Raw genomic sequence first — 57,671 nt, 5'->3', positions numbered from 1 at the left:
GTCGCTGCCGCAAGTGCCCGTCTCGACGGCCGATCTGTCCACAGTCTATCGCCTGGCGGATGGCACACTCAGCCCACTGACCGGCCCCATGGATTCCAAGACCTACAACCAAGTCTTGGAAGACGCCGTTATCGAAAGCAACGGGGCCAAGTACGCTTGGACGATTCCGTTGGCATTCCCGGTCACGACGGAGTTGGCGGGCACCCTTTCCGCAGGTCAAAAGGTCGCATTGACCAATCCGGAAGGCGAAATCGTTGCTACGCTCGACATCACCGACGTCTACGAGTGGGACAAACCGAAATACATCAAAAGCGTGTATCTGACCGACCGCACCGACCATCCCGGTGCCGACATGGTATTGGTCAACGATGCCGACAAAACTCACCTGATCGGCGGGGAAATCCAAGCTTTGCCCCAACCGAAGAACTCTGCGTTCGGCAAATACGTGCTTTCGCCGAAAGAAGTGCGAGCCGTTATCGCGGAGAAAGGTTGGGACGCGGTCGTTGCTTTCCAGACCCGCAATCCCCTGCACCGCGCTCACGAATACGCCTTGGTTTACGGTTTGGAGTGTTTGCTCCGTGAGGGCAAGAATGCCGGTGCGGTTCTGAACCCGTTAATCGGCGAAACCAAAGGCGATGACGTCTCCGCTGAAATCCGCATGCTCACTTACGAAAAACTGATCGCCGACCGGGCTCTCGGCGAAGGTGACAGCGATTCGGAACTGTGGGGACCGCGGGGCGAAAGTGTTCCCGACCGTGTCGCGTTGCTCGGTTTGGACATCAAAATGTTCTACGGCGGCCCGAAAGAAGCCGTTATGCACGCGATCTATCGGCAGAACATGGGCTACACGCACATCGTCATCGGCCGCAAACATGCCGACGCTCCCTTTAAAGACGGCACTGCCATCTGGGGTGATTTCGACGCTCACGAGATCTTCGACAACTTGGGTGGAGATCTGAAAATTCAACCCGTCAAAGTCGGATTCGCCGCGTACTACGAGTCGTTGGGCCGCGTCGATTTGATGGAAAACCACGCCGACGAAAAGCCGGTCTTCATCTCCGGGAAAGACGTCCGCGCGACACTCCAAAAAGGCGAAATGGTCGACCCGCGAATCATGCGGGAAAGCACTTCGAAAATCCTCGCCGATGCCATGAAGCAATAAGCGATTCCGTCATCGGACGGCATCCAAAAACTTGACAGACCGACAGAGACCGAGTGCAATGAACTGGTCCCTGTCGGTTTTTTGTTGATTGGAATAACAGCATGAGTTCGTTAGTTGAACAACCGGAAGTCCTTGAGCAATACACAGAATTGCGGATTCAGGATCGGTTAGTTCTGACTTCTGTGATTCGAGAACGGCAGAAAAACGGCTCCGACCGTTTCGACGAAGTCTGGAATGGAGTGTACGTCGTGTCGCCATTGGCCAATAACGAACACCAAAGTCTGGTCACTCAATTAGCTGCCGTTCTATCAGCTTCAGTCCAATGGGCTTCGCATGGGACCGTGTTCGCGGGCGTTAATGTTTCAGATCAGGAAGAAGATTGGCGACAAAACTACCGAGTGCCGGACGTGGCGGTTTTTTTAAACGACACTAGGGCAACGAACCAGGGAACACACTGGTTCGGTGGGCCGGATTTTGCGGTGGAGATTGTGAGTCCCAACGACCGCACACGCGAAAAGTTGGACTTCTATGCATCCGTCGGAACTCGCGAACTTCTGATTATTGATCGTGACCCGTGGGTGTTAGAGCTTTACCGGTTACAAAACGATCAATTGGCGCTCGTTGACCGTTCGACGACTGACAATGGCACACCACTCGTCAGTGACACCGTGCCGTTGACGTTTCGACTTATTGCTGGCGAAACTCGACCGAACATTGATGTCGTGCACAAGGATGGGGAACCGCGTTGGCTGATTTGAATTTGGCATTTCATTTCGCGAACGATCGACACGGACGAATAGAAAGCCAACACCAAATCTCATGCATAATCACGCGGGGCATACCCATGATACCAGCCAACTCGGTGACGGTCGTTTGGTTTGGGCAATTGTACTGAACTTATTGCTCAGCGTGGTTGAGGTTGTCGTCGGCGTGATCTCGGGCAGTCTGTCATTGATTGCCGATGCCGCTCATAACTTCAACGATTGTATGTCGCTGGTAGTCACGCTCGTCGCACGCAAGATTTCGCGAAAAGAAGCGGACGAACATCGTACCTTTGGTTATCGACGCGCCGAAGTGATCGGGGCGTTCCTTAATCTCATTCTATTGGCCATCATCGGGTTATACCTGATCTATGAAGCGGTTCACCGATACTTCAATCCGCAGGAAGTTCACGGTTGGCCGATGATCATCGCGGCTTCAGTCGCACTCGCGGTTGATGTCGCGACGGTCCTGTTCTTGTTTGCGATGCGAAAAGGCAACATTAACTTGCGAGCGGGATTTTTGCACAAAGTGGCTGACGCTTTGGCATCGGTTGCTGTGATTGTTGGCGGGATATTCATTCTACTCAAAGGTTGGCAGATCGTTGACTTACTAGTGACTATCGTGCTAGCGATCTACATTCTTTATCACTCACTAGTTCTATTGAAACCAACCGTGGCAATTTTGATGGAAAGTGTGCCCGCCGATGTGAATCTCGAAGAGTTAGCCGCCGAGATTCCCTCGATCGACGGCGTGCAAGAGATTCACCACATTCACATCTGGGAACTAGACGAACATCATCGTGCCTTAGAAGCACACATTGTGATTGATGCGGATGATGTCCAAGAAATGGAAACCATCAAACGCGAAATTAAGAAACGCCTGCAACACCAATACGCCATTCAACATTCAACATTAGAGTTCGAATTCGCCGGCGTTTCGTGTCACATAGCCGATCACATGAATTGTCACGGTGATGACAAACAAGTATAGCGACGGAAGTATCGTCTCAAAGAAACTTGGGACGCGTCCTGAATTTCTTTCGCACCATGAGGAACCAAAAGCTGGGTCACGCGGCTTTAACCCAGACGACCTACTGAAATATTATGCGGGAAGGTTTAGACAAAAACGTGCCCAGACAGGGTTGTTATTCATAGTGGCGAACTTACAGGATACCTACGCTCGGTGCGACAGCGACGGTCGATGGTTTCTCAAAGAACTCGAATAGACAGATTCCCGGAGTGCTGATGTCTTTTAAATCGCAATTCTGGATGTGCACGCTAGCGATCATCGCGGGATGTGTTGGTTTAGCACGGGAATCTATAGCGCAGGGAACTGCTGACGATACACTCACTGAGAAGCCGTCGGCATTAATAGTCCAGCTTGTGGATGAGTCTGGGGAGCCGGTTGCCAATGCTCGTGTTGGATTCACGGCATGTTATGGCGATCAAAGTTTTGAAAATTCCGCATGGCACTATTTGCCTGACCCAGGCACGCTGGACGCGGCACCGGACGAACTTCTTAGCGACAAAGACGGCTATGTTTCTATTGCAACTGGTCTAGAAATCGTTCGGAAATATCGGGTAGCCATTGTTGCTCGGCATGAGAGTCGGGAGCTTGTTCATGTTTCGTGTCCCGATAGCGATTGTCCTGCAAGATTAACTCTCACGTTGCGACCGGAATGTCGGGTTGTCGGGGCATTTACTAGTTCGACTCGTACCCCAAATGGCGAAAAGTACGCATTCAATGTGTACCTCGGTAAAACACTATGTATTGAACACTATTCCCAGTTGCCATCCTTTGATATCGCTTTGCCGCCTGGTCAATATGTCATTCAAAGTGATGGAAATGCCAATGGGACTGTCTCTAGAAAACTTGAATTGACAGTTCCAGAACACACACGTCGGTTAGAGCTTTATCCAATTGAATTGTTTCTGTCGAATCGAGTTCAACTTATAGGGCAGAAGGCGCCTGAGTTAACGGAGGTGATTGCCTGGAGATCAAACGAACCAGATTCGTTGGCCGATCTGAAAGGCAATGTCGTTCTGCTGGATTTTTGGGGTTATTGGTGTGCCGGATGTGTCAAAAAGATTCCGCGACTGGTTGAACTGCATGAACAATATGCAGATCAAGGCTTTACCGTCGTTGGTGTTCATATCGATTCTCAGAGTCAAATCGATTCACTCGAGAAATACATCGCGTACGAAAAGTCGCTCACCGTAGGACTTCTCAAAGGGACGCCAATTCCGTATCCCGTCGTGCTAGTTGGTCACAACCCAAAACGACATCCCAAAACGAACGCAATCGCTCGATGCCAAGTTGTGCTCGACTATGGCATCGAGAGTTATCCAACCATGATTCTCATCGATCGGCTAGGAAACGTTGTCGGTCAGTTCGAAGATAACCAACAAGGACTGAAACTGTTAGAATCGTTGCTTGCTAAACCGAATACGCAGTCAAATGATCTCTAATATGAATACGTACGCGGTTTAGAGCACAGTTCTATTCCAGACGTTCTTAGAACGATTTGTCGTTTACTTGAACCCTTTGGCTAGTTCGACGAGAGTTCGCACCATCACTCCAGTCGCACCGCTGTCGCGGTTGGTTTTGCTACTGGTGGCGAAAGAGGGGCCGGCGATGTCGAGGTGAACCCAGGGTTTTTCGTTGACGAATTTCTCGAGGAACTTGGCAGCGGTGATCGCCCCGCCCCAGCGGCCGCCGATGTTCTTGCAGTCGGCGACATCGCTTTTGAGAAGATCGGCGAAGTCGTCGTCCATCGGCAACTCCCAAACGCGTTCGTTGCATTCTTCGGCCGCACCGATGACGGTGTCACCCCAGGCCCGGTCATTCGTGAAAAGTCCGCTGACCTCTTCACCCAGCGCGACCACACACGCTCCGGTGAGCGTCGCCAAATCGACAATCTTGTCGGCCCCTTGATCGGCCGCGTAGGCGAGCACGTCGGCCAAGACCAGGCGGCCTTCGGCATCGGTGTTGAGGACTTCAATCGTCACGCCGTTACGAGCCGTCAGGACATCGCCGAGTTTGTACGACGAACCGCTGATCATGTTCTCCACAAGACCCAAATAACCGACGACGTTCACCGGAAGTTTGAGCCGGGCGATAGCGGCGAGCGCTCCGAACACGGTGGCGGCACCAGCCATGTCCGCCTTCATCGTGTTCATGCCTTCGCTGGTTTTGATCGATAATCCACCGCTATCGAAACAAACGCCTTTGCCACACAAAGCGAGCGTCGGTGCTTCGCTGTCGCCGCCACGGTGTTCGAGTACCACCACACGTGGCGGTCGACTACTACCCCGTGCGACAGCCAATAACGACCCCATTCGCTCCGCCTCGAGTTGGGTTTGGTCGAGAATGCGACAACGCAGGCCCACTTCGTCAGCCATTTCCTTGGCTTTTGCAGCGACAGTTTCCGGGTAAATCTCGTCGGCACAACGGTTTACCAAGTCGCGAGTTTGATTGATGGCTTCGCCGAGGATGTGTCCGGTTTTGGCCGTTTTGCGGTTTTCGTCGGTCGAGTTGGTGAGCAGCACGAGCGATTTGATGGGATGTCGGCACGGCTCCTTTTGGTACACACCTGGGCCGACACCGGCAATAACGGCCGACATGACAGCCGTTTGAATCGCGGTGTCGGAGACGGCTGCGGAAAGTTCCGGCCAGGCGATTGCGACCGTTTGGTCTTTCTTCTTGGTGGTCTGACCGAAGGCGGTTCGTGCGGCCTGCTCGAACTTTGCTGGCGTCAAACTTTCGACAGCACCCAGCCCCACTAACAGCACGCGATCTGCCGCGATTCCCGAGGCCACGGGAATTTTGCAGGTCTCCGCGACATCGCTGGGGAATTCGTCTCGTTCCCGGAGTCGACTGAGTTGCCCGCCCAGCTGGGAATCCAAATTCGTGAGTGCGGCTGGCCAGTGTTCGGCTTGCGGGACGAATACAAGGAGCCAATCTGCCGTCGCTTCGCCCCAGGGGCGGTCTTCAAGTTGTAATTCCATCGCGAAAGTCGACTCAATCATCCAAAGTTTTTCGGAAACGTAACGCGTGCCAAGCCGACTTGGCTTCAGAAAGAAACCGAGGAAGTGGTAGGCCGTCGAGAAAAAGTGCGTCGAGTGCGGAGGTAATTGAAACGATTTTTCGGCCGTTCGTCAACGTGTTGGTGTGCTACGTAGAGCTGGCTGGGCGTTGAAACTGCGAAAACAGGGAGTTTTTGGAGGGCAAGGCATGATCCCCGGAACGGACGCAGGTTCCGCGGTCGGCATGCCCGTCACTTCGCTTTGGAACGAGCCATTCCCGGCTCAATTGGGCAAGAATGGACCAACTTTGCGGTGTTGTACCAGGGAAAGTTCGCAGCAAATCTTGCCCGAGACGGTTTTCATTTCCTAGTCGAACGGTTTAGCATAGAAGATCGAACGCCTGAAAAGATGACCCACCACTATCGCCCCGGGCGTCCGTCCTGGCGGTCGATTGAGAGTTTTCTTCATTGCTAAACGAGAGAGTCAATATGCTTCGCCACATCACTGGGGTGCTTGCGGTGATGGTTTTCACCACCGCGGGGCCGATTGTTTCCGCCGCCGATTCGACACCGTCGCTAAAGTTGGACGAAGGTGATCGGATAGTCATCATCGGCAACACGCTCGCCGAGCGGATGCAGTATTTCAATCGCTTCGAAACCCGACTTCACGCCCGGTTCCCGGAGAAGAAGTTGGTCGTGCGGAACTTGGGATTCTCTGCTGATACCGTGAACTTGCGATTGCGTTCACAGGATTTCCATGAGCACGGTCATACACTGTACGATCATGAACCCGATGTGATTTTGGCGTTCTTCGGCTTTAACGAGTCGTTCGCGGGGCCGGACGGGGTTGATCAATTCAAGACCGATTTGAAGAACCTGGTCGAGCAGGTTCGGCAGTATCAGTATCCGTACACGAATTTTCGTCGCGGTTCGGATAAGCCTAACGTGATTGATGGTAAGGGTAAAGCGCCTGCCGAGGCACCTCAGATTGTGTTGGTTTCGCCAATTGCCCAGCAGGATCTGCACTCGCGGACTCTATCAGACGGCAAAGCGAACAACGAGAACTTGGCCCTCTACACGGATGCTATGCGGGAAGTTGCTCAGGACTTGCATGTGAAGTTCGTCGATGTGTTCGCCCCGACGAAAACGCTATTCGCGAGCACGAAAGACGCACTGACGATCAACGGCGTGCATCTCAACGATGAAGGGTATGCCGAGTTGGCACCGATTTTGGACAAGGAATTGTTCGGTGATTGGCCGAAAGACGCTCTCGCGAAAGACAAGTGGGATGCGTTGCACGCCGCCGTCGCCGAGAAGAGCTTGCAGTTCTTCTACGACTATCGAGCCATCAACGGATTCTACATCTACGGTGGACGCAAAAAACCGTTTGGCGTGGTGAACTTTCCGGATGAATTCGCCAAGTTGCGGAAGATGATTCGTAATCGTGATGAACGCATCTGGGCGATTGCACAGGGCAAGGACGTTCCTGCGGAAATCGACGACTCCAACACTGGTGATCTGAAAACGATTGCTACGAACTTCCCGAACGAAGTTCGCGTGACTCCACCGGACGAGGCGATCGAAGCTTTCAAGCTTCCGAAAGGCTATGAAATCAATCTGTTCGCCTCCGAGGAGGATTTCCCGGAACTCGAAAACCCTGTGCAGATGGCTTTCGATTCGAAAGGTCGATTGTGGGTCACGACGATGGGGTCTTACCCGATGTATCTCCCCGGAACGCCGGTCGACGACAAAATTCTGATTCTTGAAGATACGGATGGCGACGGACGGGCCGACAAGCAAACGGTGTTCGCTGACGGACTTCACGTGCCCACTGGAATTGAACTTGGACACGGCGGTGCATATGTCGCTCAACAACCGAACATCGTGTTCCTAAAGGACACGGACGGCGATGATCATGCGGATGTCCGCGAATATCGGCTCCATGGCTTCGATTCCGGGGATAGTCACCATGCCATCAGTGCGTTCACTTGGGGACCGGGCGGTGCTTTGTATTTCCAAGAAGGCACATTTCATCACAGTCAAGTTGAAACGCCATATGGTCCCGTGCGTCTCGCGAACGCGGGGGTGTTCCGATACGAACCGTTGACCGAAAAACTCGATGCGTTCATCGCGTATAACTTTGCCAATCCTTGGGGACACACATTCGATCGTTGGGGCCAAAACTTTGTGGCCGACGCCTCCGGTGGTGCGAATTACTTCGGCACCGCGTTTTCCGGGCAAGTGGATTTTCCGCGTCAACATCGCGGGATGAATCAGTTCCTCGTGAAGCAATGGCGGCCCACGTCCGGTTGCGAGTTGGTTTCGAGCAGCAATTTCCCGAAGGAAGCCCAAGGGAATTATTTACTCAACAACGTCATCGGTTTTCATGGCGTGCTGCAGTACAAAATGTTCGAGGATGAATCTGGTTTCAAAGCCGAACCGGTCGAGCCGTTGTTGCGGTCGGCTGATCCCAATTTCCGGCCGGTCGATTTGGAGTTCGGACCCGATGGTGCGTTGTATTTGATCGACTGGTTCAATCCGTTGATCGGTCACATGCAGCACTCGTTGCGTGACCCCAAACGTGACAAGAATCACGGCCGCGTTTGGCGAATTCGTTACACCGAGAATCCGCTTGTTAAAACGCCGAACCTGGCGGACGCTTCGATTCCTGAACTCTTCGAATTACTGGCCTCATATGAAGACCGCACACGCTATCGAGTACGACGTGAGTTGTGGTCGCGTGATGTCGAACAAGTCATGGAAGCCGGTCGGAAGTGGTTCGCAGGTTTGGACCAATCGGCTGATAACTACGAGCATTTGCGACTGGAATGGTTGTGGCTGCATCAAGCGGTCGACATGGTCAATGTGGACTTGCTGAACTCCGTCCTGACTGCCGAAGAACCGAAAGCTCGGGCCGCCGCCACGCGGGTGCTGGGTTACTGGCGGGATCGTGTACCGGAACCACTGGAGTTGCTGCGAGCGCAGATCAACGACGAACACCCCCGCGTGCGATTGGAAGCGGTTCGTGCACTGAGTTTCTTCACCGGCGAGCAGGCAGAAACGGCCCTGGAAGTGGCCGTCGAATCGTTGATTTACCCGCAAGACTATTACTTGGAGTACACCCTCAAAGAGACGATGGACACTCTCGAAGCCCGCACCGAGTAAGACCGGAATGCGATTATTCATGTCCGCGGTGGGCGGGAAAACGTCTTCGTTGACTGTTCCACCGCCGGGCAGAATGCGATTCGATTGTTCCTGGCCCGTGTGTTTCTTGTTGTACGACTCAATTGTTTTCTCGCCACCCCGGTTCCCTGCTGGGGTCTTTGTTCTCACGTAGGTAAAGGACTTTTCTCATGTCCCTAACGCGACAATCAGACGGTCAATTTCGCCAACTGTTTCTGTTAGTGATGGTTCTCCTAACATCGCTCAATCTCGCTTCGGCCGAGGAACCGCCGAGCGCGGTGGCACCTTTGATGAAGCTGCTCAAGAGCGGTCGGTTACCGGACTCACGGGTTGGCAGCGTCGTGGAACTTGTCGGCCGTCGTGGCAACGAGTACGACTTGAAATATCTTTTCGATCAATCGGTTCAGGCGGACGGATACACCGGTGAAACTCGCGTTGCGGCGTTAAAGACACTGCTGGACGCGGCTCAAACTCGCAAAGTGAAACCTGCGGGGGACTTGTCGGCTCTCAAGACGTTGCTGACGGGCGATCAAGACGATACAACTCGCGGACTTGCGGTGCAGTTGGCCGGGCAATGGAAAGTCGTAGCAGTCGCACCGATATTGAAAACCTTGGCTCTGAATGCCAAGGGGAACGCGGGACTGCAATCGGCTGCGATCAATGGCCTAACGCAACTCGGCGATGAGACCGCCCAAGCAGCGATCATGGAATTGACGAGCAAGGAGTATCCGCTAAGCCTGCGATATCAAGGTGTGGCTGCGTTGACGAAGATCGACGCCAAAACCGCCGCGACTCGGGCCGCCGAGGTTCTTGCGGATGCAGATACCAAGACCGATCCGGCACCACTCGTCGATGCGTTTCTCGTGCGACAAGACGGTACCGATTTGCTGGCGGCCGCACTGGAACAGAAAACACCGCCCGCCGATGTTGCCAAGATGGCATTGCGACACTTGTTCGGTTCAGGACGCAACGACAAAGCTCTATCCGACGTGCTGAGCACCGCGGCGGGGATCAGTCAGGAGACACCGCAACTTTCGAAAGCCGAGATTGCCCAACTTGCTGCCGATGTGGTCGCAAAAGGTGATCCCGCACGCGGCGAAGCGATCTTTCGCAGTGCCGATCTGAGTTGCATGAAGTGTCACGCGGTCAGCAAAGCCGGTGGAGATGTCGGTCCCGATCTCAGTGCTGTCGGTCAAAGTTCGCCCGTGGATTATCTCATCAATTCAATTTTGTATCCCAGCCAAGCGATCAAAGAAGCGTATTTGACACGCGTTGTGCTCACGGCGTCGGGCGAAGTTCATCAGGGAGTTGTTGTCGATCAGGCGGCCGATCGATTGGTGCTCAAAGATGCCAATGGGAAAGAAATCACGATTCCAACGGCAGACATCGACTTCGAAAAAGAAGGCAAGTCGTTGATGCCGCAAGGATTGACCAAGTTTCTCACGCAGGATGAACTGATCGACCTCGTGCGGTTTCTTTCCGAACTTGGCAAACCGGGACGGTACGCAGTGCGGTCGACTCCACGGATGCAACGGTGGCGGGTGTTGGCGGAAGTTCCTGCCCTGCTCGCTCAGAAAGTACCAGACGAAGAAGCCTTCGAAGATGCCCTGGTGCATGCAGAGAATGTCCCCTGGCAACCGGTGTATGCCCGCGTCGATGGCACCTTGCCGTTGGATCAAATTGCCGAAGACATGGAGCAAACCGTGTTGTATCTCAAAGGAGACGTCGATGTCACCGCAAGTGGTCGCATCGGGTTTCAGTTGGATTCGGCCGAAGGCGTGAATGCTTGGGTGGACGGACAGGCGATGGGGACGGAACCGGAGTTCGTCACCGAACTGGATCGCGGCACACACGCGGTGGTCTTCCGAGTCGATACCGCAATTCGTTCGAGTAACGACTTGAAACTGGAACTATTCCAACCGAAGGGATCGTCAGCACAGTTCGCGGTCGTCGACGGCAAGTGATTTCAGTGATCAAGTTGAGCTAGTGACCAAGCAGAGCTGAGATACTCCTTCGTTTTGTCTACAACAAAAAGCAGTATGGAATGAAGCGTCAGACGGAAACTTTGGGTGGCCTGCAGTGCATTGTCATCGACGAATTACCGGACGGAGTGCCACCGAAGCATGTCGTTGTGATGTGTCACGGTTTTGGCGCCCCGGGTAGCGACTTGGTGCCGATCGGTGCGGAAAGTCTGCGAGCGTTTCCGGCACTTGCGGAAGGCGTGCAGTTTGTGTTTCCGGCGGCGCTTTTGTCTCTGGCTGACCAAGGAATGCCGGGTGGTCGGGCGTGGTGGCCATTGAATTTGGAAGAGCGTCTGCAGGCCATCGCATCCGGTGATTTACGAATCTTGCGTAAAGAATACCCGCCGGGACTCGATGAGGCCGCCCAAGCGCTGTCGGCGTGTATTCGTGAGATACAATCCACTCGGGATGTGTCGAGTGAGGCCATCACGCTTTCGGGTTTCTCGCAAGGTGGAATGCTTGTGACGCATGTGGCTCTTGAGAGTGCGGAACCGTTTGCAGGGCTAGCGGTGTTCTCGGGCACATTGATCTGTGAGGACCGTTGGAAGGAGCGACTTGCCGACCACACGCCGCTGCCCGTCTTGCTCAGCCACGGAACGCAAGACCCGATTCTGCCGTTTGCGGCAGCCGAATGGTTGCGGGATTTGTTGCAATCGGCTGGTTGGCCGGTGGAGTTCATCGAATTCAACGGCCCCCATACGATTTCACAGTCGGCACTCATCGCTTTTGCGAAACGGCTGGAAGACGCTTTGACTCGGGGGTAGGATTGAGAAATTCCGGGTCAGTCAGGGGGCTTCGGAGCTGTAGAGTTTCTTGTCCCTAACTTGAAATCCTGAACCCAAATTCCTCTCCCTTCGGAGTCACCTATGTCGGACGACGCGGAACAGCCTCAGTTTTCCTGGAAAGGCTTGTTTGCCTTTCTAGCGGGTGGCATTTCGCTGTTTTATTACTTTGAGTTTCTGCGTCCGTTGCCTTGGGTTAGTCCGTTTGGACGAGTGTTGTATGTGGTGACGTCGTGTCTGGCGATTGGTTGGGGAGCGACGATCCAAACACGGGCATTATTCGGGAAAACCGATGATTCCCCCCGGCCAACCGATACGACGAAAATGCGGATCTCTTGGACCGGAGTGATTCTGCTCCTGTTCGGCATCGAGTTCCTACTGATGGCCCGAAAGGTGCCGATCACATTGGCTCGCGGATGTTTAGCCGTGATGGCGGTGTCGTCGTTGTTCTTTGGCGTTCGGGAACTCAGCAAACATTTGCTGGCGGGTACGGAACTGACATCCATTCGACATCGCTTCGCCCTGCCCCGACAAGGCGCGGTGTACGTGGTGATTATGATCGTGCTGTTCGTGGGTTCTCTGCAAACGCGATCGAACATGCTGCTGCTCGTCTTCGCAATGATGGCGGCCCCGTTTGTTCTCAACGGTGGCATCATTGTTTCGATGCTGAAGAATCTTTCTGTGACACGCTCGATTCCTGAATCGGTCGTGGCCGGGGAGCGGTTCACGGTTGAGTTGCATTTGTCGAACCGGAAGTCGATCCTGTCATCACAACTGCTGACGGTAACGGATCGCGTGGCGAACGAGCGGGAAGTTCTGGAACCGTCGTCGCTAGTGGCACGGATTCCTGCAAATGAATCTCGTGTGGCTCGGTATCAACTCGAACTGCGTGACCGGGGGCGGTATCAGTTGGGGCCAGTCTCGATTGAAACACGTTACCCGCTGGGCATCGTGGAACGTGGCATCACGCTCGAGTTGCCCGGCGAAGTCATCGTGTTCCCGCGGATCGGTCGGTTGACGCCTGCTTGGTTTCGTCAGCACGGTCATGCGGACGAAATCGTGCAACGCTCCGACACACGACGTGGCGTGTACGATGACGAGTTCCACCGTATCCGCGAGTACCGCTCGGGTGATAATCCGCGGGCGATTCACTGGCGTTCGTCAGCCCGTCAAGGGGAACTGATGATTCGCGAGTTCCATCAGAGTCGCAATCAAGACCTGGTGATTTTGCTCGATCTTTGGCGACCGAGTTCGAAAGACGTTGTGGCGACTGACCGAGTGGAGTTAGCCATTTCGTTCGCAGCGACGATTTCGCGAACGCAGATGCTTCGATCACGCGATTCCCGTGTGGCATTGGGGGCCGTCGGCGCGAAATTCGAAGCGTGGTCGGGAGCGACCGGGCCAGCGGGTTTAGAATCGCTCATGAAATTATTGGCCAACGTGGAAGCAGGACCGCAACCCGACTTAACCGAACTGCTGACTTGGGGACGAACCCAACGAGGGCCGACAACTCGTACGCTACTTCTCACGTCACGTCCCCGAAAAAACGGGACGATCCCAGCGTTGGAAGATGCTCAGGTCAATCGCGATGGGGGATCGGAACTTCGGATCATTTCCTCCGAACCAGAAGAACTCTTACGCTGGTTCTGGCTGGAATCGCGTTGAGCACCGGCGATTGTTCAATCGACCACGAGGTAACTTCGGATGGCTCGCAACGCCCGCTGGGCACGAGTTTGGAAGACCTCTGACGACCTCACTCGTCCGATCGGGCGAATCGCGATTTGAACCTGAATTCGTTTACGAATTTCCCGAGTGCGTTCGTCCGGTTTGATCAGTCTTACAACGATTCGCACCGGTTGTTTTTCCGGCGTTTTGCCCCAACCGCCGAAAAAGGATTTCGTACCCATGCGGAAGATCGCTTCGTCGTGACTCGTTTTGAGCACAACCGCATGATCATCGTTGACGAGTCCACCCAACTTGCACACGATCAGATCCGCCGAACCCGCCACTGTGAATGCCGATTCCAGCAAGAACGGGTCTGTGCCGGGTTCTTCCGTTTTGGGAATGTGATCGGCACCAATGAATTGTTCGTTCGTGAGTGTCGTTGTCCGGTTTCGTCCACCCTCTTTGGAGAGGTACAGTGCTTTGTCTGCCCGACGAAGCAAACTGTCTACGGAATCGCCCCGTTCGATTTCGGCGGCACCGAAAGACGAGGTGACTTTCAGTTTGTTGTGTCCTTTGAACTTCAAACGACTAATTGCCAATCGCAACCGTTCGGCACGTTGCCGGGCTTGTTCAAGGTTCGTGTCTGGGCAGATGACGACAAACTCTTCACCGCCATACCGACCGACCAATTCACCCGAATACGTTTCGTTCTGCAGCATTTTCGCGGTTTGGATCAGCACTGCATCGCCGGCCGCGTGACCGTAGTTATCATTGACCGACTTGAAGTGATCGATATCTAAAAACAGCACGCTGAATGGTGCGACATTCTCGTCCGCAACGCGAGCTTGAGCCCATTGATTGACCAAGAGCGTGAGTTGCGTTTCCAGTTCCCCGCGATTGGCAACAGACGTCAGCGCGTCGCGTGTCGCTGCCATCTTGAGTTCGTGGAATTCCTGGGGTCGTCGCGAGGTTCGCCCGACATCACGATAAATCTGGGCGACTCCCTGGAAACTTCCGCTTTCATCGATCAGCGGCACGGTTTGAATCTCTGTATCGACCCATTCGCCGTGCTTATGCCGAATCTTGTAGAGGTCCGTCTGCGGAATCCCAGATTCCATCACCTGCGATACGGGACAATCTTTTTCCGGGATGACTCGGCCTTCACGATCGGCATACTCGACCAACCGTCCCGACCAGGTTCTTCCCAAAAACGACTGTGCAGAATGACCGCTCAGCCGTTCGATTCCACGATTCCAAATCGCATAGCGGAGATTCGCATCGATCAACGCGAAACCGTCGTACAGGCTCTCCATCACGTAGAGGTACGAAAAAATCTTGAAGAGTGAATTCGTCTGAAACACCTTCATCGAGTCGCTGAGCGAACTTGTGCCGGTGTCACCGGTTGACGGAATGCAATCGAACGGCAGACCCTCCTCTTTCAACCACCGAGAGAGTGCACAGACGACATTGCCGTCGAATTGCGTACCGGCGGAATCCATCAGGTGCTGCATGATTTCGTCATGCGTTTTCGCGGGACGGTATGCCTGTGGAGTTTGCAGCGAGTCGTACGCATCGGCAACAGCGAGGATGCGAGCACCCTGGCTCACTTCTCCATCGACGACATCCGATCCGTTATTGTTGCTTTTGAAGTACAAGTGAGACTGGACAACGATGTCGAGGACTTTTTGATCGACTCGGCAGGCCTGCAGGACATCGACGCCGACATCGTAGTGCAACGCCATCAATTCCGTTTCGTCGGGGCTCAGACGACTGGGTTTGAACAAGATGTGATCGGGCACACCGATCTTGCCGACGTCGTGCAAAAGGGCGGCCACTTCGAGCCGTTTGAGCTGTGTGCCGTCCCAACCCAACCGCTCTGCCAAACCCACTGCTAGCAAGGCGACTCGACGACTGTGATTGACAGTCCCCTCATCTCGTGCATGCAGGGCCGCCAACAAGGAACGTAATGCTCCCCGCTGAATGACGTCGTGAAGCGTGTCGGACTCGTCGGGGTTTTCGAAGTTTTCTGTGGCTTCGGACAGTGCCAAAAGGGACAGCAGCGTACGCGACGATTCCGCCACATTGCGGCCGGAAAACTTGCGTTCGGCGATTGTCGCGACGAGTTCGGCAGCATGAGTCGAATGAGGACGGGGCTCCGGTTTTGTCGACACAACATTCTGGGACAAAAGATCGTTCGGCATCGCTGAAGTTCGCTTTCCTAATCGCCTGTCGTCAAGGAGATTCCTGAACCTTTGTGGAGAGGCAACAGAGGGGCCAGCCGGATAATTCTTTCAAGCCGGCAGTTGAAAACGTGTCTCGTTCGTTGCATCCTGCGGGTACGGAATCTCACTTTCTGAATCGACACTACCGCAAACGTAGTTCACCGTACGCCGAAGTCAAATACTTCATCAATTCGCCTTTTCCGTATTCCGAACGGGTATTCGAAGCTATGCCTTCCGATCTTGCTGACAGTTGGCTGGTCGCGCAAATTCCAGCCAACTGGCGTGACGAACTTTCAGGACATCTCCAGACGGATTCGTTCCGCGATTTGATAGAGTTCGTCGAACAGGAGTACGAACAGGAAACGATTTACCCGCCTCGGGACAATGTCCTCTCTGCACTCGCGTTGACGCCGCTCGAAAACACACAGGTGGTGATTGTTGGACAGGACCCCTACCACGGCCCCGATCAAGCGCATGGATTGGCATTTTCGGTCCAACCGGAAGTACCGTTGCCGCCGTCGCTGAAAAACATCGTCAAGGAAATGCACAGTGACATTGGCTGTGCCCCGCCGCCGCATGGCTGTCTGACATATTGGGCCATGCAGGGGGTGTTGTTGCTGAACACTGTGTTGACTGTTCGTGCGGGGCATGCGAATTCGCATCGTCGGAAAGGTTGGGAAGAACTGACCGACGCCATGTTGGCCGCCGTCAGTCGTTCTCGGAGTCATGTGGTGTTTGTGTTATGGGGAAATGCAGCGAAGAAAAAATCGGCGTTGATCGACTCCCGTCATACCATCATTTCTTCCGCACATCCGTCTCCGTTGTCCGCTCGCAATGGATTTTTTGGTAGTCGCCCGTTCTCACAGATCAACGCCGCCTTGGAAGACCACGGTCAAAAGCCAATCGACTGGGACTGGTCGAAATCGCATTGATGGTCGTCCTTGCCTCAGCTTGGTGGAACACGTTATCCTCTGCATCTGCTGAGATTTCGTAGAGATTCGAGGAACGTTTTATGTCGTCCGCTGCATCCATGACTACCACCAATTGGGAAGCCCTTGCCGACCGTGTTCTTGACGGTGGTCGCTTGACACGTGCTGAAGCCTTGGAAATCGTGCGAGCGGATGACACCCAATTGCTCCCGTTGCTTGCCGCCGCGTTTCGGGTTCGCGAGCAGTATTTCGGTAAACAAGTCCAACTGTACTACCTGAAAAACGCACAAAGTGGCCTATGCCCTGAGGATTGCGGCTACTGTTCGCAGGCCAAGGGATCCAAAGCGCCGATCGAGAAGTACCGCTGGCTCAGTCACGAAAAACTGCTCGATGGGGCCCGTCAAGCGGCAGAGTCGCAGGCGAAGACATACTGTATCGTCTCCAGTGGACGTGGCCCGAGCGATCGCGAAGTCGCTCATGTGGTCGAAGCCGTGAAGCAAATCAAAGACGAAACCGGATTGCATATTTGCTGCTGTCTCGGTTTGCTCACACCTGATCAGGCTCGCGAACTCAAAGACGCCGGTGTCGACCGGATTAATCACAACCTTAATACCAGCGAACGGTTCTACCCGGAAATTTGCAGCACACACACCTACGCAGACCGTACCGAAACCCTCCGAGCGGCACGCGAAGCCGGGCTGGAACTGTGCAGCGGCTTGATTGTTGGTATGGGGGAAACCGACGAAGACGTGGTCGATGTGGCGTTGCAACTCAGTGAAATGCAGGTCGAGTCGATTCCGGTCAACTTTCTGAACGCGATCGATGGCACACCACTGGAAGCAACGGCGGAACTTGATCCTCGATACTGTTTGAAGACGTTGTGTCTCGTGCGGTTGACGAATCCGCGGACCGAGATCCGGGTGGCCGGCGGTCGGGAAGTCAACTTGCGATCGATGCAAGCGATGGCTTTGTACCCTGCGAACTCGATGTTCGTTAGCGATTACCTGACCACGCCAGGACAACCGGCGAACGAAGATTTCCAGATGATCGAAGACCTCGGGTTCGAGATCGTCATCCGCGGGGCGGAGTCGAAGTTCGAAGTGTAACTTGCGAGTTGGTGTCGTCTTGAGACCACGCTTCGAGCTTTTCGTGAATCCGTCGCGTGTTGATCTCATCGGGAGCCGTTTCGACTAACGCTCCCCGCAGCACCTCGCACGCTTGTTCGGTCTCGCCGACCGCTTGCAGGGTGTTCGCCCATTGAATCCGTACAACCGTCAAAGACGGTGTCTTGGCGATCGCATCCGACCACAACGCATATCCATTCCGCCAAACGGGAAGCCGCTGTTGCGTGGCGAGCATGCAGGCTGCAATAACACAACCCACCGCGACCGCACCGGTAACACGTGTAGCAACTCGCATCGAGTCTTCCGAACTGATCTTGGAAATTAGTTTCCCCCACCCGACCCGCACACCGGCGAAAGCCACCGTTAACATTGGAATACACGGCAGATACAAATACCGATCGTTCATCAGCGTCGTCAGTGGAAATAAATTCATCACCGGAACGAGCAGCAAAATCCAGCTGAGAAATGCGAACAATATTGACGGATGTCGCTCGCGATTTCGCCAGGTCCACGTCGCTACGACGATCCAACCAGCGGTCGCCAGAATGGCGGGAACGAAAATGTTCTGCGTGGACGGGGCATAGAGCACACACAAATCAGTTGGCCATGCCAACATGCCGACGTATTTCCAAAGAATCGTGGTGTCGACAGCCAATAGCTCAAAACGACTCAATGAAAAGTGGGCTCGCGTGCCGCCGACGATCGTCGTTTGTGCCCCCATCGTGACGCCCAAAAGCCACAGCGACAGACACCCGGGAATGATTTGCCGTGGAAACGCGTCTGCGAATTTTTGTCGGCGGACGAATAGGTCGTAACTCAATACAATCGCCGGTACGACCACTGCTAATGCTTTTGCAAACAACGCCAACGCGAGGAAGACGATGCCCCAGGCTTCGTGCTTGCCCGTTCGGTCCGGTCGCAGCCAACAAAGCAGCGAAGCCAATATGAACGCCCCGCTGAGCAAACCTTTTCGCGACGATATCCACGCGACGGTTTCGATCTGTAACGGATGCACCGCGAATACCGCCGCTACCGCCCAAGCTAAACGCCACCGCCCTGTCAGTTGTCGCACTAAATAAAAAACCAGCACCGCATTGATCGTGTGCAGTAAGACATTCGTCAGATGAAAACCGGTCGGGTTGAGTCCCCAGAAACTGCGATCGATCAAAAACGAGAAAATCGTCAGCGGGGCATAATTTCGTGCGACTGATTCGGTCGCGATTCCATGCAGATTCTGCAAACTCCAGCCGTCGATCAATTCGTTGTTGATGACGTACCACGGGTCATCCCAGTTGACGAAGTCGTACCGCACGGTCGGTAGAAACACGACGAGCGCCAACAAGCCAACACTCATCGCGACCCACCGCACAGAGTACGTCTCAGAAGATTTTGGGTTTGGAACTGGCTCGGTCATGGGGAACTCGTGGGAGCAATTGAGATGGGAATCCCATCAAAAATGTGGCATCGGGGGAACTGTGGCAAAGATAGCACGTGTTTGGCTTTGATCTGGCGGAATCCGTAGGCGACCGAGATTTTGCCCGCCAACGCACGATTCGTAAGCTAAGTTTGAAAGCACCATGAACACGACCTCCGGGAATGCTCAAGGATCGTTCGCTTTGAAAATCTTTCCTTCACCCACCGACTTGCTCGAACCGGATGATCTCGCGGCAACCGAACAGCACGCACAAGACGTCAACGCATTGCTCGATGAGTTGGCCGAGCGTTATGCCCCGATCTCGCGGACCGTCATTGTGATGCCGGCATACAATGCCGCTGAGACGTTGGAACGCACTGTTCGAGATATCCCGTCGCACATCGCCGATGAATTGATTTTGGTCGACGACTGTAGTCAAGACGCGACCGTGGAAATCGCCCATGAAATGGGTTTGACGGTCGTTTCCCACGCCCAGAATCGTGGGTATGGTGGCAACCAAAAGACCTGCTACAAACTCGCTTTGGAACGTGGTGCGGACTATGTCGTGATGCTCCACCCCGACTTCCAGTATGATCCGCGTGTGATTGGTGCCGCCGTCGAATTCTTGAAACTCGACATATGCGATGTCATCTTCGGTTCGCGAATCCGTTCGCCGCGTGAAGTACTTAACGGCGGTATGCCGTTCTATAAGTACGTTGCCAATCGTGCCCTCACAACGTTCGAGAACTGGGCACTTGGGATGAATCTTGGCGATTGTCACAGTGGGTTTCGAGCCTATAGCCGGCGTGTGCTAGAGACTGTGCCATTCGAACGAAATTCGGACGACTTTGTTTTCGACAGCCAATTTCTCGTGCAATCTGCCGCTTTTGGTTTTCGTTTGGGTGACATCCCCGTACCGGTGCGGTATTTCGATGAAGCATCGAGTATCAACTTTCGACGCAGCATGCGTTACGGACTTTCGACAGTCGGTGTTGTGATGCAACGCTGGATGCATCGGCTAGGAATTTCAAAATCGGAATTATTCGTACCCAAAGAGATTGCCTCGGAAACTAGCGATTCTGCGGACTGAACTCATCTTTCAAAAATGTTCAGTTCTAGGTGAACTACGCCCGCCCTGCTTGTGTCCATACCGGACAGACACCGATTTGGCCAAATCGTCGTCCCGTTGGCTCGCGTCAAGCAATGGAAAAGGCGAGCCGTTCTCCTAGTTTTCTCAAAGACTGTCATGCGTTCTGTCGTGTTACGACATGGGATCGAAAATGTTCTCCTGTCGGCTGTAAGTACAGAACCGAACCGACAGTCCACAAGGATTCCCGATGGCATTCCTGTATGGTCTGCTGCGGGCACTGGCGACGACGCTCCGGAAGGTGGCAGCGTTGCGGCACACCCGCGCCAAAGATCGTTATGAAGATGCAGAACAAACCTTCCGTAACATTGAAGCCGACTGCAAAGCCTACGAAGTACAAGTGGGGCGAACCAACGCATTCGGTTCGCAATTGAAACTCCTCAAGGCCTATGAGACCAAGGAGTCCTTGCGAGCCCGTTGGATTCGCACCGCTCAAAAACTTGAAGCTCGCAATCGTCAAGCAGACTGGCTAAAAAGCCTTTCTGGTCGGAAGTTGCCATACACCTTCGGTCTGGTCGACATGGCGACCGTGCTATACATTCTCGACCGCTTTGGCGGACTTGAATTTCAACCCACCGAACTTTGGCAACAGTTGACAACTCTGTTCTAACAATCACGGCCCGGATAACAGGTTCGCTCGTTATCCGGGCCTCATTTTGCCTGTCCTTAAGACAGATCAGAATACGTGTTGTGTTATTCCGCCTGGATAAGATCAATGTCACTAATCACGGTTGTGACTCGTTTCTTTGGGTATCGTCTATGTGATTCAAGCCTACAAAATGCCGTCTTGAGCCATCTTCCGGTAGGTGGGCAAGGTGAAGTGAAATCTGGCACCAACCTGTTCTCCATGATCAACCCAGATGCGTCCTCCTAATGAGTTGATGATCGATCGGCATATCGACAGCCCTACCCCTAGCCCTCCCTCTTTTGTTGTGACGAAAGGTTTGAATAGATTCTCCCGTAGACTCATCTCAATACCAAGACCAGAGTCTTGGATAATAACTTCAACAAAATCGTCTTCCGAGAGCTGTGTTGCTATAGAGATCGCCCTTCGCTCGGCATCTAACACGCTGAGGGCATCAAACCCATTTGCAACGAGATTGATAACAACCTGCTCGACCTGAACCGGATCTGCGTAGACCGTCGGTAAGTCCCAGTTCAGGTTGTTCACGAGTCTGACAGATTTGTCTCGTGCAACTGGCATCATTAATTCGATGGCTCGCTCAAGAAGTTCATTGATGTCGACCTCGATTTGTTTCGGCTCGCGTCCACGAACCAAATCGCGAAGGTGAGTCACAATAGCACGCGCTCGTTTAACCTCGGTGAGACTCCGTGACATGCTATCAATCAACAAATCGACATCCGCGGTGGTCGCCATCTGCTCGAGATAATACTGTACGGTCCCCGTGTAGTTGGCAATTGCAGAGAGTGGTTGACTCAATTCGTGAGCAAGTATTCCTGCCATCTCACCTAATGTATTGACTCGATTGATATGAGCAAGTGTCGCTTCCCTCGCACGAAGTTCTCGTTCTGCGGCCTTCTGTTCAGTGACGTCCCGTGCATTGCCGACTATTCGAATGATATTGCCGCCAGGATCAAGTACGAGATAAGCACTCGCTTCCACCCACCGGATTTCACCATCGGGTCTTCGAATTCGGTAATTCGGGAAGGCTAGTCCATCCCACCCAGATTGCATGAGTTGCTCGATAGCTTCGTGCACAGACGGTAGGTCCTCGGCGAGGATTGCATCCTGCCAAGAATCAGGCGAATCATACAAACTCTGTAGTGAACGGCCCCATATTCGTTCGTATGCCGGGCTAGCATAGAGAATCGTCTGCCAATCTGGTGAGATGATACAAAAGAGATCATGAACATTTTCGGCAATTTCTTGCAGTCGTCGTTTAGCGTCTCTTAGGGACTCTTCTGTTCGTTTGCGTTCAGTGATGTCATGCGCCTGCATAACAATATAATGCAGGTCACTCTCATCGTTTTTTACAGATGTATAGACGGCAGATACCGTACGGATTGCTCCATCCGCGGTTTGATAGTCATCTTCAACTTCAATATGTCCTCCTTGCTTCTCGATACGTTCGATTCGCTCTCGAATTAGCGTGTGTGTTTCGGGGAGCTGTTTGAAGGCTGGGATGTTCCAGAAGTGCTCATTGACGTAGTCGTGCTTTTGAAATCCGCAGATTTCCAGCATGTAGTCATTAACCTCGATGACGCGCCCTTCCGGAGAGAGTATCGCCATGAACAGAAAGTGTTGTTCAAAGAACAGTCGAAACATTCGTTCGCTGCGACGAAGATTCTTAGTCGCTTCCACTTGTTCTGTGATATCGACAATCTGAACCAGATAACCGGTGATCGTTGTTGCGACGCGGAGTGGCGTCACATACATATCCAAATCGATCTGCCCAAATCGATTCTTAGGAAACGGAAGCGTCTCCTTTGACAGAAACACACTCGTTGAGATGTGAATGGGCTGCCCACTTTTGAGGATTTTAGCTTTCTCGGGAGTGAGATTAGGGTCATTCCATAAGTTGAAGTGTTGTATCTCTGCAAGGTCATCTAAACCGAACAATTTCAGAGTCTCGGAATTCACACTTACGAGGTTTCCGTCGAGATCGTATTCTTGAATCGCGATCGGAGACTGCTCGTAAATGCTGCGGAATTTCTCTTCGCTCGCACATAGCCGGTGTTCCGCTTGCTCTTGGACTGCTCTGCTATGAAAACAAACGAGGATGTGCTGAGGCTTACCGTGACTGTCGGAAAGTTTAGAGATTGTCACCGTTTCGCTGAGGTTCGTTCCGTCTTTTCGGCGAAATTGCTGCTCTCGTGTTTGGGCCTCGGAAGTGCCATCTAAAAGTTCTTGAAACGGGCAATGCGAGGTGCTCCGATTCGGAGAGACAGTAATGTCGGTGTAACATTTCGAAAGCAACTCATTGCGTTCGAATCCGAGTAAATTGCAGGCTGCATCATTGACGTGCGTGAATTCTCCGTTGAGATTCAAAACGACCTTGCCGAACCGTGAATGATGAAAGATGCTGCAGTATAGCTCGGCGGTCTCCCGTGATGGGGCTTCGGATTCGTCCGTTCGATCGCAGTCAGTAATCACACATACGACGATATTCTGGTTGCCTTCAGCAAAAGACCGACCGCTCGAGCGAATCCATCGGTACTTGCCGGATTTCGTTCGCATTCGAAATTCGGCTTCGATCGGCACATCGGCAACCGCGATATCCTCCAGATACGCCTTCATTGGCTGATGATCAGCCGGGTGCAGCAATTCCTCAAGACGTTTCGAATTTGGTGTGAATTCTGCGTCCTGGTAGCCGAGTAGCTCGTAACAGTAAGGGGACCAATAGTGCTCGTCGTGGGAGCCAATCTGCCATTCCCAGAATCCGCTAGCGGTGCATTGGAGTAGACGGGACAGTCTTGCTTGACTGACTACCGTTGCATGATTATGTGATTCGAAATCGGAATCGCGCACCGAGACCTCCTAAACAAGGCCCGCTCACTATATGACGATTGCATTGGATGATTCTGTCAATTCTAGCCGTTAGATCAGTAGACGTCGATGGGTAAAATGCCACTTATAATGCATTGCTAAAGATCGGGAACAATACTAAGGAAAGTCATGGAACTTACCCTCCCGGTGTCACTAGCGATCCTGAGGAGTGTCACGTCTTTAACAAGCGGCAAGCTCGACGTTCGCCCTGTGTATTGAGCGTTTCTGAATGATCGCTTCACACGCAACCTGGTGGCACAATCGGCAGACTTAGAGGTTCCAATTGGGAAGCTGATTTTCACCCTCTTGAACTGTCACGGTGATTTGACTGAGTTCGGGTTTCGCGTAACGACCTTTCAGTCGGTCTTGGCTTGGTCCGCGGGGATTCTCTGGCCAGATGAAAGTGACAATGTATTCGCCAATAGGAGCACCATCGCCCGTTGTGTAAGTGGTGACTTCAAAAGTTCCATCTTCCCCAGATGTGGTGAAAGGTTTGTTCCCTTTGGTCATGCCGGTGTCGGTCTGGGGATGGAAAACAATCACGACGCCAGCGGCTGGCTTTCCATCCACACTTACTGAACCGGAAACTGGGAAGACGTCGGCTTCTTGATACGATGGTCTTGAGTTGCAACCGGAAAACATAAACCCGATGGCAATGAGGATCGTGTATGTCCTAGATGCAGGCATGGCAGGTGTTCTCGGAGCTTTGAAAATAGAAGTACGCGACGCGCAGAGATGGCACCGATGTCAGTCGCGGCGTGGGAATCCCGTGTCGCCACGAGTCGGTTCTTATTGAGAACAGGTCGGCTTCTGTCGGCGATGGTCTAATTGGGTAGGACGGTTCCGTCGGCAGGGTCGATCATTCGATAGACGACAGTCACCGCCATCGTCTCGGAAAGAAACTGCATTGAACCGTCGCCCAGGAGCACGTTGGCACCGCCCGGATGGAAGGAGTAAATACCTTCGATGTTCGAACAATTCATTGCGCAAGGCCCGCGATTTGTGTGACCATCGTGAGACCACCCGACGTAGAACACACGCTGCGGCGAGGCCCATGAACCCCATTCCGCGGCCCAAGTGTATCCGCTAGGCCAAGCTCCAACGCGTTTGCCGGAGGCATAGAAATCCGGGCGTCCGCTGAGTTCTGATACACAGATCGTATTGGTCAAGCCATCGGTCACATCGCGGGGCCGTCCGTTCGCATCATGCAACATGCCATTTGCTGTCGTCGGCGTCATTTGGACGGGATCATGGTAGCCGGCAATTGCCATGTAGTCACTAGCACGACTCTTCGTATTGCCACTAATGTTATCGAGCAAGCTGCCACCATTTGGGCTCGATGGGCATACTAGAGTCGATACAGAGGTTTGGGCAATCGATTCGTTGAGCGGGTCATACCAATTCACATTGAAATTGTAATTGTCATGAATAGCTGACTGTTCGATGAACGGCATCAACAGAATGTTCCATCCGTGTGTCACACGGCTCGATCCACTCCCCCAACGCACGCGGCTTGGCGGAAAGCGTTTGTGGACTTCGAGATAGTTATGGAGTGCGATTCCGATTTGCTTCAGATTGTTGCCGCAGGACATTCGCCTGGCCGATTCCCTGGCGGCTTGAACGGCTGGTAGAAGCAATGCAATCAGGATGGCGATGATTGCAATGACAACAAGTAGCTCAATGAGTGTAAAACCCCGGCGACTGCGATCTCTAGTCATGATTACTGCTTGGCTCGTGTCAGGAGGACTGGCACTATGCAGTAGATGCGTCGATTAACACATGAGACGCGTCAAGGTAGGTGCCAGCGTGATTTGGTAGGAAGCACAAAAACAACCCCAAATGACTTTGGCTTGCATGAGCTGGCTAGAAGCTGTGGGGATCGGAGCAACAATGTTGCGGTAGGTTTGTCAAACTTTTCGACTTCCTTACGATATCAGGAAGCGGATGATTTGCAAGTGTGAAACGTAGACTCATTCTCAATTCCGAAGAAACGGACGAGAAGTTGTGAGTTCGCGAAAAAGGCCTGCAACCAACCTTCGAAGACGACTATTGGTCAGTGTAACGACTAAGAAGTTTCTCCGGTTGTAAGTACCGACACATCTTTGAGTTGGTCAACGTGGCCAACATTCGAATTGGTTTCGATCGTCTTCTCTATTACCGCCTTGAAATTTAATCCGACGAACCTAGTCCACGACAAACAGCCCGGATTTAGAATCACTGTGCGGGCGACGATCCCCTAGTCATTCGGGTTTCTATTCGCCAAGTCTTGTCTCACGGAGTTAGCGGTTACCCACGTTTCGTCTATAAGTGTCGCCGTTCGGCTGTAATTCTGAGACATTTTGTTGACACGTTTTGCGGACTTGCGTACGTTGTCTGTCGATTGGGGTGAACATTTTTGCTTTTGCTTCGGCCTCACAAATGACTGACGACGAAATTAATCAGATCGAACAGGCATTCAACGTTCAACTGCCACTGGTTATCGGCAACTTTTGAAGTCGCCGCCCAGCCTTCTTGTTGCGCTGATGGAAGCCTATGCGAAAGAGCAAAGTGATTTTGAAGTTCCGATTTATCTAAACGCAGACGTGATTATCGATCAAAATGAGGAAGTTCATGATCCGGAATCAGGTTTCGTGGCCGGCCGAAACGATGAGACTTGGGATGATGCACTACTAATTGTTGGCGGTGACTGTGGTGGGAACTTCTACTGCATCAAACCCGAATCAGGGGCATCGGTCGTCTACGAATGGGACCATTCCGGAGTATGTGATCTTGAAGTTTATAGTGAGTCGATTCCCCAGTACGTTGAACGCTGGTTCAAAGAACTCGGAGAACTAGCTGCAATGGATTGTATTGGAGACGATGCAGACTAGGGCAAGTGTTTGGAGTAGCCTAACCTACGGTTTGTCGAGCATGACTGATATGACTTAGCGGTGGCTGATTCTGCCAGTGTTAGTTAGATCCGAAAAGCGTTTTGGCACGTACTCGGCGCAAGCGAGATTGACCAGTCTTTTCTATTCGTCTGATCCGTTTCTTGGTAGAATTCTTGTGTCAGTTCATTCTCGGAGAGTAGCCGCATTATGCCACCAATCTTGGAAAGCCTCGGCATCGACCGAATGAGCGTTCACGATCGAATTGCCTTGGCGAACGCGACATGGGAGAGCGTCGCGAGTGAATTCCATCCGCCTCTATCGGCAGAGACTCGGAAGCAAGTAGTCGATCGGCAAGTGGCTCACCCTACTGGTCCTGGTCCGTGGGAATAAATTTTGAAAGAATTGCTACATCAGTTTGAACAATGAGTCTTGCAAAATGCCAGTTGGCCGACGCATCAAAATATTGGGGGAAACGCTAATTTTGGAATTACATATCGTTTTTTGATTTGGGCAGCGAAGGCTGACTAGAGCCCATGCTTGCACGACTTACACCGCATAGAAAGGCGTATTATGTCGAACGGATACCCGTTTTACATGGTTTGGTCTGGCGCATTGAATTTCGGTGACACACCGGGCGTGTTTACAAACGCACAATTCGTAGGACTTCTCGTTCAAATACCGGTAACACTTACATTCATCCCAGATGATGACTCGCCAATACGATTTTTGCTACGAACAACTGATGTAGAAATATTCAATGATAAGAAGCATCCCGTGTATTGGGATTGGACGCCCGGAAATCCGCTACCAACTGCTGTTGGTATTATCGATGACACCGATTTGATTCCCGGTCATCCGGAGTATCATCAATTGTCGGTGCCTCATGCAGATGCACCATTAGGACCGCACTCAATCACGATTCTTGTTAACCCCGAGGTTTCGGCTGGTCTTAAGGATGATTTTGTTCTCGAAAGGATTGAAGCACATAACACAATTGGTGCAAAAATCGGGTGGTAATGACCATTCCAAATAAACGCGTAAAGTTGACTGCTTTGTCCGCGTCAATGATGCCAACATATGCGATTACAACTGTGCCTCTGCGACTTCGATGGCTTTGAGTAGGCCGCGGGCTTTGTTGCAGATTTCCTGGTATTCCGCTTCGGGGTCGCTGTCGGCGACGATGCCGCCGCCGGCTTGGAGGTAGACGGTCTGGCCTTGCATGACCATGGTGCGTAACGCGATGCAAGTATCCATGTCGCCCGTGAAGTCGAGATAGCCCACGGCTCCGCCATAGGGGCCGCGACGGGTGGTTTCGAACTCGTCGATGATCTCCATCGCTCGCACCTTCGGGGCTCCCGACACTGTCCCCGCCGGCAAACCTGCGCGGAGTGCGTCGAGGGCCGTCAAACCGGGTTTGAGTTGGCCGGTGACGTTGGAAGTGATGTGCATCACGTGGCTGTAACGTTCGACGACCATCACGTCGGAAAGTTTGACCGAACCGTATTCCGCAATTCGGCCGACATCGTTGCGAGCCAAGTCGATCAGCATCACATGCTCGGCGCGTTCTTTCGGGTCGGCGAGGAGTTCCTCCGCGAGGGCACGGTCCTCAGCTTCGGTCGCGCCGCGACGGCGAGTTCCAGCCAGCGGGCGGATTGTGGTTTCGCCGTCTTCCACACGCACCATGATTTCCGGTGACGAACCGATCAGCGTACACGCCGGCGTTCGCAGCAGAAACATAAATGGGCTGGGGTTCACGACTCGTAGCGAGCGATAAATATCAATTGGCCGGGCTTGGGTCTGCAACTCCCAACGCTCGCTAGGCACAACCTGGAACACATCCCCTGCCCGAATGTATTCTTTGATTCCTTCGACCGTTTCCTGGTAACCGTTCGGCGGTCGATTCGATTTGAGTTCTTTCGAGGGCGTTTCAGCTTTCGGATCGATATCGGTGAGTTGCAGGTCCGTTACGCCTCGTTGGAGTTGCCGACAGATCTCGTCGACGCGATCACAGGCGGAATCGTACGTGTCCTGCAAATTGTCCTTATCCTCTGTGTTGGCGGTAACGATCACCAACACAGTTTTGCGGACGTGGTCGAACACGACCATCCGATCGTAAAATGCGAACGAGAGATCCGGTAGATGACGGTCATCTTCGGGAGCGTTCGGCAAATGCTCGGTGTAGCGGACGGAATCGTAGCCAGCGTATCCGACTGCTCCACCCGTAAAGCGTGGCAAACCCGGCACGTGTACGCCTGGATATTTTTGGAGAAGTTTTTCGAGTTCGTCGAGGGGATCGTCGCTGTCGAACGTTTCCGAGGTGTCATTCTGCGTGATAGTGACACGTTTGCCGAAGGCTTCGATTTGCAAAAACGGATCCGCTCCGAGAAAACTGTATCTCCCGATTTTCTCGCCGCCGACCACGCTTTCGAACAAAAACGATCCTGCCCCCCACTGCAATTTGCAGTAAGCCAGCACCGGTGTCAGGGTATCCGAAACCAATTGCCGATAGACCGGCACCATTCGGGCGTCTTGGGCAAGTTGCTGAAATTCGGTAAAATTCGGAGTGTGGGGGATCATGAGGTCTCGGAAAACTAGCTAGAAAAACGAGTGTCAACGCTCGAAAATGATCGGAAAAAGGGATCGAGTTCGAAGAAACTTCCTATGGAGTACAAATTCCATCTCAAAGCAGCGTTTATGGTTACGTCATTAATGTCTGTAACGGCGGTGCTTGACAGTCGGGTGGCGAGGGTTAGAATGGTGCAGCCCATCGCCCAGAAAGCCAATTATGAAAAAATGCAGCCGTTGTTCCAAGCCGTCGACGCTACATATTACAGAGATTCAACAGGGAGTCGCCCAGGAACTCCATCTCTGTGAGAATTGTGCGAAACAATACTTGGCCGCACCGGAACCGATGACTTCCGAGTCGGACGAGTTCGCGGAGAAATTGTCGGAATCGGTCTCGGAGGAAGAATCCGAGTCCTACGGTCAGCTGGTTTGCCCGAACTGCGAAATCACTTTCAAAGAGTTTCGCAGCCAAGGCCGGTTGGGTTGCCCGCACGATTATAATGCATTCGCCAAGGAGTTGACTCCGTTGTTGGAGAATATCCACGGTGAAACGCAACACGTCGGTAAATGCCCGAAACGTGCTCCGGAGGCGAGTCAAAAACAGTATGAGTTGATTAAACTTCGCGGTCGATTGCGGGCAGCGATCGACGCCGAAGACTACGAAACCGCCGCTCAAATTCGAGACGAAATCCGAGAATTGGAGAGCGACGGCGAACATCGTGATAGCGATGATTGATCGGCATTAAACCAGAGATGTTGGCAGAAGCGTTTCTGTCCGTCACAATATAAACTGAGTTGATCGAGCCGAGGATTGGCCGATCCGATTTGCAAACTTTTTGGAGAAGACCCCGTGGACCTTGATTCCCTCACAACGACCAGTGGCGAATGGTTGCGGGGGAACGGACCCGAATCGGATATTGTGATATCCAGTCGGATCCGGTTGGCGCGGAATTTGGCTCAGTTTCCGTTTCCGAACCGAGCGGACGATGCGGCTCGGACCGAAATCGAGTCACTCTTCAAGGACGAACTTCTCGATCTCAACGTCGGGACCCGTTTGAGCTACGTCGATGTGCGAACGTTGAACGATTTGGATCGCCAATTCCTGGTCGAGCGTCAGCTGATTAGTCGTGAACATGCGGAAAGCCATGGCTCACGGGGAGTGGGGATTAGCAGTGAAGAGAACCTGAGTTTGATGATCAACGAGGAAGATCATCTGCGGATTCAGGTGCTTCACAGTGGTTTCGCGCTCGATGACTGCTGGCAACAGATCGATCAAGTCGACGACGCTATTGAGGAACGCGTTACCTATGCGTTCAACGATGAATTGGGGTACCTTACCGCTTGTCCAACGAATGTCGGCACGGGAATCCGTGTGAGCGTGATGCTGCACCTCCCTGCGCTGGTGTTGACCAAGGAGATCCAAAAGGTCTTCCAGGCGCTCCACAAGATTAGTCTTGCCGTCCGAGGTTTGTACGGCGAAGGCAGTCAGGCGATGGGCGATTTCTACCAGATTTCGAACCAAGTCACGCTGGGGAAAAGCGAAGCGCAGATTATCGCGGAATTGAAAGATGTCGTGCCGAACATCATCAATTACGAACGTCGCGTGCGGGACGCCCTGATCCAAGAGAACCGCCAGGGACTGCATGACCAAGTCTCCCGCGCTTATGGCATCCTTAAGAATGCCCAAACGATTACCTCCGAAGAGACGATGCACTTGCTATCGAGCTTGCGGATGGGGATCAATTTGGGGCTGATCGACGACTTGGAAATCCCGACGGTCAACGAGTTGTTCATTCACACCCAACCGGCACACCTGCAGAAGATTCGGCAAGAATCTCTGGAGAGTTCCGAACGCAACATCGCCCGAGCTGGTTACTTACGGCTGCGACTCGCTGACGATGAGACCGAACGGGAATGATTAGGCCGGGAGAAGTCCCAGCCTAATCAGGTTTGCCAATGTTAGGGTGCGACCCAGCCTGCACCGTTATCTCTGCCAGCTTACTCCGCTGGTTGGCCAGTGAAGTAGTTCGGGGCGGCGCCGCTTTTCCATTTGATGTTGCAGCCGATGCTCGGTTTCTGATTCTCCGAGGGTAATTTGCCGGCGAGCACTTCGTCACAGGCGGTCCGTAAGTCGGAACCTGTGATTTCCACGCTGTTTCCCGGTCGGCTGTCGTCGAATTGTCCACGATAAGCCAGCTTGTGGTCGGCGTCGAACAGGAAGAAGTCCGGCGTGCATGCGGCGGTGTAGGCTTTGGCGACTTTTTGCGACTCGTCGTAGAGATACGGGAAATTGAGTCCGTTCGCAGCGGCGAATTCTTTCATTTTCTCGGGGCTATCGTCGGGGTAGTTCTCGACATCGTTGGCGCTAATCCCGACGACGGCCAAGCCTTTCCCCTGATATTCGTCGGCAAACGGTCCGAGTGCGTCTTTTAGATGGACGACGAACGGACAGTGGTTGCAAATGAACATGACGAGCAACGGTTTGCCGGCGAAGTCTGCTTTGGAAACCGTGCCGCCGGTGATCGGGTTCGGCAGCGAGAAGTCCGGGGCTGCAGTTCCCAGGGGCAACATTGTCGAGGCTGTTTTCACCATTGTTAACGTTTCCGTGTTTCAATTGATTCAAGAAAAATCCGTTCCTTCAGTTAAACCAATCCGGCCAGTGGATGCAACCGGTCCGCCGCGGAGAATCAGGGACTTCAAGGTGTTCTCAAGAACCTCGAATGTTTTTGCCGATTCAACGAAGGATTCTGACGGTCATACGGCTGGTCGATTCACAGGTGGATGTGGGCGGTTTGTTCGCCGATATCCACCACATGCTAGATTTTGAACGGCAGGAACTCATGGAAAATACTGACTGGCGCACGGTCCTGACAGCCTATCGGGAACGCCGCGATACCGCCAAGGCCGACGATCCGGAATTCGAAGGCTGGCTGGATCGCATTATGGCGATCGATGGCATTGACGAGGACGACTTGCCCCGACTGCACGGCAAGCTGCTCGCGCTGGGCTTTCTGAAATTCCAACTCGCGGGACGCTCCGAAGGCGTGCGATATCAAATCACGGGCGAGGGAATCAGATCGCTCGAGAATTTGATCGGTCCGGTCGATGACGAAGAACTCAACGACGAGGAATCGGAAGTCAGCGAGTTGGATGACGAAGAATCGGAATCCGCCCCGGCGCCGGAAGTCTCCGCGACGATTCTGAAGTTCGCCGGCTAATATTCACGAAGAAACCCCAGCAAGTGGTTCACTCACTGGGGTTTCCGAGTTGGATATTCGTTGCAAGCAGTTGTGCGGGGTTAATTCCGCAGTGGTGCGTCGAGCGGGTCCCAGCCAGCGACGACGGCATCGGGAGCGAGCACGAAGATTTCCACACGCCGATTGACTTGGCGGTTGTCTTCGTCGAGGTTCGCGACGACCGGTTGATGTTGCCCGTAACCGGCGACACCCATTCGCTGATCTTGCAAACCGGCCTGGTTTAGCGCCAGTCGGACAGAGTGTCCGCGGTTGGTCGAGAGGTGCCCGTTCGTGGGGTGTTCTTGGCGAGTCCCCGGTTTCGCGATTGGTTTGTCGTCGGTGTGGCCCACAATCAGAATATGCAGACGCTGCGCGGACGGCTCGTTCATGATCTCTGCAAATTCCGCGAGCAGCGGAGCCGCAGAGCGTTTGATCTGAGCGCTACCGGATGAGAACAGAATATCCGAATGGAATTTGCTCACGCCGGTAAGTGGGTCGAATTCGAAGTTCGGGTACTTTTTCGCCAATTCTTCGAATCGCCGCGACGCTTCTTCAGACAAGGGGCTCGGCAAGCGTTTGCTCTCGCTGATGAGCTGTACCATTCGTCGTTCCAGCTCTTCTTGAGCGGACCGGAAGTTCGCCACCCGTTGCTCGGCGGTTTGCAGTTGGCCTTGTACATTTTGCAATTGAGCCAGCGAATCCGCGAGTTCTTGGTCCTTCTGACTAACTTGCGTTTGCAGACTAGCCATGTTGTTTTGCAGGCTAGCCGCATGCGCTTGCAACCCGGCGTTTTGCTGAGCGAGTTGCTGGTTCTTCGCGGACTCCGCAGCGGCCAGAGATGTGGCCTGCTGGTACTGCGCGGTGACGGTTTGGTTTTGCTCGTGGAGTTCCAAGGCTCGTAATTGAGCCTGTCGCAACTGCGATTGCGGCACCATATTGCAGCCGGCAATCATCGCGAACATCGGCAAAACCAGGCTGAACGTCACGCCAATCCCTAAGGGATATGTCTTGGACGGACAACGAAACAGAGACATGCGTAGGCTCCTTCTCAGAGTTCGATCCGCTGACGTTGTGTCGGAAGTCGTGCAAACGCACGTCGACAAACCGCAGGGATTGGCGAATCCGTGAAGTGGATGAGATCAACAGATTGGAGAGTGAGAGATGTTGAACGCGGCCTTGATGACGGTTGCTTGTTCCCGCAAGACAACTCGTCCGTCCGGTTCGCGGGGGGTTATATCCAGAACCGAGCAACGTGCCTAGCCGAACTTGAAGAAAAAAATTCAATCCAAGAATTTCTTGCAATTCGGGCCGACCCAATCAATGATTTTTTCCGTTCGACCACAAGTTTTCCTCATGGGACGGGAATTCGTCCGTCGGAATTTTCCGGCCTGGAAACGACTGACATCTTTCGCCCCCGGTGATAAACTGACTCTGTACGCAATACGACCATGTTGGCTTGATCAAAATGGCGAAGCCGCGGCAAAAGAAATCGACGACCCCCAGCACCCCCGAACGATACGGTCGATATGTCATCGAACGGAAACTCGGCGAAGGTGGCATGGGAACGGTCTATCTAGCACGCGATGAATCCCTGGACCGCCCGGTTGCGCTCAAGGTGCCAAAAATTGCCGAAGGGAAAACGGCCGTCCTGGAACGGTTCTACCGGGAAGCGCGAGCAGCCGCGACGTTAAACCATCCAAACCTGTGTGGCATCTACGACATCGGCGAACAAGATGGCCAACCCTACATTGCATTGGCATACATCGACGGGCAGTCGCTGCAGGACCTTATGCAGTCCGGGAAATCGTTGACAGAGCGGCAAATCGCGAGTTTGCTGCGGAAGTTGGCTGTGGTGTTAGAGTATGCCCATGGGATGGGCGTGGTCCATCGAGATTTGAAACCTGCCAACATTCTTATCAATCGCAACAAGCAGCCTGTGGTGATGGACTTCGGGTTGGCCCTTCTTGAAACCAATGATGCTCGATTGACACAGACCGGTGCGGTGATCGGCACGCCCGCGTATATGTCGCCCGAACAAGTTCGTGGTGAAACGGAAGAAGTCGGCCCCGCGAGCGATATTTACAGTCTGGGGGTGATCTTCTTCGAGTTGCTCACCGGCGAAATTCCATTTCAAGGTTCGATTGCTGCGATCCTGGGACAAGTACTTTCGGTGGCACCACCCGACTTACGCGAACTGCGAACCGATACTGATCCGCAGTTGGCTGCGTTGTGTCGTGCAATGCTGGCGAAAGACCCGAAAGACCGCCCTGCTTCGATGCAGGAAGTGGCCAATCAGCTCACCAGTTGGTTGCAGTCGAACAAGTCGGACTCTGGGCAGCAATCCGTTGTGACGTTTGCTGCCGTCGAGACTGCGAAAACGTCGGCCACGCAAGTGTCATCCGTCAAGCATCCGACAATCTCTGACAACCCTTCGGTCTACCCCATACCAGACCGAAAAAAGCCAGCGTCGGCAAAATCTCCAGGGGCGTCGCTGTTCGATCACCAGGTCGAATCGGTCCCGACGAAACCGACCAATTCCCAAAAGCCCAAACCGCCGAAGAACCGGGGCAGACGTCCGCCGAGATCTCGGCGGTCTCTTGAGATCAATTGGCTATTCATCGGTGGCCCCATTGTATTGACCATGTTCGGCCTGTTGCTCGGATGGATCATCTTTGGACGCAAGCCTTTGCCCAGCCCCGAACTCGCTGAGGTTTCGCCCACGGCTCCGGCGAATATACTGACGGTGACCAAACCATCGACAAATACACCGGACGCGAGCACGAAACAACCGACGCAGGAAGTCGCAGCCGATACCGATCCTTCGTCTGAGGGACCTCAACAACCGTTTGTGTACTTAGACGCCGATGGGTTTCGGCCGCTTTCCGGCAACAGCGATATGTCGCATTGGTCGGTATTTGGTGGCAATCGCAACGCGTGGATAGCGGTGGGCGACGAAATTCGGCTAAGTGATACCGGTGACGATAGCTGGTTGGTCTCTGCCCGGCCCTACGAGAATTTCGAATTTCAATTCGAATACAATCTTGTCTCGCGTGGAAACAGTGGTGTGTACATTCGGACCGGCACGTACTTCTCCGAAAGCGAACGGTTGGAAGTGCAACTGCTTGACGACGATCATCCATCCTATCAGGGCGTCCCGGCGGTAATGAAGACCGGCGCGGTTTACTCAATTATCCCCCGCGAACGCCCAGTTAGCGCTCCCGCCGGGGAATGGAATCACGTTTCGATTCGCGTTGAGGACACCCGAATTTGGGTGAAAATCAACGGGACGGAAGTGCTGTCGAACGATTGGCGCTACTACCAAGATCGGCTCGATCGCGAAGGGATTGTCACGAAGAGTCCGGGATACATCGGCTTTCAGAATCATCGGTACGGAATTCGCTTGCGAAACCTCCGTATTCGGGAAATTCCCTGATGGTTTTGGTGACTGCATCCCTGTCGAAAGACCTGATTGTCTGCTGCGGTTGATCGGAGAGTATTGACGGACAGTTATGGGAGAGCTGCGGGCGAATTTATGAAGTTACTTGTATTGGCGGATATCCACGCCAATTGGCCGGCGCTTTCCGCGTTGGAAGAATCATTCGACGCCTGCTTCGTTGTAGGAGATATCGTCGACTACGGAGCCGATCCGGTGGAATGCATCGATTGGGTTCGTGCGAACGCAACGGCATGGGTTCGGGGCAATCACGATCATGCGGTGGCTCAACGTGTTGCGCCGTTGGGCGGTTCCGGGCTTCGTGGTTTGGCGGCCGCCACCCGTCCGCAGCATTGGGACGTGCTCGATGCCAAACGCCTGTCTTTCTTGGCGAAAATGCCGGTTCAGCAGCATATTCAGTTCGACGGGCACACCCACTTCCTTGTGCATGCCACTCCCCGGGATCCCCTCGACGAATACCTGGGAGCGGACGAACGTCAATGGCGAAAGCGCTTAGCTGACATCGAAGCCGACTTCGTTTTCGTGGGCCACACGCATTTGCCGTTTCATCTCGATCTCGGCGATAAACAGTTGATCAACCCGGGTAGCATCGGGCAACCACGCGATGGTGATCCGCGAGCGTCCTACGTGGTCATTGAAGATGGTCGAGTTGAATTCAAGCGATACGAGTATGACATCGAAGCCGCGATCGCTCGGCTCCGGGAAATCGGCGTCGAAGGCCCGCCGTTTGAGTTAGCCGAGCAGATTCTCCGCACCGGTGGCCAAACCCCGTCAACACCCAGCAACGAACCTGGGTAGTGTATTGATCGTGGTGCCACTGGCTTGGCCAGTGCGAACTCAAGTTGACACCGAAGCTGCAAAGCACTCGCGAAGCCAGTGCAAGAAATTGCATGTATTAAAGACGATATTACATAACATACAATGCAGTTTATACTTGGGTGGCATGCCCACCGTTTGGGGTGGGCATGGGCCAGCGATGTTGAAATGTCCAATCATGCCCACGCAAAGCCATGGGCATGCCACCCACGACGCTATGTCGATGCAATTTATTGCAGTGGCACCCGAAGTCAGCAATCAATCCACACGCTCTGCGATCAGAACGGCACGCCGAGTTCACGAGTGAGTAGCGTCGCCGAAAGTTCGCCGATGAAGGTGAGAATTACGCCGACGAACAGCACGCCGGTCGCGGACTGTGTGTTGCGGTATTTCAGAATCCGCCAAACCATAACCGCGAGCAATGCCGGTCCCAGGATTCCCGCGATCCAGCGAAGTGCCAACCAAGTCAACGTCGTGCCAGAGCCGACCAACTGCCAGTTCATCGCCAGTGCGATTGCCGACATCACAAATCGCATCAACACGGCGACTGCGAACAATTGATTCGCCCGTCGCAACGGGTCGTGGGACATCGTCGGAGCTGTCAAATACCAGTGACCGAGCAACATCGCTACCATTGTCACGCCCAGGATCGCAGATGTGGCGACTTCGGAATCGACCCGGAGGGCATTCTCTAGAAGCGGTGTCGACGGACGGGTGACAAATACAACGATAATCGCCAGCGAGCTCAACGCGATTGTATTGCCGAACCATCGACCGGCGACTCGGCGTTCTAGTGTCCAAAAGACGGAACCCAAGAAGGCCAGGACCGCAATTCCGATAAACAGCGGTAAAAACGGCGATGGTGAGACCAGGATCGGTGTCGCGTTCGGGGCGTTGCCGGTCAAGCAGCCTAAGACTGCCAGTCCGAGCACAACGAGCATTTGGATGCGGAAGAACCCTGATGAGATTTTTGGCTGTGGCAGAAATGCCCAGGTGAGGGACATCCCGAAGATCAATCGAGCGGCGAATTGGGCAATCATCTCGTCGCAACCATTTCCGTTATGAACGGCGGGAGTGTTCGGTGATCAACGCCATCGCTTCGGCTCGGCTCGACTGATTCGACCTAAACAGCCCTCGCACCGCACTCGTCACGGTCAAGCTGCCGGGCTTGCGGATGCCTCGGATCGTCATGCAGGTGTGTTCGGCTTCCAAAACGACGATCACGCCTTTTGGGTCAAGTTCATCGTTCATCAGGTCGGCGATCTGGTGCGTCATGCGTTCTTGCACCTGCGGTCGCTTCGAGATTTCCTCGACCACGCGGGCCAGTTTACTCAAGCCAGCGATCTTCCCCTTCGGGATATACCCCACATGAGCGGTGCCCATGAATGGCAACAAATGGTGCTCGCAGGTGCTGTTGAAGGAGATGTCCCGTACGAGCACTAGTTCGTCGTACTCTTCCTGAAACACCTTCTGGAAATGCCGAGACGGGTCGCTGTGTAGTCCGGAAAACAACTCGGCATACATTCGTGCGACGCGTGCGGGGGTGTCGAGCAAGCCCTCGCGGTCCGGATCTTCCCCAACCGCTGCGAGAATCTCCCGCACCGCACGTTGAATTCGTGCGTGATCGACCCTGCTCTCGGAAGATGCAATACTGAGATCCTCTGTCGCCTCCGGCGGTTGCCGGTCGAGATCGGAATCTTGGACGTTTTCGTTCACAAAACGCTCTGGAAGTAGGTGAAAAACTTGGGCAGGAGGTTAGACGATTTTGCCCGCATCGGGGCTGCTGGCAGTGGCGTAAAGCTTTTTGGGGATCCGTCCCGCTTTGTAGGCAAGATGACCGGCTTCGCACGCTAGTTTCATGGCAACAGCCATTGTCGCAGCGTCTTTCGCACCCGCGATACCGGTATTGAGCAAAACGCCGTCGCAACCGAGTTCCATCGCGATGGCGACATCGCTCGCCGTTCCTACGCCGGCGTCGACGATAACCGGGTAATCCGGGTCGTCACCTTTGAGGTATTCCAGGCAGATGCGAATGTTGTTCGGATTGAGAATCCCCTGCCCGCTGCCGATGGGACTGCCCGCTGGCATCACGCAAGTGGCGCCGGCTTTTTTCAAGCGGTCGGCGGTGACCGGGTCGTCGCTGGTGTAGCACAGCACTTGAAAACCGTCAGCGACCAGTTTTTCGGTCGCTTCGAGCGTTGCCACCGGGTCCGGCAGCAGGGTTTTCGTGTCGCCGAGCACTTCGAGTTTGACCCAATCTGCTCCGGGGTTTTCCAAGCCTTCGAGAATTTCGCGTCCCAACCGAGCCACACGAACGGCGTCATCGGCATTGAAGCAACCGGCGGTGTTCGGGAGGATGGTGTACCGATCGAGATCGATATACTCGAGAATGTTCCGCCCTTCCGCATCAATCAGACGCTCACGACGAACCGCCACGGTAATCACTTCCGCACCGCTGGCTTCCAGGCATTCTTGCATTAATTCAAACGTCTGGTATTTCCCTGTTCCCACGATCAAACGTGACGAGAACTCATGAGAACCGAGACGGAATTGATCCGAATTCGACGCGGTCGCAGTCGTCATAATCTAGGCCAGTCAATTCAGGATGGTCTGCGAAATCGAAAACCGTGATGGGCGTTGGTCGAAGTCATTCACCCGCCGCCGACGAGCGTCACAATCTCCACGCGATCGCCGGGTTTGAGGACATGCTCGGCGTGATTCCGTCGCGGGACGAGTTCCGTGTTGCACTCGATGGCCACGAACCGAGGCTGCATCTTCAATTCCCGAACGAGATCGGCCAACGTGAGCCCCTCAGACACTGTACGAGTTTCCCCGTTGAGAACAATTTCCACGACGTAATCCCGACCCGTGTGTGAACAGTGACTCCCAGCGGTCGAGTGTAGACCTGCCGAGAAAGAGCGTCAAGAAACTCACGAAACTTACAACAAGGCCAAGCGTGTCGAAATCATTCAGCCAGTTCTTCTCGTTCCTGAACTGTCAGAGATCGAAGCACCAAACCGATCGGTAATTCATCATCTTGATGTTCGGCAGCGAGGCATAACCAGCCGCTGTCGAGTTCCCAAGCAGCAGCGACATACGCTTCGGGATACCAGTTCTTGAACCACTCCTGGTCTCGTGGAGTTGAAAAATTGGGGTCGCCTAACTCGTTGGTCACCGGTTGTAGTAATCGCGCAAACTTCTCAGAGAATCGTGCGTAATGTTCTTCTAGTACCTCAGGAGAACATCCGTTGAGCCAATCGGACTGTTCGAGAAATTCTGTTGCTGACCCTGCCCGCATCAGCCGATCGATAACGGCCTTCATTCGACTAGCTTCAACCATTCAAACATGGTGACTTCGATCAAGCGGTTAACCCAAGTTGCCTCGCATGCGTTCGCGAGCGCGGGTGAGGATCGGCCCGAGGGAGTTGTACGGCACGCCAAGCGTTTGACTGATTTCCTGGTAGGTTTTGCCTTCCAGGTAGTGCAATTGCACGATACGGGCTTCTTCCGGTGAAAGTTCCGAGAGCAGTCGTTGGACTTCCTCTTGGTTTTCGAGTCGGCTGCCAGGGGCGGAGTTCGAACCTGTCGAACCCACGGAATGATTGCCATTCTGGCTGGCGTTTGGGGACTCGGAACGGTGTCGACGATTGACTTCGTGCACCACAATTCGTCGAACTATCACGGTCAGATAAGTTTGAAGCGAACTTCGTCCTCGGAACTGCTGAAGCACGGCGGCATTGTTGGCGACGATCTGGAGAAAAACCTCAGAGCACAGATCGTCGATCTCCTCAGGCCCCATTCGCACACTATGGGAGTGGGCGACGTGTTGAATGACATGAACGAACAATCCGTAGTGCTGGTCGATAAACTCCTTCCACGCCTCTGGATCGTTAGCCAGACAACGCTGCAGCAGCTTGCGGTCGTTTTCGGACAGAGCCACAGGTCAACCCTTTGGAACGCCTCAGTCGCGAGGTGTAAGTCATAAGGTGCAGATCAATTCATCCCTCCATTGGAACTACTGTACTTGCGCCCGAAAGCGGCGACAAGTTGTGTTTAGGGCCATCCGGAAAATGGTGCAGTTTCGGCTGACCTAAGTCCTCAATATACCATCATATTACCAAACCGGACCTAAGTCGCCGACAGGTTGCGGGCCAATCCCGTCTTGGAGGAGTGATCATTCGGTAAAGTGGTGCTTGACAAGTGCTTCCATCGGGTCTAAGATTTGCGAAAATTCCTGCGGGCAGGTCCGAAATTGATTCGACACTTCGTCGAATGAGGTCGATCACTATTGCAGGAGCCCCGTTTCACCTCCGGGGCTGTTCGTCATTTCGAAGTCATCTCGAGATCAGCGTTCTCACCAACTTTCTGAAGGAACTAACATGACTCACGTTGTTGCCGAACCCTGCTTCAATTGTAAGTACACCGACTGCGTCGTCGTGTGCCCCGTGGAGTGCTTCTACGAAGGCGAATCGATGCTCTACATCCATCCGGATGAATGCATCGACTGCGAAGCCTGCGTGCCAGAATGCCCAGTCGAAGCGATTTTCCACGAAGACAACCTTCCGGAAGAGTGGACCGACTACACCGCTTTGAACGCGGAACTCGCCCCACAAACGCCGGTCATCACCGAAAAGAAAACCTCGCTCGCCGAAACCGGCGGCGAATGTGCATCGGCTTAAGCAAAACGGCTCGATAACACCAATCAAACTTAAAACGCCGACTGGGCAGTGATCCAGTTCGGCGTTTTTGCGTTGGTGCATTCATGCGATACATTGCAGCAGGACATCTCTCTATTTATGGGATTGTCCATGCTCTCCTATTCATTTTTGCACCGACATTGGAACCGACAACGTTTCCTTTGATCGGGTTCTTTGCCTTCCTTGCGTTTAGCCTTGAGAATCTTTTCTCCGATCTATAACGAAGCAAGACGATTGATACCGCGCTGCGTGAGAGCGTTGTCCAATGGACTCTCCCATTCTTCGCCGGCATCGTCGGCGGGTGCTTCTGGGGGACGTTCTCCGCTCTTTGTGGGATTGTCGTTGAATGCGTCGCAATCGGTTCCCCGACCGCGATCACCGCTGCGATTGTATTCGTACCAACAATGGTGTCTGTCTCGCTGAGTGTCGAAACCAGCGTAGCGTTTGTGGACAAGTTTTGCCGCAGAATGCTTGACCTTCAGTCAATTGAGCGGGCCGATCAATAACGTGGCAACGCCGGATCGATGACTTCCGCCCAACGGTCAATGCCGCCCGCCATGCTTTTGACGCTCGGGAACCCCTGCTGCGTGAGCCACGCGGTGACTTGCATGCTTCTTCCGCCGTGGTGACAGTGGATCACAATGTCCTTGTCCTTTTGTGATTCCAACTCACCCAGACGTTGTTGGATCTCGCTCATTGGCAGTAGCACAGCCGGTTCGATGTGTACCGTGTCATATTCAGCTTGTTCTCGACAATCGACCAGCAGGAAATCGTCGCCGTTGGTGAGCTTCTCCTGCACGGCTTCGCAGCTGATTTCGAGCGGGTGAAGTGACGAATCTTGTGACATAAGGTTGGTTTCTCTGTTCGGAATTTTGGGCACAAAAGCCCTATTCTGTCGCGAACGTCAACAGTTCGCAACACGGTGGTCGCATCGGTTAAAAGGATTACCCTTCCTTGTGCAGCATGCTTAACTTTCCGCAATTGATTCGTTATAAGTCGAAGGCGCCATCTGTGATCGACGGTTTCAATCGGGAAGGACGCTATGAAGGTCAAGGAGTTACTCGAACATCATGGAATCGCCGAGAATCCCTTCGGTCAGGAAGATGCCCAGTCCGACCATGTGTTCCGCGAACATTGTTTAAACGGCACTCACCACCCTGCCTGGGACAAGATTCTCGGCACACCGGGACAACCAGCGACGTCCGTCGTCTTTGGCGAAAAAGGCAGCGGCAAAACGGCGTTGCGGTTGCAAATTGTCGATCAGATCCGTCAATTCAACGAGAAGTCGCCGAAGTCGAAAGTCTTCGTGATTCAGTACGACGACTTCAACCCATTTCTGGATAACTTCCGCGAAAGACTACGTGGTCGGCGGCGGAAACCCGAGCGAGCACTCACCTATTGGCGACTTTACGATCATATGGATGCCATTTTGTCGCTTGGCGTGAAGCGGCTTGTGCGTACGGTCTTGGAAGCCGAGAAAAAAGGCGTGCACCCTGACGCCGAACTGACGGTGGAAGACGTCGAGCAACTTTCGCCCAGCCAACGGCGTGATTTGCTGTTGCTCGCGGCGTTCTATAACAACACGTACGACCAAGCCCCCGATCGTCGCTGGAATGAGCTGCGACACAAGCTCGATTATCAATCTTGGTTGAGCACCCACACGTGGACCTCGAAGTGGGATCTCTGGTTGGGCTGGTTTGTTACCCTGCTAACCATGATCATTGTGACTGTGAATTGGGACTTTCTTTCCATTTTCAGCATCTGGTCGTTGCTTGTCATCTTTCTGGGGTGGTTGCCGTTTTTGCGACGGCAATTCTTCATGATGAAAGCGGCTTGGCAGGCGAGTCGTCAAATTCGCGTGTTCGATCACCAACCGAACACCTTGCGACGCATCCTCAGCAAGTTCGACTTCCGCGACATCGAAGGCCAACGAATGCCAACGAAGGATCGGAGCGACGATCGCTACGAACTGCTTTCGAAGTTCCGTTCGATTCTCGACACGCTGGGTTACGGCGGAGTGATGGTGTTGGTGGACCGCGTGGATGAACCGCACCTCATCAATGGTGCTCCCGAACGTATGCGGGATCTTATCTGGCCAATGTTCGATAACAAATTCCTCCGCCATGCGAACATTGGATTCAAACTATTGTTGCCCGCGGAAGTTGTGCATTACTTGGGACGGGAAGAAGCCGGCTTCTACGAAAAATCGCGGTTGGACAAATTGAATCTGATTCAATCGCTCGAATGGACCGGGGAATCGTTGTACGATGTAGCGACCGACCGTATTCGAGCCTGTGCAGCTCCGAATGCCACGAAGCAACCGACCGTGGGGGACTTCTTCGATGACACGATTACCCGCGAAGAGCTAATCGGCATTTTTGCACGTTTCCGTGTGCCTCGGCATTTGTTCAAATTTCTGTATCGGTTAATGGTTGATCATTGCAACCGTTATACTAGTGAAAACCCTGTGTGGACGATCGATCGCGACACGCTGCATTCCAGTCTGTCGATCTTCATGCGTGACTTGAACACGTTTGATAAAGGACTCGGAGTGGGCTAATCAAAGTCTCTGTTCTTGATGACACTCCCCGTACTCTTCGGCCGCCAATCGTGTGGTTTGCCGAGACGGGGAGTGAGAAAGTGCATGAGGAAAACTCCTGGAACCGACATTAACACCACTGAAAATTGGCCAGCAAACCATCCCTGCCGGTACGCGGATGCGGTTCGATATCCCGGTTTCGCGGCTGGTAACTGAAGCGTGGTTGGAGTTACCCGTCGAAGTGCTGCACGGCACACAAAATGGCCCGCGAGTGTGGTTGAGTGCGGCTGTTCACGGCGATGAACTCAACGGCGTCGAAATTATTCGCCAGGTTCTACAAAAACTTGATCCCAAAAAACTGACGGGAAGCGTGATTGCCACGCCGATTGTCAACGTGTTTGGTTTCATTAGCCAGTCGCGATATCTACCGGATCGTCGTGATTTGAATCGCTCGTTTCCGGGTACATCGAAAGGTTCGATGGCCGGTCGCTTGGCGAATTTGTTCATGACGGAGATCGTGCAGCATTGCACCCACGGCATCGACTTGCATACCGGTTCCAATCATCGTACGAACTTGCCGCAATTGCGGGCGGACTTACAGCAGGAGGCCACTCAGGAGTTCGCCGAATCGTTCGGTGCCCCCGTGATTTTGGACACCAACACTCGCGACGGTTCCCTGCGTGAAGCTGCCAATAGCTTGGGGATTCCGGTCTTGGTTTACGAAGCCGGCGAGCCGTTGCGGTTCGATGCCGAAGCAATTTCAGTCGGCATCAAGGGGGTGCTTCGGGCATTGGGGTCGTTGGGTATGATTGTTCCGCCTCGTAAGAAGCCACCCGCCGTTCGGATCTTTTCTCGGAGTAAATGGACGCGAGCCAAGCGTAGCGGGATTTTGCGACTCGAAGTGAAACTCGGCGATGAAGTTGTCAAGAAACAACGACTCGGCTCGATCGGCGACGCCTTCGGCGCTGGCGAGTCGGTTGTGACAGCCAATGAATCTGGTTTGATCATCGGGCACGTCAACAACCCGCTTGTGCACCAAGGCGACGCCGTCGTGCATATTGCATATTGAACGGTTTAGTCTTCGGACGCTTTGAATCGCCAGTTTTCGTCGAAGAAACCGGCTTGCAAGATTTGTCCCGGCCACCGCGAGGTCGGCCATTCTTCCGGCTGTGAACCGGTGACATCGACGATAGCCCAGTCCGGCAACATGGGAACTTGGCGGGCATTGTTGAGGTAGGCGTACTCACGATACGTCGGTCCGCTGTTGAGCACCACGTATCGCGCGGGGTTGAACGGGTTCGGGTAAATCATCACCGGCAATTGCTTGTCCGGTGCGAACGCCATGCTTGGGGTGGCGAGTGTGTTGTGATCCCATTCGATGGGCAACTCCCCAATAAGTTCCGCAATCACTTTGTTCGATGACGGGTCTCCCCAAAGTACCAAGTGATGCGACTTCAAATGTTCTTGTGTGAGATCCGTGTCGTTGACAATTCGCACGTCGCCGCGGAATTGTCGTCGCCATTCCTGGACGGCTCGGGTCATCTCGCGATCCACCCACGTGCCAACGGCTGCGTGTGCGGCTTTGCCGGTCGGTTTGACGAAGATGAAGGAATCCATAAACGCATCGTCGATCGGGCCCTGTAACCCGTGACGTTTCCGCAACGCTGGTGGCTCGTCTGAGGCGAGTTTCCAGGTTCCGCCTGTTTGACTCAGCGAGAACTTCCACGAGCGGTCTGATTTTGCATGTTGCATCATCACCCATCGGCCAACTTTGACCTGCACCGGTTTGTCGATCGCAAATGGTGCGTGACCGGCGGGGAAGTCGATTGTAAATGCAGCGACGTTTTTCAAATTCACGTTGACGGTTTGCCCGACAATTTCGGCGGTGACGTGAGCTGGTCGCCAATGTTCTTCGAGCGCGTCAACCGTGAACCAATGCATGCGGTTATAGCGGAGTGTCGGTGTGGTGAATCGGATGCGATTCGGAAAACGGTTGCGTCCGGCGTCTGCCAAACTCGCCCATTTTTCGGAGATGATTGCCTTCGCTTCAGGATGAATTTGATGGCCGGCTTTCGGACCGATGACGTGCACGAGATCAATGCCAACCTGCTCAAGTGCCACTTCCATCACATCGGCCGCTTGCTTTTGGATGTCGTTCTCACCGCTGTAAGCTATCGTCGGGCACTGAAGAAGATTGTCGGCGTAAACAGGGCAATCGTACCATTGCCAGAGTGTTTGTTCCCATGGCTTCGGTCGGAGCGTTTCCTGCTGAAAGGACTTCAAGAACAACGGCGTTTCGCTGAATCCTGCTCCGGGATTGGCGGCGAACCAGAGGTCGGCGTAATGCACCGCGAGTTGCCAACACCCTGCTCCGCCCATCGAAAACCCACGCATCCCGACACGGTCGGCATCGATCGGGTAGTTGGCTTGAACATGCGCAAGCGCTTCGAGCACATCGATTTCACCCGCAAACTTGAACGCATTTGAGTAACGTCCGTAAGGATGCAACACAAAGGTTTTTTCCGGTGTGTATTGCCCAGCATTGTGGAGACGCTGCCAAAGAAATTGATTTTCCAGAGACCGTTCTCCGCGTCCGTGCAACCAAATATCACACCGATGCGGCGTCTGCGGTTGGGCGGCGAACGACTCGGGCACAACGAGTCCGTAAGGTTGTACGGTGTCGTCGAGTTTCGAACGAAACCCACGCACAACCAGACCTGTTTCCTGGGTCCATGGGGCGGTTCCGGCGGCAAGTTTCTCCAGTCGGTCCGCCGCGATTGCGAGCAACTCTTCGGCGTGTTTGACGTCGTTCTTCGAGTAGAATTCTTGATGCTCGATCGCTCCACGAACGGCCCGAGTGAAGATCTCGACATCCGGCAACAACTCGATCGTTGTCGGCTGTTTGTGGGCTTTTTGCAGCCTCACAATCCCGTCTTCGATGGGTTTCAACAGGCCAAGAAGTTTTTGCTTGTCGGCATCATCCAGCTCAATCCCGACTGGTGGGACGGCTCGCACATTGTCGGGGTGATTGTCCTTCGGTCCGTCACCATGCACGGTATTGGACACAATCAACCCGAGGCAGAACGCCATCAACATCAAACCCAACCGCATCGCCGTTCTCCTCGACGTGTGAATGTTCTTCGCAAATTCGGAGCCTCAGCATGACGCGGTTCCCATCACACCGCAACCGAATGAAACTCGACGTGTTGTCGGAAAACATTCGACGAGAAAACTTTGAATTGATATGCTGTTCCTACACATCTAGACAGGTCTCGTCTGCGGGACAATTGAGTTGAGTTTATCATATCCAGCACATAAGTTCCGAATCTTCATTCTGTTCCTCTCCCTTCTGGCAGGACGATCGCTCTACGCCGCTGACCCACCTAAGCAGGAAGCAGCGAAACAACTCGACCACTTGCCCCGTGACCTGAAGCAGTACGACATTCAAGACTTCGTCATCGCCTACGGTTATGTGCAAGGAACAGACGGGCTGGCCAAGTTGGGAGAACTTGAAACTGTTAAGGAAGCCGTGATTTGGAGACTGATCGAATTCTTCGATGAGAAACACGGCTATGACGAACGTTTTCTTGTGGAGTGTGCATTGGCACTCGAAAAGATGGCCGAGAAGGAAATTGAGTGGCTAGGCAATCGAGAGGGATCTAAACGGAAACGGATCGCCTTCCGTTTAAGGCAGGTGAGATTTGACTGGCGGCGAATTTCCCTGCTATCAGCCCCCAAGACATACGTACTTGAATCGTCTCGTGGCTCTGGGCAACGAACAGTCAAGATTACCGACTCAGTTTTTAAGGCACTCGAGCGAGCCGTTAAGGCTTGGGATCGTGATATCTTTCTTGAGAAACACCGCATCGCTCAGCTCCGAGCGATACGTGAGTTAGCGGATCAGAAATCCATCAATGAATTTGATCTCCATCGACTGGCGGACTCGCGATTATCAGGTCAGCTGTTGATAACTTGGATCGATCCCGTGATCGAGGTGCGATTTGCCTTAACACTTGAAGCTCTGGCGAGTGCCAAGCTCTCTGATCCATTTGGCCGGAATGCCCAAGAACCGAATGCTGCACAGCGGCGGCGGATCGCGAAGAAGTTGTGGGAGCGTGCGCGAAAACAACGGAGCCCGATTGGGAAACGGGCGTTTCACCGTGCGGTGGCCGCCTGGGACATGAATGTGCTGATTGGAGAGGACGCGCCACCCGTCATTTCGATGAATGAGTTGCTGCACAAGCTGGCCGAAGAAACCGATTCCCAAACTCTGCTTGCCGGTTTCGATGATGTCCTGCGACATGCGCCCGAGGTCCATCGAATGTTGGTGGACAAGACCGAACGCTATCCCCCGGAACCGCCACTTGCCGAGATGATTCCGAATCGTAGTATGATCGCAACCGGTGCCGATCGGCGGAGGTTCGAAGTCGCGACTACGTCGGAGAAACTCGAAATGCTCCGGCGGATGCGTCCGGATGCGAGTACCAATTGTGCCGAAATTCTTGCTAATGCATTGCTCGATGACGATTGGCGAGTTCGCAAGCGGGCTTCTGCAATTTTATGGGAATTGGGAGACGACGCGGAACTCGCCAATGCGCTTGGCTATGCACTTCGACATGATCTCGCGGGCGCGCACATCGCAGAACTGGTCGATCGAATTCCCGAGTTTCCAGTTTACACGTTACCGCTGCTGCGCAGATGTTACACCAGGGACGACTCGAAAGTCTTGGCGGCATGTTTGCGTGCGATTCAGCGTATCCGGTCGTTCGGCGATTCGGAATCGGTGGTGATGACACACGCACGGATGGACGGCGTTCGCAAGGTTTCTGTTAAACAGTTACTCGATGAGCAAAGCGATCAAGAGGAAGCACGCACATTGGTGCTGTTGGCACGAACCGCGAAGTCGGCGGACGTGCGGGCCAAGGCATTTGAGATCATTGGAATGCGTCCGCGTACTAAGCATGTGCTGCGAGAAGTGCTCCACCATTTAGTGATGGGGGATGAACCGCGGGTGGAAGTGGAAGCCGCCTTTGCGTTTCTCAACAACGCTCCCCAAGACGATCCGAATCGCCCGCAAGTCGCAAAAATTTTGAAACGCAGCACGTTTGCGTGGATCAACCAAGAAGTTTCCGACATGCTCGCCACGCAAGCCGAGGCCAAACGTCACGCTGAAATGAAACAGGTCAGCGACCTCGAAGACTTGTTTGGTCTGCAGGATTAACTCGCACCACAGTACAGATTTCCCCTCCCACTGCCTTCACTCGTCACTCTTCACACTTCCGACACCCTTGCTGTTCGCGTGATGCGATCCTAGGATGGCCGTTTCGCGCGACTCGGTTGGGCTTCGTTGACGACCGTCGATCAAGTTCCACCGACCTACTTTAAGAGCCACTCGAACCCTACGTGGTTGAGCCACCAAAGCGATTTGCCGATGTCACGTCAATTTCTGAACGAACTCAAAGATGGTGATTCCGTCGACGAAGTGTACTTCCTCGCGGACAAGCAACTCCGAGCGAACCGGAACGCCAATCTATATTTGCTTGCTACGCTCCGCGATAAGACCGGCACCCTGAGCGGGTTGATGTGGAACGTCACTGAAGAGTCCACCGCGAACTTCCAAACCGGGGATTTCGTGCGGGTCAAAGGGAAGGTGCAATCGTACCAGGGATCGCTACAGATGATCGTCACCGACGTACGTTCGGTTTCGACAGACGGCCTGGACCCGGACGACTTCCATCCCGGTGCTTCGGTCGCGGTGGATGCCCTACTCGGGCGACTCAAAGAGATTCTACTCGGTTTGGAAGATCCGTCGCTGCGAACGCTGATGGAATGTTTTCTGATCGACGATGCATTCTTGCAGGGCTTCACTCGGGCACCGGCGGGAATTCGTGCGCATCATGCATATCACGGCGGGTTGCTGGAACATGTCGTCAATATGCTCGAAGTCGCCACGCGAATTGGGGATTTATACCCGAGCATCAATCTCGAACTGCTGTTGTGCGGAATCTTCCTCCACGATGTCGGCAAAGTTCGTGAGTTGGGCTACGATGCGTCTTTGACATATACCGACGAGGGCCAACTTTTGGGCCACTTGATGATCGGTGTCGAGATGTTGAACGCAAAAATTGCCGAGGCCGAGCGGTTGACCGGCGACGAGTTCCCGACCGAAACTGCGATGCGGCTGAAACACATGATTCTCAGCCATCACGGTCGACCTGAGTTCGGCAGCGCGAAATTGCCGATGACGCCCGAGGCCATCGCCCTGCACTATCTCGACAATCTCGACGCGAAAGTTCACGAGTTCTCGCGGTCGATCGAAGACGACCCGAACGCCGGTTCCAACTGGACCCCGTATGTGAATCGTCTCGAACGCAAACTCTACAAAGGCGTAATCGCCAGTGAGGACGACGCGACATAGATCGGTTACAGAGACGAAAAGCTTCGGCTAGTTCGACGGTAACACGAACGTGTCGCGTGCCAAACCCTCCACATTGCTGGCGGGTCGATAGAACCTTGTCATCCACTGGCAAGGATAGATCCGCACGATCCATGGATTGTCGGGACGCGAAGGAACCTCGATGTATTGAGTTTTCGAGAGTGCGAAGTAGCTTCCCAGATAAATCGCAACCAACGCAGCCACATAGGTAACGAGATTTAATTCACTTTTCATCGTGGGTTCTCCTTTACCAAGTGGTCGGGAAACGTCGGCTAGCCACGCAGAATTTCTGGTTCATTTCGAATTTCTGCCAAAAACTTGTACGAACTCCCCCGCGGATCTCCACTTATAGAAATAGAGAGTGGTATTTCCTTGGGGAGTGAATTTCGATGTTACGTTTGACGCTGCGAACGCTGTTGGCTTACCTCGACGACGTTTTGCAACCCGCCGAAGCGAAAGCGCTAGGGGCAAAAATTGCGGAATTGAAAGTTGCTTCTGATTTGATGAACCGCATCAAGAACGTGATGCGTCGACGTCGGTTGATGGCACCGCCTCTCGGCCCGGACGCCAACATGGTGTCTGATTACCTCGACAATTCGCTGTCGCCCCAGGCGGTCAACGAAGTCGAGGCGAAGTGTTTGGAATCTGATGTGCACTTGGCGGAAGTGGCTGCATGTCATCAAATCATGACGCAGGTCCTCGCTGACCCCAAGCACGCCACCGAGGGGAATAAAGAGCGTCTATACGCATTGATTTCCGGAATGACACCGCCGGCGGAAGCGACGAATGCAAGGGCAGGAGGCAACCAATCGGTGGCCGGTCATCCGGCGTCAGCATCGAGCGACGGAACGCCGAAAAGTGGCCAATCGATTCTGCGAACAGAACCAGGAGCCGCGAATACGGCTCAAGCGACAGCCGCATCACATTTGCCGACGCAACTGCAACCCACTCCGGGTTGGAAGCGGGCGTTGGTTCCTGCGGGAGTTGTCGCGGTGATTTTGGCGTGGTTGCTGCTGATCGTTTACGATCCCACTTTCAACAGCACGCAGACCACGTCGCCGGAAGTCGCCCAAAATGAGACGCCAACAGAACTCCCAAAAGACACGACGAAGAATTCCGCATCGCAAACTGTGAAGCCCTCGAACGCGGAACAGGGAACGGGTACGACTCAAACGAACGAGTCAACGACGACCACCACGGAGACCGCTGACAGTATTCCATTGAATCCGGAGCCGCCGGCCGATACCGAAGTCGCAGTGACGGTGAATGTGCCGAATCCTAATGCAACCGAGTCGACGGCTATGGAATCGACCCAGCCACCCGGTGACGAAGTTGCCGTGAACACCACCCCACCCGCCACCGCAGCCGAACCACCGCCAAAAGCCGATACGCCGGTCTTGAAGTTGCCAGAGATGGTCTACGATTCCGCGAAGGGCATTTTGCTAGCGTTCAATCCCCAGGAGAACGACTGGTCCCCGGTTGCTCGGGATAACCAAGTGAAAGTCGATCAGCAGTTGATCACACCAGTACCATTCACTTCTTCGATTCGTGTGGCTAGCGGACGGTATCGCGTCGAGTTTGAAGGTGGCACACTAGCTCGAATGTTAGCACCGACAGACAACACACCGATGGGCGTCGAAGTCCGCCGGGGTGTCGTCAGTTTGGAGCGACCCGACGAATCCGCCGATCCCCAAACAATTGCCATTCACGTTCGTGATTCGGTGTTGGTTGTGAAATTGCTCGATCCCGGCAGCCGTTGCTTGTTGCACTTGGTTCCGAGAGAACCGTCCGCGCCAAATCAAATCTTAGATAGTGACGACTGGGAAGGTTTGTTCCGCGTGCAAACTGGTCGTGTGGCGGTCAATTCTCTGGGGATGGTGGCGTTGGAAGTCGAAGCCGGTCAAGATTTGCGAGTCGATCCCCTGTTGGTTCCGATGGCCACCGACGAATCCGCCGGCGAGTCGAAACCGGTCGCTGTCACGTTCCGCCCGTTGGACCGCATTCCCGAACGTCTTAGCATCAATCGTCCCCGTCAAACCACCACCCTGGAACGGTTGGCAAATACGTTCGAGCAGGAATTCGTCGCCGGACAGCCGATGAAGTTGAAGCTCAGTCAACTCGTCCAGCAGGCCCCGGAGCAAACTCCGTTTCAGGTCGCAGAGTGGGGAGTGCGATGTCTAGACTCGATGGAGGCCATGCCGGAAATGGTCGCCATTCTGGCGAAGACCAATCTTCCCGAGGAAGCACGTCAAGCCACAGAGAACGGCTTGCGAAATTGGTTGGCTCTCAATTCCACGCAAGGGGAATTGATGCTAGCCGAGATGAAAAACTACTTCTTCGGCGAAACGCCCGCTACGATCTATCGCTTGCTATGGGGGTACCGACCAGCCGAAGCAACCGACCCGGCTGTCGCCAAGCAATTGGTGGAGTGGCTTGATCATGACAATCTCGTCGTCAGAGAACTCGCATTCTACTGGGCAAAGACGCTCTCCGGGGGCCGCGATTATGGTTACCGTCCGCTCGTCAATTCCAAGCAAGAACGGAGCTCTGCCATCGACCGTTGGCAAAACCATATCAACAACACCGGAGCACTCGCGAAGTAGGTTGAATCTTGACTTTTGAGGGCATGATGCGAGAGTGAGTTGATGTGTCGTGGATCACACTGCGATTTACCGACCAGTACAAATCGTGAGCCGCGACGCTCTTACTAGGGCAGTTTACTTTTGACCGTAGCGGTTTCCGTCTCGTGGAGACCGAAATACAAAGGGTTTTTAGCGTCTTTCACGGACACAGAAGACCGTAATATGGTCTAGGAGTTGGCTCGTCTAACGTTCCGCTTTTGCGTACTGGATCTGTCAATGGACGAAAACAGCTTTTGGGACATCATAGAGAGTTTTGATTGGGATCAAACCGGTGACGATGACGCCGTCTTGGAACCGGCTTATGCGGCCCTGGCCCGACTCGATGAAGAGTCGATTTTCCAGTTCGACGACATCCTTTCGGAGAAACTACACGCACTCGATACTCGGGAACATTGTCGTGCCTGTTATGAAGGAGAACTCGACCCGGATGACGGTGACGACTACATCTCAGCAGACGGTTTCCTGTACTCACGGTGTGTCGTTGTTGCGAACGGTCGGGAGTTCTATCATCTGGTGTTAAACGAGCCGAGGGAATTTCCTCAGGAGATGGAGTTCGAGGCATTGCTCTCTCTGCCTGATGTCGCATATGAACGCAAGACTGGCAAGTCATACGATCATGTTGCACCAGTCAGCTACGAGAGCTTCGCAAATACCGCCGGCTGGGTACCAACGTCGCAAACACGCACCGGAAAGTTTACCGGGGACAACGTTCCACCAGGAAATCGCAGACCGACCTAGACAGTAAACCGCTCTAGCGGTTCTGCCAAAAATTGAAACCGATAAAAACCGCTGCCGCCAGACCGACAAACCATTTCGCGTAGCTGGTCCAAGGGCGACCGGGTTCTGTCGCAGCGTTGATCTGTGTGATCGCCTCGGCGGCATGTATCCGCACCGGTTCTTCCGGGTCTGCTTTTTGCAGTTTCCGTAGACTTCCAGTCTCGCCGCGAGCTGCGTAGCCGACTTTGCCGATTGCATCGACGATGGCAACACGAACCGCTGTCGGTTCGGATTCAACTCCTTCGAGCGCCGTGATCAACACATCAGTCGCCTTGTCGGATGTTGCCGAGAGTACCCCAAGTGCGGCAGCCGCCTCCACTCGGACTTCCTCCGTGCGTCCGGATTGAAACGCGTTAATCCAAAGTTCTTCCGCCGCTTCGGAAGGCGGTAATGGCTCGAAGAGAGAGAGGAGCCAAATGACGACAACAGCGACAATCCCGACAGCCACCGGAGCCGACCAATTCGATGTGTGCGAGGGAATATCCGCTTCAGTTTCTGGAGTTGCAACGGTCTTGGTGTCGTCGAGCTCCCGATTACGCAACGACTCCATCGGGCCGCCAACCGGCTGATTTCCGACGCGGATATCGCTGACTCGTCGTTTGGTGTCGACAATCACAATTGACGAGATCTCTTCCAATCGCCGATGGACCGCAGCGGCACTTGAAGGGCGATCGCCAGGCTGCTTCTGCAACATTTCGTGGACGAGTTTCGCAAGCGCTTCCGGGCAGTCGGGATTGAGAACGCGTACGGGCTGGGGTTCGTCCTGAATGTGTTTGTGGAGAATCGCGGCGGGAGTGTCAGCCTCGAACGGCGGACGCCCGGTCAGCAATTCGTAAAAGACACAACCCAGGGCGTAAATATCGACCTGCCCTGTCATGGTCTGCCCACGAATTTGCTCGGGAGCCATGTAATGAAACGTGCCCATCGTCTTTCCGGCAGAGGTGATTTTCCGCGCTGCCGCGACAGTTGCCAGACCGAAGTCGCTGAGTTTGAGTCGTCCGTTCTTGGTGATCAAAAAGTTGCCAGGTTTGACATCGCGATGCACGACTTGGTGTTCATGGGCGTAAGCCAACGCAGAGGCCATTTGTTGGCCGAATTCGACGACCTGATTCCAGGGCAAACGTCGCTCCTGACGGAGCAGGTCATCCAGTGCCCCCCCTTCGACAAGTTCCATTGCGTAAAACCGGCGTTTGTTCTCGCAGGCTCCGCCGAAGCAACGCACGATATGTTTGTGCTTCAAATTCTTGAGGATTTCGAGTTCTCGTTCGAACCGAGCGAGAGCTTGCTCGTCTTGGACGTCTTTGGGCAGCAGTTTGACGGCCAGGATGCGATCATTGACCACGTATCGCGCGCGGTAGACCACTCCCATACCGCCTTCGCCGATCTGTTCGAGAAGTTCGAATGGCCAAATCCACCGGTCTTTGGAATCCATATTGAACCCAGTTATTCGTCGAGCGGATGTCGTTCGAGACTGTCTTACGGTCTACAGTGTTCACTGTGAACATGATGATACTTTTGTTCTCCGACTTCCGCGAGAGAGAAGTCACGATGATCAAAAGCAAACTGCTCTAGCACTAACAGCTTACGACGCGTCCAGAATCTCCGTCAATGCGGAGATGGCAGCTTCGATTTGCTCGGAATTTGTCAATGCTCCCACGCTAAACCGCACGGTTCCGCCATTTTCCATGGTTCCGAGATGACGGTGTACACCGGGGGCACAGTGCAAACCGGCTCGCGTTTGAATTTGGAAACTTTCATCCAGAATGCCGGAAAAAATCTGGGGCTCGAAGCCGTCCACCGATACGCTGACAATGCCGATCTGTCGTTCCGGATCGTTGGGACCGTGAATCGAGAGACCATCAATCCGACGAAAGCCCTCAAGCAATTGTGCAGTCAAATTTTGCTCGTGCTGCTGGACTTTGGGAATTGTTTCGTCCTGCAGGAACTTTAAACCGGCTTCGAGTCCAAATAATCCGGGCGCATTGTGGTTACCCGATTCGTATTTATCGGGCAGCGTATCCGGTTGGGACTGCAACTCACTGACTGACCCCGTCCCGCCCTGCCGAATGGTTCGGAGTTTCTCCTCAATGCCCGGTTTGATGTACAACACACCTGTGCCGAGTGGTCCCAAAAGTGCTTTGTGACCGGGACAGGCCAAGAGATCGATGGGCATTTTCCCAAGATCAATCGGAACTGCACCCGCGGTTTGGGCAGCATCGATCAGGAGTGGAATCCCTGACTGATTTGCGATTTCACAAAAGTCCGCGAGTGGTTGCAGCGTGCCGGTGACATTCGAGGCATGTGTGAGTGCGAGCAGTCTGGTCTCGGGGCGGATTGCGTCTTGCACGTCCTTTGGGTTGATGCGACCGACCGAATCAGCGGCGACAAACGTCACTGCAACTCCCCGATGTTCCTGCAACCAAGCGAGTGGACGCAGCACGGAATTGTGTTCCATCACCGAACTCACGACATGATCACCGGGTTCCAGCATCCCGTGAATCGCGAGATTCAAGCTATCCGTGCCGTTGCTGGTGAAGATAATCCGGTCGGGCGATTCCGCTCCCCAGAGTTCCGCAAGACGCTTCCGCGCGGATCGCACGGTCCGCTGGACTTCGCTGCCCATCCGTGTCGCACCACGACCGACCGCCACACCGATGTCCCGCTGATACCGTTCGACGGCCGCGTAGACCGCTTCGGGTTTCGGGAAACTCGTCGCTGCGTTATCCAGATAAATCCGCGTCATCAGGAACTACCCGCCGATGGAATACATAGGCCGATCGGGTTGCAGGAATCGAGCGGTATTGATTTCGTGCCCTTCCCACTTGCCCTGAATGCTTTCGCGGACGGCGGTTCGAATCTCTTCGTCACTGGCCTCGCCACGCAACATGGATTTGATGTCCGTCTCTTCCAAGCTGAATAGACAATTGCGAATCTTTCCATCGGCAGTAAGCCGGAATCGATTGCAACTTCCGCAGAACGGTCGGCTGACTGACGCGATAAAGCCGATGCGTCCGACTCCGTCTGCAAACTCGAACTCTGTAGCGGGTGCAGTCGGGTCTTGTGTTGGCAGCGGTTTCAACGGTGCAATTTCCTGCGACAACACGTCGATGATTTCCTGAGCATACAGGACTTTTTCACGTTCCCAGGCGTTGTCGGCATCCAATGGCATAAACTCGATGAAGCGAATTTCCGCACCGGTTTCGCGAGCGAACTTTCCGAAAGGCACGATCTCGCTTTCCGTCAGACCCCGAATGCTCACTGCGTTGACTTTGACCGGATCGAATCCAACCTGCTGTGCAGTCTGGATACCTTCGAGCACCTGCTCGTAGCCCTCGCGGCGGGTAATTTCCTGAAACTTCACAGGGTCTAATGCATCGAGACTGACGTTGATCCGCCGCAAACCGGCATCCCACATCGCTTGGGCATTTTCGGCCAAGAGGATTCCGTTAGTCGTGATGCCAATGTCCCGAATTTCCGGAATGGCTGCCAACTGCGCGATCAGCTTTGGCAAATCTCGCCGCACGAGCGGTTCACCACCGGTCAGGCGAATCTTGTCGACTCCGAGTGGTACGACGAGCTTGACGAATCGCTCGATTTCTTCGAACGAGAGCAATTGGGTCCGCTGCATGAATTGCACGTTCTCGGCGGGCATGCAGTAGAAACAACGGATGTTGCAGCGATCAGTGACGCTGATCC

The 57,671-nt window shown here is 53.8% G+C and carries 48 protein-coding genes (2 of these 48 running past the window's edge); 27 read left to right on the top strand and 21 right to left on the bottom strand.

Annotated features, from left to right (window positions below):
• The 4 genes from AC5DDB_RS03075 to AC5DDB_RS03060 form a co-directional block, all read left to right on the top strand.
• On the top strand, positions 1-1,162 hold the 3' portion of the coding sequence (locus AC5DDB_RS03075) for a sulfate adenylyltransferase (protein WP_491738206.1). Its footprint begins 95 nt before the window's first position; 1,162 of the gene's 1,257 nt are visible here — the last part of the coding sequence; its start codon lies off the left edge, out of view; the stop codon is at positions 1,160-1,162.
• 101 nt (positions 1,163-1,263) lie between these two features.
• Complete coding sequence (locus AC5DDB_RS03070; protein ID WP_491738205.1) at positions 1,264-1,920, top strand: Uma2 family endonuclease; 657 nt, start codon at positions 1,264-1,266, stop codon at positions 1,918-1,920.
• A gap of 61 nt (positions 1,921-1,981) precedes the next feature.
• A complete protein-coding gene (locus AC5DDB_RS03065) occupies positions 1,982-2,914 on the top strand; it encodes a cation diffusion facilitator family transporter (RefSeq protein WP_491738204.1) in 933 nt (310 codons plus the stop codon).
• Positions 2,915-3,168: 254 nt separating this feature from the next.
• Positions 3,169-4,392 (top strand): TlpA family protein disulfide reductase, encoded by a 1,224-nt coding sequence (locus AC5DDB_RS03060; protein WP_491738203.1) that lies wholly within the window; start codon positions 3,169-3,171, stop codon positions 4,390-4,392.
• Between the two features lie 63 nt (positions 4,393-4,455).
• Here AC5DDB_RS03060 and AC5DDB_RS03055 read toward each other — a convergent pair whose 3' ends face one another.
• Positions 4,456-5,952 carry a leucyl aminopeptidase gene (locus AC5DDB_RS03055; protein WP_491738202.1) on the bottom strand — a complete coding sequence of 499 codons (1,497 nt, stop codon included), beginning with the start codon at positions 5,950-5,952 and terminating at the stop codon, positions 4,456-4,458.
• Between the two features lie 485 nt (positions 5,953-6,437).
• Between AC5DDB_RS03055 and AC5DDB_RS03050 the strand changes: the two genes are divergently transcribed.
• The 4 genes from AC5DDB_RS03050 to AC5DDB_RS03035 all read left to right on the top strand — a co-directional run bounded on the left by AC5DDB_RS03050 (position 6,438) and on the right by AC5DDB_RS03035 (position 13,599).
• Entirely contained in the window at positions 6,438-9,113 is a 2,676-nt protein-coding gene (locus AC5DDB_RS03050) for a PVC-type heme-binding CxxCH protein (RefSeq protein WP_491738201.1), read from the top strand.
• A 188-nt stretch (positions 9,114-9,301) separates the two neighbouring features.
• A complete protein-coding gene (locus AC5DDB_RS03045; RefSeq protein ID WP_491738200.1) occupies positions 9,302-11,095 on the top strand; it encodes a hypothetical protein in 1,794 nt (597 codons plus the stop codon).
• An 80-nt stretch (positions 11,096-11,175) separates the two neighbouring features.
• Positions 11,176-11,916: an alpha/beta hydrolase gene (locus tag AC5DDB_RS03040; RefSeq protein WP_491738199.1), complete on the top strand. Its 741-nt coding sequence runs from the start codon at positions 11,176-11,178 to the stop codon at positions 11,914-11,916.
• Between the two features lie 102 nt (positions 11,917-12,018).
• Positions 12,019-13,599 carry a DUF58 domain-containing protein gene (locus AC5DDB_RS03035; protein ID WP_491738198.1) on the top strand — a complete coding sequence of 527 codons (1,581 nt, stop codon included), beginning with the start codon at positions 12,019-12,021 and terminating at the stop codon, positions 13,597-13,599.
• 14 nt (positions 13,600-13,613) lie between these two features.
• Here the strand turns inward: AC5DDB_RS03035 and AC5DDB_RS03030 are convergent, their stop codons facing one another.
• Positions 13,614-15,800: a diguanylate cyclase gene (locus tag AC5DDB_RS03030; RefSeq protein ID WP_491738197.1), complete on the bottom strand. Its 2,187-nt coding sequence runs from the start codon at positions 15,798-15,800 to the stop codon at positions 13,614-13,616.
• Between the two features lie 248 nt (positions 15,801-16,048).
• Here AC5DDB_RS03030 and AC5DDB_RS03025 point away from each other — a divergent pair, with 248 nt between their 5' ends.
• Together AC5DDB_RS03025 and bioB are read left to right on the top strand one after the other, a co-directional pair.
• Positions 16,049-16,753 (top strand): uracil-DNA glycosylase, encoded by a 705-nt coding sequence (locus tag AC5DDB_RS03025; RefSeq protein ID WP_491738516.1) that lies wholly within the window; start codon positions 16,049-16,051, stop codon positions 16,751-16,753.
• A gap of 80 nt (positions 16,754-16,833) precedes the next feature.
• On the top strand, positions 16,834-17,856 hold the full coding sequence (bioB, locus tag AC5DDB_RS03020) for a biotin synthase BioB (RefSeq protein ID WP_491738196.1): 1,023 nt from the start codon (positions 16,834-16,836) through the stop codon (positions 17,854-17,856).
• Here bioB and AC5DDB_RS03015 read toward each other — a convergent pair.
• On the bottom strand, positions 17,822-19,288 hold the full coding sequence (locus tag AC5DDB_RS03015; RefSeq protein WP_491738195.1) for a hypothetical protein: 1,467 nt from the start codon (positions 19,286-19,288) through the stop codon (positions 17,822-17,824). The genes bioB and AC5DDB_RS03015 overlap by 35 nt on opposite strands.
• A 163-nt stretch (positions 19,289-19,451) precedes the next feature.
• Between AC5DDB_RS03015 and AC5DDB_RS03010 the strand changes: the two genes are divergently transcribed.
• Together AC5DDB_RS03010 and AC5DDB_RS03005 are read left to right on the top strand one after the other, a co-directional pair.
• Complete coding sequence (locus AC5DDB_RS03010; protein ID WP_491738194.1) at positions 19,452-20,378, top strand: glycosyltransferase family 2 protein; 927 nt, start codon at positions 19,452-19,454, stop codon at positions 20,376-20,378.
• Between the two features lie 247 nt (positions 20,379-20,625).
• A complete protein-coding gene (locus tag AC5DDB_RS03005; RefSeq protein WP_491738193.1) occupies positions 20,626-21,045 on the top strand; it encodes a hypothetical protein in 420 nt (139 codons plus the stop codon).
• A gap of 162 nt (positions 21,046-21,207) precedes the next feature.
• On the opposite strand, the gene AC5DDB_RS03000 is transcribed toward AC5DDB_RS03005, so the two are convergent.
• The 3 genes from AC5DDB_RS03000 to AC5DDB_RS02990 all read right to left on the bottom strand — a co-directional run bounded on the left by AC5DDB_RS03000 (position 21,208) and on the right by AC5DDB_RS02990 (position 25,661).
• Positions 21,208-23,925, bottom strand: a complete 2,718-nt coding sequence (locus tag AC5DDB_RS03000) for a PAS domain S-box protein (protein WP_491738192.1) — start codon at positions 23,923-23,925, stop codon at positions 21,208-21,210.
• Between the two features lie 288 nt (positions 23,926-24,213).
• Positions 24,214-24,630, bottom strand: coding sequence for a hypothetical protein (locus tag AC5DDB_RS02995; protein ID WP_491738191.1), 417 nt, complete (start codon positions 24,628-24,630; stop codon positions 24,214-24,216).
• Between the two features lie 137 nt (positions 24,631-24,767).
• The gene (locus AC5DDB_RS02990; RefSeq protein ID WP_491738190.1) at positions 24,768-25,661 is read right to left on the bottom strand and encodes a DUF1559 domain-containing protein; all 894 of its coding nucleotides are present in this window, start codon (positions 25,659-25,661) and stop codon (positions 24,768-24,770) included.
• Between the two features lie 804 nt (positions 25,662-26,465).
• On the opposite strand from AC5DDB_RS02990, the gene AC5DDB_RS02985 reads away from it, so the two are divergent.
• The 3 genes from AC5DDB_RS02985 to AC5DDB_RS02975 all read left to right on the top strand — a co-directional run bounded on the left by AC5DDB_RS02985 (position 26,466) and on the right by AC5DDB_RS02975 (position 27,830).
• Entirely contained in the window at positions 26,466-26,813 is a 348-nt protein-coding gene (locus tag AC5DDB_RS02985) for a hypothetical protein (protein ID WP_491738189.1), read from the top strand.
• 207 nt (positions 26,814-27,020) lie between these two features.
• Positions 27,021-27,203: an addiction module protein gene (locus AC5DDB_RS02980; RefSeq protein WP_491738188.1), complete on the top strand. Its 183-nt coding sequence runs from the start codon at positions 27,021-27,023 to the stop codon at positions 27,201-27,203.
• A 180-nt stretch (positions 27,204-27,383) separates the two neighbouring features.
• Positions 27,384-27,830, top strand: a complete 447-nt coding sequence (locus AC5DDB_RS02975; protein ID WP_491738187.1) for a hypothetical protein — start codon at positions 27,384-27,386, stop codon at positions 27,828-27,830.
• Positions 27,831-27,896: 66 nt separating this feature from the next.
• Here AC5DDB_RS02975 and trpE read toward each other — a convergent pair whose 3' ends face one another.
• Positions 27,897-29,390 carry an anthranilate synthase component I gene (gene trpE / locus AC5DDB_RS02970; RefSeq protein ID WP_491738186.1) on the bottom strand — a complete coding sequence of 498 codons (1,494 nt, stop codon included), beginning with the start codon at positions 29,388-29,390 and terminating at the stop codon, positions 27,897-27,899.
• A 208-nt stretch (positions 29,391-29,598) separates the two neighbouring features.
• Between trpE and AC5DDB_RS02965 the strand changes: the two genes are divergently transcribed.
• Both AC5DDB_RS02965 and AC5DDB_RS02960 read left to right on the top strand, forming a co-directional pair.
• Entirely contained in the window at positions 29,599-30,114 is a 516-nt protein-coding gene (locus tag AC5DDB_RS02965; protein WP_491738185.1) for a UvrB/UvrC motif-containing protein, read from the top strand.
• 114 nt (positions 30,115-30,228) lie between these two features.
• Positions 30,229-31,296: a protein arginine kinase gene (locus tag AC5DDB_RS02960; protein WP_491738184.1), complete on the top strand. Its 1,068-nt coding sequence runs from the start codon at positions 30,229-30,231 to the stop codon at positions 31,294-31,296.
• Between the two features lie 80 nt (positions 31,297-31,376).
• On the opposite strand, the gene AC5DDB_RS02955 is transcribed toward AC5DDB_RS02960, so the two are convergent.
• Positions 31,377-31,970 carry a thioredoxin family protein gene (locus AC5DDB_RS02955; RefSeq protein WP_491738183.1) on the bottom strand — a complete coding sequence of 198 codons (594 nt, stop codon included), beginning with the start codon at positions 31,968-31,970 and terminating at the stop codon, positions 31,377-31,379.
• A 128-nt stretch (positions 31,971-32,098) separates the two neighbouring features.
• Here AC5DDB_RS02955 and AC5DDB_RS02950 point away from each other — a divergent pair, with 128 nt between their 5' ends.
• Positions 32,099-32,596, top strand: a complete 498-nt coding sequence (locus AC5DDB_RS02950) for a hypothetical protein (RefSeq protein WP_491738182.1) — start codon at positions 32,099-32,101, stop codon at positions 32,594-32,596.
• A gap of 80 nt (positions 32,597-32,676) precedes the next feature.
• Here AC5DDB_RS02950 and AC5DDB_RS02945 read toward each other — a convergent pair whose 3' ends face one another.
• Positions 32,677-33,648, bottom strand: coding sequence for an OmpA family protein (locus tag AC5DDB_RS02945; RefSeq protein WP_491738181.1), 972 nt, complete (start codon positions 33,646-33,648; stop codon positions 32,677-32,679).
• A gap of 431 nt (positions 33,649-34,079) precedes the next feature.
• Here AC5DDB_RS02945 and AC5DDB_RS02940 point away from each other — a divergent pair, with 431 nt between their 5' ends.
• Positions 34,080-36,047 carry a protein kinase domain-containing protein gene (locus tag AC5DDB_RS02940; RefSeq protein WP_491738180.1) on the top strand — a complete coding sequence of 656 codons (1,968 nt, stop codon included), beginning with the start codon at positions 34,080-34,082 and terminating at the stop codon, positions 36,045-36,047.
• Positions 36,048-36,146: 99 nt separating this feature from the next.
• The gene (locus tag AC5DDB_RS02935) at positions 36,147-36,866 is read left to right on the top strand and encodes a metallophosphoesterase family protein (RefSeq protein WP_491738179.1); all 720 of its coding nucleotides are present in this window, start codon (positions 36,147-36,149) and stop codon (positions 36,864-36,866) included.
• A gap of 296 nt (positions 36,867-37,162) precedes the next feature.
• Here AC5DDB_RS02935 and AC5DDB_RS02930 read toward each other — a convergent pair whose 3' ends face one another.
• From AC5DDB_RS02930 to AC5DDB_RS02905, 6 genes are all read right to left on the bottom strand, one after another.
• A complete protein-coding gene (locus AC5DDB_RS02930; protein WP_491738178.1) occupies positions 37,163-37,924 on the bottom strand; it encodes a hypothetical protein in 762 nt (253 codons plus the stop codon).
• A 19-nt stretch (positions 37,925-37,943) separates the two neighbouring features.
• The gene (folE, locus tag AC5DDB_RS02925; protein WP_491738177.1) at positions 37,944-38,600 is read right to left on the bottom strand and encodes a GTP cyclohydrolase I FolE; all 657 of its coding nucleotides are present in this window, start codon (positions 38,598-38,600) and stop codon (positions 37,944-37,946) included.
• A 39-nt stretch (positions 38,601-38,639) separates the two neighbouring features.
• Positions 38,640-39,467: a thiazole synthase gene (locus AC5DDB_RS02920; RefSeq protein ID WP_491738176.1), complete on the bottom strand. Its 828-nt coding sequence runs from the start codon at positions 39,465-39,467 to the stop codon at positions 38,640-38,642.
• Positions 39,468-39,535: 68 nt separating this feature from the next.
• Positions 39,536-39,736 (bottom strand): sulfur carrier protein ThiS, encoded by a 201-nt coding sequence (gene thiS / locus AC5DDB_RS02915; protein ID WP_491738175.1) that lies wholly within the window; start codon positions 39,734-39,736, stop codon positions 39,536-39,538.
• Positions 39,737-39,849: 113 nt separating this feature from the next.
• Complete coding sequence (locus tag AC5DDB_RS02910) at positions 39,850-40,206, bottom strand: hypothetical protein (protein ID WP_491738174.1); 357 nt, start codon at positions 40,204-40,206, stop codon at positions 39,850-39,852.
• Between the two features lie 45 nt (positions 40,207-40,251).
• Positions 40,252-40,824, bottom strand: coding sequence for an RNA polymerase sigma factor (locus AC5DDB_RS02905; RefSeq protein ID WP_491738173.1), 573 nt, complete (start codon positions 40,822-40,824; stop codon positions 40,252-40,254).
• Positions 40,825-41,263: 439 nt separating this feature from the next.
• Between AC5DDB_RS02905 and AC5DDB_RS02900 the strand changes: the two genes are divergently transcribed.
• On the top strand, positions 41,264-41,563 hold the full coding sequence (locus tag AC5DDB_RS02900; protein WP_491738172.1) for a ferredoxin family protein: 300 nt from the start codon (positions 41,264-41,266) through the stop codon (positions 41,561-41,563).
• Positions 41,564-42,080: 517 nt separating this feature from the next.
• Here AC5DDB_RS02900 and AC5DDB_RS02895 read toward each other — a convergent pair.
• Positions 42,081-42,428 (bottom strand): rhodanese-like domain-containing protein, encoded by a 348-nt coding sequence (locus AC5DDB_RS02895; RefSeq protein WP_491738171.1) that lies wholly within the window; start codon positions 42,426-42,428, stop codon positions 42,081-42,083.
• A 195-nt stretch (positions 42,429-42,623) separates the two neighbouring features.
• Here AC5DDB_RS02895 and AC5DDB_RS02890 point away from each other — a divergent pair, with 195 nt between their 5' ends.
• A complete protein-coding gene (locus AC5DDB_RS02890; protein WP_491738170.1) occupies positions 42,624-44,141 on the top strand; it encodes a hypothetical protein in 1,518 nt (505 codons plus the stop codon).
• A 157-nt stretch (positions 44,142-44,298) separates the two neighbouring features.
• Positions 44,299-45,189 (top strand): succinylglutamate desuccinylase/aspartoacylase family protein, encoded by an 891-nt coding sequence (locus tag AC5DDB_RS02885; RefSeq protein ID WP_491738169.1) that lies wholly within the window; start codon positions 44,299-44,301, stop codon positions 45,187-45,189.
• Positions 45,190-45,194: 5 nt separating this feature from the next.
• Here AC5DDB_RS02885 and AC5DDB_RS02880 read toward each other — a convergent pair whose 3' ends face one another.
• Positions 45,195-47,231 (bottom strand): prolyl oligopeptidase family serine peptidase, encoded by a 2,037-nt coding sequence (locus AC5DDB_RS02880; protein ID WP_491738168.1) that lies wholly within the window; start codon positions 47,229-47,231, stop codon positions 45,195-45,197.
• Positions 47,232-47,412: 181 nt separating this feature from the next.
• Between AC5DDB_RS02880 and AC5DDB_RS02875 the strand changes: the two genes are divergently transcribed.
• A complete protein-coding gene (locus tag AC5DDB_RS02875) occupies positions 47,413-49,341 on the top strand; it encodes a hypothetical protein (RefSeq protein ID WP_491738167.1) in 1,929 nt (642 codons plus the stop codon).
• A gap of 210 nt (positions 49,342-49,551) precedes the next feature.
• Entirely contained in the window at positions 49,552-50,538 is a 987-nt protein-coding gene (locus AC5DDB_RS02870) for a 3'-5' exoribonuclease YhaM family protein (RefSeq protein WP_491738166.1), read from the top strand.
• A 27-nt stretch (positions 50,539-50,565) separates the two neighbouring features.
• On the opposite strand, the gene AC5DDB_RS02865 is transcribed toward AC5DDB_RS02870, so the two are convergent.
• Positions 50,566-50,790 (bottom strand): hypothetical protein, encoded by a 225-nt coding sequence (locus AC5DDB_RS02865; protein ID WP_491738165.1) that lies wholly within the window; start codon positions 50,788-50,790, stop codon positions 50,566-50,568.
• 155 nt (positions 50,791-50,945) lie between these two features.
• Here AC5DDB_RS02865 and AC5DDB_RS02860 point away from each other — a divergent pair, with 155 nt between their 5' ends.
• Positions 50,946-53,159 carry a hypothetical protein gene (locus AC5DDB_RS02860; RefSeq protein WP_491738164.1) on the top strand — a complete coding sequence of 738 codons (2,214 nt, stop codon included), beginning with the start codon at positions 50,946-50,948 and terminating at the stop codon, positions 53,157-53,159.
• A 255-nt stretch (positions 53,160-53,414) separates the two neighbouring features.
• The gene (locus tag AC5DDB_RS02855; RefSeq protein ID WP_491738163.1) at positions 53,415-53,936 is read left to right on the top strand and encodes a DUF4240 domain-containing protein; all 522 of its coding nucleotides are present in this window, start codon (positions 53,415-53,417) and stop codon (positions 53,934-53,936) included.
• A gap of 13 nt (positions 53,937-53,949) precedes the next feature.
• Here the strand turns inward: AC5DDB_RS02855 and AC5DDB_RS02850 are convergent, their stop codons facing one another.
• The 3 genes from AC5DDB_RS02850 to moaA all read right to left on the bottom strand — a co-directional run.
• Positions 53,950-55,407 carry a protein kinase domain-containing protein gene (locus AC5DDB_RS02850; protein WP_491738162.1) on the bottom strand — a complete coding sequence of 486 codons (1,458 nt, stop codon included), beginning with the start codon at positions 55,405-55,407 and terminating at the stop codon, positions 53,950-53,952.
• 150 nt (positions 55,408-55,557) lie between these two features.
• Positions 55,558-56,718, bottom strand: a complete 1,161-nt coding sequence (locus AC5DDB_RS02845) for an aminotransferase class V-fold PLP-dependent enzyme (RefSeq protein ID WP_491738161.1) — start codon at positions 56,716-56,718, stop codon at positions 55,558-55,560.
• A 6-nt stretch (positions 56,719-56,724) separates the two neighbouring features.
• A protein-coding gene (gene moaA / locus AC5DDB_RS02840) for a GTP 3',8-cyclase MoaA (protein WP_491738160.1) crosses the window boundary here: on the bottom strand, positions 56,725-57,671 show its 3' portion. It continues 49 nt past the right edge of the window; the window shows 947 of its 996 coding nt (coding positions 50-996); the start codon falls outside the window, past its right edge; the stop codon is at positions 56,725-56,727.

This window comes from Thalassoroseus sp. (genome assembly GCF_984380535.1).
Note: the sequence above shows the minus strand (reverse complement) of the source record. Positions and strands in the feature narration are given on the sequence as shown.

What these genes read in the sequence shown, in the direction of transcription:
- AC5DDB_RS03070 (WP_491738205.1), top strand. Translation starts at nt 1,264, where the DNA reads ATGAGTTCGTTAGTTGAACAACCGGAAGTCCTTGAGCAATACACAGAA.
- AC5DDB_RS03065 (WP_491738204.1), top strand. Translation starts at nt 1,982, where the DNA reads ATGCATAATCACGCGGGGCATACCCATGATACCAGCCAACTCGGTGAC.
- AC5DDB_RS03060 (WP_491738203.1), top strand. Translation starts at nt 3,169, where the DNA reads ATGTCTTTTAAATCGCAATTCTGGATGTGCACGCTAGCGATCATCGCG.
- AC5DDB_RS03055 (WP_491738202.1), bottom strand. Translation starts at nt 5,952, where the DNA reads ATGATTGAGTCGACTTTCGCGATGGAATTACAACTTGAAGACCGCCCC.
- AC5DDB_RS03050 (WP_491738201.1), top strand. Translation starts at nt 6,438, where the DNA reads ATGCTTCGCCACATCACTGGGGTGCTTGCGGTGATGGTTTTCACCACC.
- AC5DDB_RS03045 (WP_491738200.1), top strand. Translation starts at nt 9,302, where the DNA reads ATGTCCCTAACGCGACAATCAGACGGTCAATTTCGCCAACTGTTTCTG.
- AC5DDB_RS03040 (WP_491738199.1), top strand. Translation starts at nt 11,176, where the DNA reads ATGAAGCGTCAGACGGAAACTTTGGGTGGCCTGCAGTGCATTGTCATC.
- AC5DDB_RS03035 (WP_491738198.1), top strand. Translation starts at nt 12,019, where the DNA reads ATGTCGGACGACGCGGAACAGCCTCAGTTTTCCTGGAAAGGCTTGTTT.
- AC5DDB_RS03030 (WP_491738197.1), bottom strand. Translation starts at nt 15,800, where the DNA reads ATGCCGAACGATCTTTTGTCCCAGAATGTTGTGTCGACAAAACCGGAG.
- AC5DDB_RS03025 (WP_491738516.1), top strand. Translation starts at nt 16,049, where the DNA reads ATGCCTTCCGATCTTGCTGACAGTTGGCTGGTCGCGCAAATTCCAGCC.
- bioB (WP_491738196.1), top strand. Translation starts at nt 16,834, where the DNA reads ATGTCGTCCGCTGCATCCATGACTACCACCAATTGGGAAGCCCTTGCC.
- AC5DDB_RS03015 (WP_491738195.1), bottom strand. Translation starts at nt 19,288, where the DNA reads ATGACCGAGCCAGTTCCAAACCCAAAATCTTCTGAGACGTACTCTGTG.
- AC5DDB_RS03010 (WP_491738194.1), top strand. Translation starts at nt 19,452, where the DNA reads ATGAACACGACCTCCGGGAATGCTCAAGGATCGTTCGCTTTGAAAATC.
- AC5DDB_RS03005 (WP_491738193.1), top strand. Translation starts at nt 20,626, where the DNA reads ATGGCATTCCTGTATGGTCTGCTGCGGGCACTGGCGACGACGCTCCGG.
- AC5DDB_RS02995 (WP_491738191.1), bottom strand. Translation starts at nt 24,630, where the DNA reads ATGCCTGCATCTAGGACATACACGATCCTCATTGCCATCGGGTTTATG.
- AC5DDB_RS02990 (WP_491738190.1), bottom strand. Translation starts at nt 25,661, where the DNA reads ATGACTAGAGATCGCAGTCGCCGGGGTTTTACACTCATTGAGCTACTT.
- AC5DDB_RS02985 (WP_491738189.1), top strand. Translation starts at nt 26,466, where the DNA reads ATGGAAGCCTATGCGAAAGAGCAAAGTGATTTTGAAGTTCCGATTTAT.
- AC5DDB_RS02980 (WP_491738188.1), top strand. Translation starts at nt 27,021, where the DNA reads ATGCCACCAATCTTGGAAAGCCTCGGCATCGACCGAATGAGCGTTCAC.
- AC5DDB_RS02975 (WP_491738187.1), top strand. Translation starts at nt 27,384, where the DNA reads ATGTCGAACGGATACCCGTTTTACATGGTTTGGTCTGGCGCATTGAAT.
- trpE (WP_491738186.1), bottom strand. Translation starts at nt 29,390, where the DNA reads ATGATCCCCCACACTCCGAATTTTACCGAATTTCAGCAACTTGCCCAA.
- AC5DDB_RS02965 (WP_491738185.1), top strand. Translation starts at nt 29,599, where the DNA reads ATGAAAAAATGCAGCCGTTGTTCCAAGCCGTCGACGCTACATATTACA.
- AC5DDB_RS02955 (WP_491738183.1), bottom strand. Translation starts at nt 31,970, where the DNA reads ATGGTGAAAACAGCCTCGACAATGTTGCCCCTGGGAACTGCAGCCCCG.
- AC5DDB_RS02950 (WP_491738182.1), top strand. Translation starts at nt 32,099, where the DNA reads ATGTTTTTGCCGATTCAACGAAGGATTCTGACGGTCATACGGCTGGTC.
- AC5DDB_RS02945 (WP_491738181.1), bottom strand. Translation starts at nt 33,648, where the DNA reads ATGTCTCTGTTTCGTTGTCCGTCCAAGACATATCCCTTAGGGATTGGC.
- AC5DDB_RS02940 (WP_491738180.1), top strand. Translation starts at nt 34,080, where the DNA reads ATGGCGAAGCCGCGGCAAAAGAAATCGACGACCCCCAGCACCCCCGAA.
- AC5DDB_RS02935 (WP_491738179.1), top strand. Translation starts at nt 36,147, where the DNA reads ATGAAGTTACTTGTATTGGCGGATATCCACGCCAATTGGCCGGCGCTT.
- AC5DDB_RS02930 (WP_491738178.1), bottom strand. Translation starts at nt 37,924, where the DNA reads ATGATTGCCCAATTCGCCGCTCGATTGATCTTCGGGATGTCCCTCACC.
- AC5DDB_RS02920 (WP_491738176.1), bottom strand. Translation starts at nt 39,467, where the DNA reads ATGACGACTGCGACCGCGTCGAATTCGGATCAATTCCGTCTCGGTTCT.
- AC5DDB_RS02910 (WP_491738174.1), bottom strand. Translation starts at nt 40,206, where the DNA reads ATGAAGGCCGTTATCGATCGGCTGATGCGGGCAGGGTCAGCAACAGAA.
- AC5DDB_RS02900 (WP_491738172.1), top strand. Translation starts at nt 41,264, where the DNA reads ATGACTCACGTTGTTGCCGAACCCTGCTTCAATTGTAAGTACACCGAC.
- AC5DDB_RS02895 (WP_491738171.1), bottom strand. Translation starts at nt 42,428, where the DNA reads ATGTCACAAGATTCGTCACTTCACCCGCTCGAAATCAGCTGCGAAGCC.
- AC5DDB_RS02890 (WP_491738170.1), top strand. Translation starts at nt 42,624, where the DNA reads ATGAAGGTCAAGGAGTTACTCGAACATCATGGAATCGCCGAGAATCCC.
- AC5DDB_RS02885 (WP_491738169.1), top strand. Translation starts at nt 44,299, where the DNA reads ATGCGGTTCGATATCCCGGTTTCGCGGCTGGTAACTGAAGCGTGGTTG.
- AC5DDB_RS02880 (WP_491738168.1), bottom strand. Translation starts at nt 47,231, where the DNA reads ATGCGGTTGGGTTTGATGTTGATGGCGTTCTGCCTCGGGTTGATTGTG.
- AC5DDB_RS02870 (WP_491738166.1), top strand. Translation starts at nt 49,552, where the DNA reads ATGTCACGTCAATTTCTGAACGAACTCAAAGATGGTGATTCCGTCGAC.
- AC5DDB_RS02865 (WP_491738165.1), bottom strand. Translation starts at nt 50,790, where the DNA reads ATGAAAAGTGAATTAAATCTCGTTACCTATGTGGCTGCGTTGGTTGCG.
- AC5DDB_RS02860 (WP_491738164.1), top strand. Translation starts at nt 50,946, where the DNA reads ATGTTACGTTTGACGCTGCGAACGCTGTTGGCTTACCTCGACGACGTT.
- AC5DDB_RS02855 (WP_491738163.1), top strand. Translation starts at nt 53,415, where the DNA reads ATGGACGAAAACAGCTTTTGGGACATCATAGAGAGTTTTGATTGGGAT.
- AC5DDB_RS02850 (WP_491738162.1), bottom strand. Translation starts at nt 55,407, where the DNA reads ATGGATTCCAAAGACCGGTGGATTTGGCCATTCGAACTTCTCGAACAG.
- AC5DDB_RS02845 (WP_491738161.1), bottom strand. Translation starts at nt 56,718, where the DNA reads ATGACGCGGATTTATCTGGATAACGCAGCGACGAGTTTCCCGAAACCC.